This window comes from Pantoea sp. alder81 (assembly GCF_020179835.1).
Lineage (GTDB): Bacteria > Pseudomonadota > Gammaproteobacteria > Enterobacterales > Enterobacteriaceae > Pantoea.
Window position 1 is genome coordinate 228,366 of the sequence record NZ_JAIUDA010000008.1, and the last position, 43,738, is coordinate 272,103.

Here is a 43,738-nt window from a genome sequence, read left to right on the forward strand (position 1 = left end):
TCAGCAAACAGTTTTGCTGCCTGCGCATCACCTTCACCACGTGAAATCAATGCCTGACGCTGGGCTTCAGCCAAAGTACGAGTGACCTGGTAATCCGCCTGAGCACGCAGTTTTTCTGCCTCTTCCTGGCCTTGTGAACGCTGGCTACGGGCAACCGCTTCACGCTCTGCGCGCATACGGTTGTAGATAGCATCAGACACTTCAGCCGGCAGGTTGATCTGCTTGATACGCACGTCAACCACCTGGATACCCAGTGCAGCCATACTGTTCGGATTCGGTGCTGGCTCGCTGCTGTTGGTTTCACGCTCAACGCGGGCTGCCGCGCTGGCAATCGCATCATCAGCTGCTGGCGTTTGCACTTCGTCATCACTGCCTGCGGTACCGGTGTTCAGCGCATCACGCACGTCGGTGGTCAAACGGCCACGTGAATCCGTCACGATGTCTTTCACATCCAGACGACCCATTTCAGAACGCAAACGGTCACTGAACTTACGTTTCAGCAGCACCTCGGCCTGAGAAACATCACCACCGCCGGTTGCCAGGTAGTAACGGCTGAAATCACTGATGCGCCACTTGATGTAGGAATCAACGATCAGGTCTTTTTTCTCTTTGGTAACAAAGCGATCGGCCTGGTTGTCCATGGTCTGGATACGGGCATCCAGCGACTTCACAGTTTCAATGAATGGGATCTTGAAGTGCAGACCCGGCGCATAAACCTGCGGCTTGTTCTCGTTATCACGCAGAACTTTACCGAAGCGCAACACGATACCGCGCTCACCTTCCTGCACCACGAACAGTGATGCGTACAGCGCCACCAGTACGACAATAATTACGGCAATAATTGGCTTACGCATCGATTACTCCCTCCCTGCGCGCTGGGTATCGTTGCGTAACGCGTTGGCGCGACGCTGGTCCATGATGCTGCTCGGACTGTAAGACGAAGAGTCATCATTGCTGGCACTGCTGCCAGACGAAGGCAGCTTCATCAAATTGGTATTTTTCTGGCCATTCTGACCACCTGAAGCCTGACCACCGCGCATCAGTTGATCCAGTGGCAGCACCATCAGGCTGTTACCACGGTCGTTAACCAATACTTTGCGCGTATGGCTCAGCACGCGTTCCATGCTTTCGATATACAGACGCTCTTTGGTGATTTGCGGTGCCGCTTTGTATTCCGGCAGCAGTAAAGCAAAGCGTGCTACTTCACCCTGCGCTTCTAATACCGTACGCTCTTTGTAAGCGCGGGCTTCTTCCAGAATACGCTGCGCCTGACCGTTCGCACGCGGCTGTACTTCGTTGGAATAGGCTTCTGCTTCACGCACATACTGCTCGCGGTTTTCACGTGCGGCGATGGCATCGTCAAACGAGGCCTTCACTTCTTCCGGTGGACGTGCCGCCTGGAAGTTGACGTCAAGCAGGGTAATACCCATGTTGTAAGGACGGATGGTTTCATCCAGCTCACGTTGCGTTTCGCTACGCACCACGGTACGGCCTTCGGTGAGGATACGGTCCATGGTGGAACGACCAATCACGCCGCGCAGCGCGCTGTCGGTGGCCTGACGCAGGCTGTCGTCAGCGCTGGTGACCGCATACAAATATTGCTCAGGATTGGTCACGCGGTACTGCACGTTCATTTCCACGCGCACCACGTTTTCGTCCGAAGTCAGCATCACGCCAGAGGCGGCCAGTTCACGCACGGCTTCAACGTTAACGGCTCGCACCTGATCGATAAAGGTCGGCTTCCAGTTCAGGCCCGGCTCAACCAGATGGCTGAACTTACCAAAACGGGTCACAACGCCACGTTCTGCTTCTTTGATGGTGTAGAAACCGCTGGCAGCCCAGATGACGACTGCGGCTACGGCTACGATGCCAACCAGTTTGCCACCGCTACCGCCGCCGCGCTGGCCATTGTTGTCACTCTGTTTGCCACCGCCCAGTCCGCCGAGTTTTTTACTCAGTTTACGGAAGATATCATCCAGATCAGGAGGCCCTTGATCGCGCCCTCCCTTATTTCCCCCAGAGTTGCCGCCTTGATTATTGCTGCTTCCCCACGGGTCGCGGTCCTGTCCGTTATTTCCGGGCTGATTCCACGCCATGTTTCTACTCCATTTATTGTATTTACGTTTTTTACCCTTCCTATTTCGAATTGCAGCCCAGAGAAATAATTGCAGCAATTTTCAATGATTTGGGTAAAGGCGTTAGGGCAATATCAAACAATATAACTGGCTAACGAGGGTTCCTGTTTGCACAAACGACGCCAGTCAACGATCGGCATTCGCACATGCATACCCACAGAACCATCATCTTCATTCCATTCTTTCTCAATCGCCTGCAGCTGATAGAAGCGGCTGCGCAAACGGCCCGCTTCCGGCGGCAGACGTAAATCATACTGCGCAATTTCACCGGCTAAGCGTTCAGACAACGCCTGCCAAAGTAAGGGTAGACCTTCACCGCTCTGAGCAGAAAGCCAGACGCGCGTCGGCTTATTCTCTTCATCACGATCAATACGCGGCACAAAACCTTCCAGCATGTCGATTTTGTTCATAATCAACAGCGTGGGAATTTCATCCGATTCGATTTCTGCCAATACTTCATTGACGGCTTCGATGTTGTCATTGACGCGCAAATCGGCGGCGTCAATCACGTGCAGTAATAGCGTCGCCTGACGTGTTTCCTGCAGTGTGGCTTTAAAAGCCGCGACTAAGTCATGCGGTAGGTGGCGGATAAAACCTACGGTATCCGCTAATACCACGTCCCCCACGTCTGCCACATTCAGGCGACGCAAAGTAGGATCGAGAGTCGCAAACAGCTGATCAGCCGCATACACATTGGCTGAGGTCACCGCATTGAACAGGGTAGATTTGCCGGCGTTGGTGTATCCCACCAGCGAAACGGTAGGCACATCGGCTTTGGCGCGTGCTTGTCGGCCCTGTTCGCGCTGCTTCTCCACACGCTCAAGGCGGGAAAGGATGAGGCTAATGCGGTTACGCAGTAAACGGCGGTCCGTTTCCAGCTGCGTTTCACCTGGGCCACGCAAACCGATGCCGCCTTTTTGGCGTTCAAGGTGCGTCCATCCACGCACCAAACGGGTTGCCATATGGCGCAACTGTGCCAGCTCGACCTGTAATTTACCCTCATGGGTACGGGCGCGCTGAGCAAAAATATCGAGAATTAAGCCAGTGCGGTCGACCACGCGACATTCACACACTCGCTCGAGATTACGTTCTTGGGCAGGCGATAAGGCATGATCGAATAACACGACCGATGCTCCACTCGCTTTCACCGCATCGGCAATTTCAACTGCCTTTCCTTCACCGACAAAATATTTGGGATGTGGCGCTTTACGGCTGCCAGTAATCACTTGCAGCGCTTCGACGCCCGCAGAAGAGACAAGAGTTTCGAACTCCTGCAAATCTTCCAGCTCTTTGTCTTGGGAGAACCAGATGTGTACCAGTACGGCCTGCTCACCGGCATCATAACGGTCAAACAAGCTATAACCTCGCTAAAATAAAATAACCAGGACGGGAAAACGTTTTCGCTCCCCAGCCCTGGCTTTACGGCAGCGCAAAATTATTCTGCGTTATCGCCGTCTTGTTGTGGCTGCGACTGAGCGCCCTGGTTGCTTCCGCTATGGTGGTAATTGCTGCTGCCACCGCTACCGCCCGGGTTATTGCTATGGTGTGAAACCGGACGAGAAGGAACCACTGTAGAGATGGCGTGCTTATACACCATCTGGCTAACCGTGTTTTTCAACAGAATGACGAACTGATCAAAGGATTCAATTTGCCCTTGCAGCTTAATACCATTCACCAAATAGATCGAAACCGGTACACGTTCACGACGCAATGCGTTCAAAAACGGGTCTTGTAATGATTGCCCCTTAGCCATTCTATCTTTTCCTTATATGCTTGTTGTTTGTTACTTTAAGAACCGTGGTTCAGAAAAACTGCGTAAAAATTTGCGCACGATAACAGACCAATTGTACACAATCGTCCCTGCTACGCACTAACTACCTGAAGCACCGCATTACGGGCTAATTCTGGCTCGTCACTGTCTAACCAGTGAACGTTGGGCCAGCCACGTAACCAGGTCATCTGGCGTTTAGCGAGCTGCCGGGTGGCGCAAATTCCCCGATAAACCATTTCGTCGTAATCGATTTCACCAGAAAGATAAGACCACATCTGGCGATAACCTACACAACGAATGGAAGGCATATCCGTATGCAAATCACCTCGTGCAAACAGTTCACGAGCCTCCGCTTCAAATCCTGACGCTAGCATCTGGTCGTAACGCAACGCAATGCGTTGATGTATCAGTTCACGACTCGCCGGAGCGATAGCAAACTGGTACACGTCGTAGGGTAACGCTTCGCCGGACGTTTTTGTCAGTTCCGTTAAAGTTTTACCCGAAATAAAAAAAACTTCCAGTGCTCGCGAAAGTCTCTGCGGATCATTCGGATGAATACGACTACCGGCGACCGGATCGATTTCACACAGCTGGCGGTGTAAGGCATCCCACCCTTTCTCCGCCGCCATTTGCTCTATCTGCTGACGCACCTCGGGATCGGCCGAGGGCAACGGCGACAATCCTTCAAGTAACGCCTTGAAGTAGAGCATGGTTCCACCAACAAGCAACGGAATCTTACCCTTCTGGGTAATCTCCGCCATTTCCGCTAGCGCATCGCGACGAAACTCTGCAGCAGAATAAGCTTCCGCTGGGTCGCGAATGTCTAGCAAACGATGGGGCGCCAGTGCTAACTCCTCTGCCGACGGTTTCGCCGTGCCAATATCCATCCCGCGATAGATTAAGGCAGAGTCAACGCTGATAAGTTCCACCGGAAGTTGCTGACGCAGCGAAATCGCTAATGCCGTCTTACCGGAGGCGGTAGGCCCCATCAAAAAAATTGCCTTTGGCCGGCTAGCCTGGTTTAGTTCACTCATGCTTCAACGCGTTAATCGCGCTCTCAATCTCAATGGTCTGTAACAGACCTGAAGGCGGCGACTTGAGCAGATGCGGACAAAGCCTTTCAAGCTCTGCCAGCAGTGCAATCGCCTGCGAGTGATTCCAGTGAGCGTTTTCTGCATCATCACGACGTGCCAGCCATTGGGCCAGCGCCGATGCAGAAACCTCTTGCTGCCGGGCCAGATAGCCTAACAGGTCTGGAATCAAGATTTGTAAATTTTGTGTGCGTAACGGTAAAGGGACAGCGCGCAGGGTGGCGTGCTGACCTTCTCGTTGTAAATCAATGCCCATCAGCCCAAGTAACGCGCTCTGGGCATCAATCACATTCAACTCTTCTTTGGCAATTTTCAGCCGTACCGGGATCAGTAAAGGTTGAGGTTTCAGGCCTTCTTCTCCCGGTTGTAACTGGGCCTGTTTCAGCCAGCGTGAGGCCACACTCAGTGACAACAACTGTAATTGATGACCACGTTCCAGCAGCGCATATTGCTCATGCATCACACTCAGCACGCGGCCAAAACTTTGCGCATGTGCAGCCAACGGGGCTTCTGGTGTTTCAGGCTGACGCACGGGGGCTGGTTGTGGCGTGGTGGCGCGAAGAGTTTCGGCCACAGGCGTTTTCATTAGCTGCTGGTAGGCGGCACCTTCACGTGCGCGATAGACCGGCTCTTTACTCTGCCAGTTGGCTTGTGCGCCACTCGCCGCCGCAACGCCGCTACTGCATGATGTGCTGGCAGGCTGCGCAAAATGATTCGCTCCTGCTGCCTGTCGGTTCTCTGGCTGCCACTTTGGCGCAGGCTCTTCCGCATGTGTGCCAGGTAACTCAGCAGCACGACTCGCCTGCAAAGCGCTCATGACGCCCTGCCAGATGAAATCATGCACCAGGCGTGACTGGTGAAAACGGACTTCGTGCTTGGCGGGATGAACGTTGACATCAACCTGGTGCGGATCGATCTCCAGATACAGCACATAAGCGGGTTGCTGATCTTCACCCAACTGCGTCTGGTACGCTTGCCGAATCGCATGGTTGATTAGCTTGTCACGCATCATGCGGCCATTGACGTAGCAATATTGCAGATCCGTCACCTGGCGTGACCCGGCGGGATCGGCCACCCATCCACGTAACGCCAAATCGTCATGCTGCCAGTCAATGCGCAGTGCATGCTGCATAAAGGTGGTGCCACAGATGGCGCCCAGTCGGCGTTCACGCTGGGCTTCCTGATCCACCGCGCGATACTGGCGAATCATCTTGCCGTTGTGGGTCAGCGAAATCGCCACGTCAAAGCGCGCCAGCGCGATGCGGCGAATCACTTCATCGATATGGGTAAATTCGGTTTTCTCAGTGCGCATAAACTTGCGTCGCGCCGGCGTGTTGTAAAACAGATCGAGCACTTCCAGCGACGTCCCGACAGGATGCGCAGCGGGTTTCACCGTGACATCCATATCACGCCCCTCCGCATAGGCCTGCCAGGCTTCAGTTTGATCTACAGTGCGAGAGGTTAGCGTGAGACGTGAAACTGAACTGATACTGGCGAGGGCTTCGCCGCGAAAACCGAGGCTCATAATCGCCTCAAGATCATCCAGCGAGGCAATTTTACTGGTGGCATGGCGAGCCAGCGCCATGGCCAGTTCGGATTTGTCGATGCCACAGCCGTTGTCGCGGATGCGGATTAATTTCGCGCCACCCTTTTCGATATCAACGTCAATGCGCGTCGCGCCGGCATCAAGACTGTTTTCCACCAGCTCTTTTACGACCGATGCCGGACGCTCAACCACTTCGCCTGCGGCAATCTGGTTCGCCAGCTGCGGCGGTAAAATCTGTATTGGCATGGTGGTGATCCTTTAAAAGGACTGGCGCCGCAGCGCCAGCAATCAGGATTGTGGAATCTTTAAGTTTTGCCCCAGCATCACGTTGCTCGACTTCATATTATTCGCCTGCATGATGGCTTTGGGGCTCACACCATAATGGGCGGCAATGCCGGTGAGCGAGTCACCGCGAACCACTTTGTGTCGCGCGGGGCGACTCGCGGCAGTCACGCTGACGCCTGATTTCGCCGGGACCTTCAGGCGCTGCCCTACCCACACCACATCGCGCTTCAGGCTATTGAGGTCACGCAAGGTTGCCATGCTGACGCCATATTTCTCGGCAATCCCTGACAAGGTCTCACCGCGCGTGACCGTATGCCGCTGCGTGGCGCCAGTGTATTGCACGGTACCAGTTGCCGGGTTGCTGGCAACGCTAACCGCTGGTGCGCTCTCCAGCGGCCGGTTTTCCTCCTTTGGGAGCGATTGCAGCGGATGCGCGAGGAAATAATTACGCAGACCTTTATAAATCGACTGAGCAATCTTCTCCTGATACGCGCTGCTGCCGAGCAGCCGCTCCTCCGCTGCGTTACTGATAAAGCCAGTCTCAACCAGTAAAGAAGGGATATCCGGTGAACGCAACACGCCCAGACTGGCGTGTTCCGGTAAACGTTTATGCAGTGGCGTGATTCCGCGCAGCTGCTGCAATACTTTCACTGCAACGTCATAGCCAACGCGCTGCGAATGGCCGAACTGCAGATCCAACACCGCCTGACTCAGGTAAGGGTCCGCCTGACTGTTTGCCAGCAAATCACCCGCACCGCCCAACAATTCTGACTGCTTCTCTTTCTGTTCCAGCCAATTCGCCATTTCGTTATTGGCGCGGCGGTTCGACAACACCCAAACCGATGCACCCGTCGCCGAATGGTTAGGTGCAGCGTCAGCGTGAATCGATACCAGTAAATTGGCATTCTCTTTACGCGCCACTTCGGAACGGCCCATCACCGAAATAAAGTAGTCGCCGTTACGCGTCAGCACCGGTTTAAACATCGGATCCTGATCCATCAGCGCTTTCAGTTTACGCGCAATGGCAATGGTGACGTTCTTCTCGTGCAAACCGTGTTGGCCAGATGCACCGGGATCCTGACCGCCGTGACCGGCATCAATCGCCACAATCACCGTATCATTACGGGAAACCGCGCCACCCGGACGTACCGTGGTATTGCTACTGGTGACGGCGGTCACCGGATTGCCGTTAAACGGGTTAGCCGCACTTTCGCTTTGGCGGGCAGTGGTCACCGGTGCAGCAGCCGTACTGCGTTTTACCGGTTGCGTACCACGAATGGTAAACACCACGCGATACTGATTGCCGTCACGCTGAGTGGTCGCACGCGTGTGCGCCGCCTGCGTCAGTTCGAACACCAGACGAATACTCTGTTTGTCTTTCGGCTGGCTATTACGGATACGTTGCACGATATTCTCGCCGCTAAAGTTCAGCGGTAAGCCCTTGATCGCACCGCTTTGGCGGATATCCAGCACCACGCGATTGGGGTTGTGCAATGGGAAGAAACCATACACCGGCTGGCCGTTAAAGCTCAGCGTGACGGTTGCCTGGCTGTCACCGTTATCCACTTTGATGTCTGACAAAGTGGCAGATAACGCCGAAGCCGAAACCATGCAGAGCGCAGCCAGCAGAACTCCTTTCATCCATGAAGTCATGCCGATTCCCTGCCTTGCTGGAATTGTGCCAGCAGCGTTTCACCCACCGCAGATACTGCGCTGATCTCCGCTTCTCGCGCCGCGTCCACATAACGCAACGTCAAAGCCAGGTCGGGTTCGGGTAACACACCGGCGCCCTGTTGCGGCCATTCGACCAGACACAATGCATCCCCGCTGAAGTAGTCACGGATCCCCATAAACTCAAGCTCTTCGGGATCGGCCAGGCGATAGAGATCGAAGTGATAAAGCGTACGTGAGCCAAGTTCGTACGGCTCTACCAGCGTATAGGTTGGGCTTTTGACATTACCCTGATGGCCAAGCGCTTGCAAAAAACCACGGCTAAAGGTGGTTTTACCGGCGCCGAGATCGCCATAAAGATAGATAACCAACGCGCTGCTGCAAACGCGGGCCAGTTGCGCACCCAGATTCAGGGTTGCCGCCTCATCGGGCAAAGGGATAACACAGGTCTTCATGCTTTATTGTTGAATCATCTCTGGATTAACAAACTGCCAAAGCAGTTCGAACAAATCAGTGGCTAACATACCGCGCGTGCCACGCTGCCGGGCAACCGCATCTGCCGCTGCACCGTGTGCGACACAGCCCGCGCAGGCTGCCTCAAGTAAAGTCAGTTTCTGGCCCAGCATGGCCGCAATGATACCGCTCAGTACATCGCCCATGCCGCCGGATGCCATGCCCGCATTGCCTACATCGGCAATCGCGATGTCACCCGCCGCGCTGGCAATCATCGTGCCCGCACCTTTTAGCACCACCACACCGCCGTAGCGTTTGGCAAGAGTTTGCGCCGCATGTAAGCGATCGCACTCGATCTCACTGGTCTTAACGCCCAATAGCCGTGCGGCCTCGCCAGGATGGGGTGTAATGATGCGATTCTGACGGTAATCCGGCTTGATTGCCAGCAGGTTAAGCGCATCAGCATCCCAAAGCATCGGCTTTTCACTGGCCGCGACTTTTTTCAGTGCCTTCTGAGCCCAATCACGTTGTCCCAGCCCAGGTCCGATAGCGATCACGTCCGCCCATTGCAGGGCCTGTTCCAGCGTTTCTTCACTCAGCTTGTCGACCATGAGCTCCGGCCGGGCTGTCAGAATCGGACCGATATTATCTTCATGCGTGAGCACACGCACAAGCCCAGCGCCACTGCGCAGCGCCGCTTCCGCCGTCATTCGGATCGCCCCGGCAGTGCCGGTATCCCCTCCCACCACCACTAAACGTCCATGATCGCCTTTATGCGAGGTGGCTTTGCGTGGTTTCAACCAATGCGTAAGATCAGCCGCATCGTAGCGTTGGATGGCGGCCGTTTCACCCGCGAGGAAGGCACCTAGCCCTAACGCATCACAATGCAAACGACCCACGTAATCGCGAGCTTTGCCGGTTAACAGCCCCGGTTTCAGCACAATCATGCTAAGGGTGTCATCCGCGATGATGGCATTGCCTGGCGTGGTGCCGGTGGCGGCATCCAATCCCGAAGGAATATCTATCGCGAATATCGGTGCAGCATGCGCGTTGGCCAGCTCAATCAGCTCAGCGTAAGGCGCGGCGGGCGCACGATTGATGCCGGTGCCCAGCAATGCATCGATGATCACATCACTCTTTTCCGGCCATGGCGCATCTGGTGCATGAATTACGCCCCCCGCCGCCAGCCAGGCTTCTTGCGCCTGCTGCGCTTCCTCCGGCAGCGGCCTGTTGCCGTTACACGCCAGCAACGTCACATTTAGCCCCGCAGCCTGCGCCAGTCGCGCCACCACATAGCCATCGCCCCCGTTATTACCGTGCCCGCACAGAATCAGCCAATGCTGCGCCTGAGGCCATTGCGCCCGCACCCGCTCATAGCTCGCCTGCCCCGCGCGCAGCATCAATTCATACAAGGTCAAGCCCAGGCTATCCGCCGCATCGCGCTCCAGTTGCCCTATCGCCTGCGCAGGCCAGACAGAGTGTGGTAAACTGCGCGGGTTTGCTTCAATTGCCTGGTTTCTCATGTCATACCCTCTCGATCTTCAACAGCTTGCCCACCAAATTAAACAGTGGGGGCGCGAACTCGGCTTTCAGCAGGTTGGTATTTGCGATACCGATCTTAGCGCTGAAGAGCCCAAATTACAGGACTGGCTGGAGAAGCAGTATCACGGAGAGATGGACTGGATGGCGCGCCACGGCATGATGCGTGCGCGTCCGCATGAACTCCTGCCCGGCACACTGCGCGTGATCAGCGTGCGCATGAACTACCTTCCGGCCAAAGCGGCGTTTGCCAGCACCTTAAAAAATCCACAGTTGGGCTATGTCAGCCGTTATGCGCTGGGCCGCGATTATCACAAAGTATTGCGCAATCGCCTGAAAAAGCTTGGAGAAATGATTCAGGCCCATTGCGGTGAACTCAATTTCCGCCCGTTTGTGGATTCTGCACCGATTCTGGAACGCCCGATTGCCGCCAAAGCAGGATTGGGCTGGACCGGTAAACACTCGCTTATTCTCAACCGCGAGGCGGGTTCCTGGTTCTTTCTTGGCGAGCTGTTGATTGATTTACCGCTGCCGGTCGATCAACCGCAAGAGGAACAGTGCGGCCGCTGCGTCGCTTGCATTACCATTTGCCCCACCTCCGCCATTGTCGAACCCTATGTGGTCGATGCGCGGCGCTGTATTTCCTATCTCACCATCGAATTGGAAGGCGCGATCCCTGAAGAGTTCCGTCCGCTGATTGGCAATCGCATCTACGGCTGTGACGATTGCCAGCTTATCTGCCCGTGGAATCGTTATGGTCAGTTAACAGATGAAGATGATTTCTCGCCGCGTGCGGTGCTGCATGCTCCGCCGTTAGTGGATCTTTTTAAGTGGGACGAAGCGAAGTTCTTGCGCGTCACTGAAGGCTCTGCGATTCGACGTATCGGTCACCTGCGCTGGCTGAGGAATATCGCGGTGGCATTGGGCAATGCGCCCTGGGCAGAAGAAAATCTGGTGACGTTGCAAATGCGCAGCGGTGAACACGCCATGCTGGATGAGCATATTGATTGGGCCATCGCGCAGCAATTAGAGAGGCGTGCGGCACAGGGCGTGGATGTTCAGCCCGCGAAGAAACAGCGCTTAGTGCGCGCCGTCGAGAAAGGCCTGGCACGTGATGCGTGATTAACCAATCGCGCAGGATAAAATCCTTTTCCACATGCTGTGAATAAAATTATAGAGCCGAATAGTGACGGGGATCATTATATCGTCTAGCAAGACTATTCACAGACTGAAATACCTTTAAGGCATTAAAAATCAATGAGTTAAATGATTACTGTAAACATTTAAGTAGAATATAGCGCGCAGGGGCTTGTCCAGAGCTTGTGGATAACTCTGTTCAAAACAGTTTTGCAGATAGGGTAAAACGCCGTCAGCACGTTGCAGGCGCATTGTGGATAACCTGTAAGATAACTGCAACAGACTACAGGCATCATTGGTGCTAACAAGGAACGCAAAATTAACAGAAAGAAAACCAGGCCGCATGAGATCGATTAAGACTGCAGCAGTTTTAAGTCTGATTACGTCCGAGGGCAAATAACATTAGTGAATATGAAAATCTGGAGCGGGAAACGAGACTCGAACTCGCGACCCCGACCTTGGCAAGGTCGTGCTCTACCAACTGAGCTATTCCCGCAAAGAGGTTACTACTAACTAAAACAGATTTTGGAGCGGGAAACGAGACTCGAACTCGCGACCCCGACCTTGGCAAGGTCGTGCTCTACCAACTGAGCTATTCCCGCAAAGAGGTTACTGCTAACGAAGTTTGGAGCGGGAAACGAGACTCGAACTCGCGACCCCGACCTTGGCAAGGTCGTGCTCTACCAACTGAGCTATTCCCGCATAATCTTCGTCTTTCAATTTGCTGCTGCGTTAGCTTCCTTCACTCACACAGGTCACTTACTGACGTAAGCTCTCTGTAATTCGTTCAGTTGCTGCCTTGCCGCAAACCGAAATACTTGATTCTGGAACTTCGTGTTACTGCTGCGCACCGTTGTAAATTCTTCACCGGTACGGGGTGCGCATTATACGAGAAATCCTTTCAGTCGCAAGAGTCTAAAAGCAAAATTTTGCGCTTTCAGTGCGTTTGCTGCTTTAATCAGCAACCTGATGATTTCCTGCGCACCCTTAGCCGATTAAAGCTGCAAGAAGTGTTCGCGATAGTACGCCAACTCGGCAACGGACTCGCGGATATCATCCAGCGCCTGGTGGCTCCCCGCTTTTTTGAAGCCTGGCAGGATATCGGGTTTCCAGCGACGCGCCAGTTCTTTCAGCGTGCTGACATCCAGATAACGGTAATGGAAATAGGCTTCCAGCTCCGGCATGTATTTGAATAAGAAACGGCGATCCTGCCCAATGCTGTTGCCGCAGATCGGCGAAGTATTCGCAGGTACCCACTGTTTCAAGAACTCAATCGTCGCCAGCTCCGCTTCACGATCGCCATACTGGCTAGCCTTAACGCGCTCCACCAGACCGCTATTCGTGTGCGTGCGCACATTCCACTCATCCATCAATGCCAGCTGATCATCAGACTGATGTACAGCGAACACCGGGCCTTCTGCCAGGATGTTAAGATTGGCATCGGTGACGATCGTGGCGATCTCAATAATGCGATCCTGCTCCGGATCCAATCCGGTCATTTCCAGGTCGATCCAAATCAGATTATTTTCATTTCCAGCTGTCATGCGTTTCCCGCCTGTTGCCAAAGTCGTCATTACACTCGTTTCAGGTGTATCATAGACGTTTTGCCCAGCGGGGCGAAGCCTGGCGAAAGCCGTGAGAGGATGCGTGAGCAAAAATAAACTGTCGAAGGGTCAACAACGTCGCGTAAGCGCTAACCATCAGCGTCGTCTGCAGCAACGGAACGAAAAGCCGGAACCGGATGACAACCTGTTTGGAGAAGTGAGCGAAGGCGTCGTGATCAGTCGCTTCGGCATGCACGCAGACGTGGAAGATGGCGTGGGCGAAGTGCACCGATGTAATATCCGCCGCACCATCCGCTCGCTGGTCACCGGCGACCGTGTGCTGTGGCGTGCGGCCATTGGCGGCGGTAAAGGTATCGTGGAAGCGGTTCACGATCGTAAAACGGTGCTGACCCGTCCGGATTTCTATGACGGCGTGAAACCTATCGCGGCCAATATCGATCAGATCATTATTGTGTCGGCGATCCTGCCGGAGCTGTCGCTGAATATTATCGATCGTTATCTGGTGGCCAGCGAGACCCTCGGGGTCGAACCGTTGCTGGTGCTGAATAAAACCGATCTGCTCGACAAAGAGGCGCGTGCATTTGTCGACAAGCAGATGGATATCTATCGCAAAATTGGCTATCGCGTGTTGATGGTTTCAAGCCGCGCCAAAGATGGCCTGGCAGAATTGGAGCAGGCCTTAACCGATCGCGTGAGCATTTTTGCCGGTCAATCTGGCGTGGGTAAATCCAGTTTGCTGAACAACCTGTTGGGACTGGATTTGGCAGGCGATGAGATTCTGACTAATGATGTGTCGGATAATTCGGGTCTCGGCCAGCACACCACCACCGCTTCACGCCTCTATCACTTCCCGCACGGCGGCGATGTGATCGATTCTCCAGGCGTACGTGAATTCGGTTTATGGCATCTGGAGCCGGAACAAATCACCCGCGGATTTGTCGAATTCCGTGAGTTTCTCGGCGGTTGCCGATTCCGCGACTGCAAGCATGATACCGATCCCGGCTGTGCCATTCGCGAAGCGGTAGAGGAAGGGACGATTAATCGCTCGCGCTTCGATAACTACCACCGGATTCTGGAGAGTATGGCGCAGGTAAAAACGCGTAAAAACTTTTCCGCCAGCGAAGATTAACGGGTACAACGGCACATTCGCCAACTGACCGGGGCGCTGCTACAATCCGCCCCCTTTTGTGTAAACCAAGCGTAATTAAGCCAGGAGGCAACGGTGTTTGATCGTTTTAAACTCGGCCTGAATCATATTCTGCCTAAAAAAGGGCTGACCGAACTTGCTGGCTGGGGCGCCAGTCGTCGCGGTGGCTGGCTGACCAAAGCGGTCATCGACATGTTTGTCTGGTACTACAAAGTGGATATGGCGGAAGCCAGCAAACCCCATACCGGTAGCTATCGCACTTTCAATGACTTCTTCGTACGTCCTTTAAAAGAGGGTGCGCGTCCAATTGATCCCGATGCGACCCTGCTGGCGCTGCCTGCTGATGGTGCAGTGAGCCAGTTAGGCCATATCGAAGGCGATCAGATCTTCCAGGCGAAAGGCCATTACTATTCATTGCAAGCCTTGCTGGCCGGTAACGACGATCTGGCGGAAAAATTTGTCGATGGTGAATTCATCACCACCTATCTTGCCCCGCGCGATTACCACCGCGTACATATGCCTTGTAACGGCATTCTGCGCGAAATGATTTATGTGCCGGGCGATCTTTACTCCGTCAACCCGCTGACAGCACGTAACATCCCGAACCTGTTTGCACGCAATGAGCGTGTGATCTGCGTCTTCGATACCGATCATGGCCCGATGGTGCAGATTCTGGTGGGTGCGACCATTGTTGGCAGCATCGAAACCGTGTGGGCGGGCACCATTACGCCACCACGCGAAGGCGTGATCAAACGCTGGCGTTATCCATCAGCGGATCATGACGGTGCCGTTGTGCTGCTGAAAGGTCAGGAGATGGGCCGTTTCAAACTCGGTTCAACGGTGATTAACCTGTTCGCACCGGGCCGCGTGAAGCTGGCGGAAAGTCTCGAAGCTGAGAGCAAAACCCGTCTTGGCCAACCGCTGGCGATTGCCCTGCCGCAGCCCGGCGACAGCGCCCCGCTCGCTGAATAACCGGAACCTATCCCGTGCGCGTTTTTCTCTCTCTGCTGCTGAGCCTGGTGCTCAGCAGTTCTGTATTTGCAGCCACCGTTCCTCCCGCAAGCCAGCTTAAGCAAGAGCTGGAGACGGCCAAATCTGCCAAAGCCTCTCCTGCACAAGCCGAGCAAGTTCAGGCCATTGAAGCGGCGATCAACTTCCTCTCTGAGCGTGATGAATCGCTGGAGCGTGCGAAACAGTATCAGCAGGTGATTGATGATTTCCCGCGGCTGGCCCGTGAACTGCGTCAGCAGATCGCCACGCTGACCGACAGCAGCAAAACGGTGCGCAATAACATGAGCAGCGCCGAGCTGGATCAGGAAATCCTGCAAATCAGTAGCCAGCTGCTGGAAGAGGGCCGCCAGGCGCAGCAAGAGCAGGATCGCGCACGAGAGATCAGCGATTCACTTTCACAGCTACCACAGCAGCAGACTGACGCACGTCGGGCGATGACCGAGAGCGATCGCCGCGCTCAGGGCTTTTCAGCGGCCGCCACGCCGCTGGCTCAGGCGCAGATTTATGCCCGCCTGGCGGAGAATGCCGCCAATAAAGCGCGTGTCGATGAGTTAGAACTGGCACAGCTCTCCGCCAATAATCGCCAGGAGCTGGCGCGCATGCGGGCTGAAGTGCATCAGCGTAAAGCCACGCAGCTGGATAACTACCTGCAATCGCTGCGCAATCAGCTTAATAATCAGCGTCAGCGGGAAGCGGAACTCGCGCTGGAGCGCACCGAACAGCTGGCGGAAAACAGCGGCGATTTACCGGCTTCGATCAGCGATCAATTCCGCGTGAACCGTGAGCTATCAGCCGACCTGAATGCGCAAGCTCAGCGTATGGATTTGGTCGCCTCGCAACAACGGCTGGCCACCAATCAAACGCTGCAGGTGCGTCAGGCGCTCAGCACGCTACGCGAGCAGTCACAATGGCTGGGCGCATCGAATCTGTTGGGTGAAGCTTTGCGTGCCCAGGTCGCCAGACTGCCGGATATGCCGAAGTCGCAGCAGATCGACAGTGAGATGGGCCAACTGCGCGTACAGCGACTGCATTATGAAGATTTGCTGGAGCGGCAAAAGGATCTGCGCAAAGAGAAGCAGGACGATGGCACGCCGTTTACCAGCGAGCAAACCCGTATTCTCGATGCCCAGCTGAAAACCCAGCGCGAGCTGCTCAATTCACTGATCTCCGGCTGCGATACATTGATTCTGGAAATCACCAAGCTGAAGGTGTCGAACACGCAGTTACAGGACGCGCTGGGCGAAGTGAAAGAAGCTACGCACCGTTATCTGTTCTGGACGGCGGATGTCAGCGCCATCGATTTGAAGTATCCGATTGACGTGGCGCGTGACTTAACTCGTCTGCTGTCGCTGGACACCTTAGGGCAACTCGGTAAAGCGCTGGCGATGATGTTTACCAGCAAAGAAACCGTGGTGCCGATTATTGGCGCGGTGCTTCTGGTAGGCTTCAGTATCAGCTCGCGTCGTCATTTCAATGACTTTATGGCACGCTCCGCCAGCAAGGTTGGGAAAGTCACTCAGGATCGCTTTAGCCTGACGCTGCGCACGGTGTTCTGGTCGATCCTGGTCGCCGTGCCGCTGCCGGTGCTGTGGGCCGCGCTGGGCTTTGGCTTACAGCACGCCTGGCCTTATCCGTTCGCCGTTGCCATTGGTGATGGCATCACCGCCACCCTGCCCCTGCTGTGGGCCTTTATGATCAGCGCCGCCTTTGCGCGTCATGATGGGCTGTTTGTGGTGCACTTCCGCTGGCCACAGGCGCGCGTGGCGCGTGCCATGCGTTACTACTCGCTCACGGTTGGCCTGATTGTGCCGCTGATCATGCTGTTGATTGCCTTTGCCAATCTGGACGATCCGCAGTTCTCCGGCACGCTCGGCCGACTGTGCTTTATCCTGATTTGCGGCGCGTTAAGTATTGTCACCGTCAGCCTGAAACGTGCAGGGATTCCGCTGTATCTGGATAAAGAGGGCAATGGCGACAACTTCATTAACCGCATTCTGTGGAACCTGATGATTGCCATTCCGCTGGTGGCGGCGCTCGCTTCCTGCATTGGTTATCTGGCGACCGCTCAGGCTCTGCTGGCACGTCTGGAAACATCGGTGGGCATTTGGTTCTTCCTGCTGGTGATTTATCACATTATTCGCCGCTGGATGCTGATCCAACGTCGCCGCATCGCCTTTGACCGCGCCCGTCAACGCCGTGCCGATATGCTGGCGAACCGTGCACGCAGCGAAGAAGAGAAAGATCAACAAACGCCCGCCAACGCCGATACCATCGAAATTGAAGAGCCGAGCCTGGATTTGGATGAGATCAGCGCGCAGTCATTGCGTTTGGTGCGCTCCATTCTGACGTTGATTGCGCTGGTGTCGGTGATTGTGCTGTGGTCGGAAATTCACTCGGCCTTTAGCTTCCTCGACAATATCCCGCTGTGGGATGCCAGCACCACGGTGCAGGGTGTCGAAAGCGTACAGCCGATAACGCTGGGTGCGGTGCTGATTGCCATCCTGGTGTTCATTATTACCACCCAGCTGGTGCGCAACATGCCTGCCCTGCTGGAACTGGCACTGCTACAACACATCAGCCTGACGCCCGGCACCGGTTACGCTATTACCACCCTGACCAAATACGTACTGATGTTGATTGGCGGGTTAGTCGGCTTCTCGATTATTGGCGTTGAGTGGGCAAAACTGCAGTGGCTGGTGGCGGCATTAGGTCTGGGACTGGGCTTTGGTATGCAGGAGATCTTCGCCAACTTTATTTCTGGTCTGATTATCCTGTTCGAAAAGCCGATTCGTATTGGTGATACCGTGACCATTCGCGATTTGACCGGCAGCATAACCCGCATCAATACCCGCGCCACGACGATTACCGACTGGGACCGTAAAGAGATCATCGTGCCGAATAAGGCCTTTATCACTGAGCAATTCGTTAACTGGTCGCTGTCAGATTCCGTCACGCGCGTAGTGCTGACCATCCCGGCCCCGGCGCACGTTAACAGTGATGAAGTCACCAACATTCTTAAACAGGCTGCCGAGCGCTGCACCTACGTGCTGGATATGCCCGCACCGGATGTGTTCCTGGTAGATTTGCAGCAAGGTATTCAGCTGTTTGAACTGCGTGTGCACGCTGCCGAGATGGGTCACCGCATGCCACTGCGTCATGAGCTGCATCAGTTGATTTTACGTGGCTTTGAAGAGCACGGTATTGAGATGCCGTTCCCACCGTTCCAGGTGCGTATGGAAACGCTGGGACGTAAAACGCCGGCGGGCAATGGATCACCGTCCAGCCAGACTTTCAAATCTGGCGGCTTATAAACGACAACGCCCGGCAATCACCGGGCGTTGTTTTTTCTGCTGGGCGTTACTTCACAAACTCTTCGCCCTGCGCGATATCTTTCTTCAGCGTCTCCAGCATGCCGCTGAGCGCCTGCTGTTCAAACGCACTCAAAGGCCCCAACGGGCGACGTTCCACGATACCGTTCTTGCCGATCAGCAGCGGCTGTGAGAAGAAGCGCGCATATTCGCCATCGCCTTCAACATAAGCGCATTCCACGACGTTGGCTTCGCCCTGTAACGCACGCACCAGTGAGAGTCCAAAGCGCGCCGCAGCCTGCCCCATGGACAAGGTCGCCGATCCGCCACCGGCTTTGGCTTCCACTACTTCCGTGCCGGCGTTTTGAATACGTTTGGTGAGGTCAGCCACTTCCTGTTCACTGAAGCTGATGCCTTTAACCTGCGACAGCAGCGGTAAAATCGTCACGCCTGAGTGACCGCCCACCACCGGAACCTCGATCTCAGTTGGCTGTTTGCCTTTGAGCGCTGCGACAAAAGTATTGGCGCGGATGATGTCGAGGGTAGAAATACCAAACAGGCGGTTCTTGTCGTACACACCCGCTTTTTTCAGCACTTCAGCCGCAATGGCCACCGTGGTGTTAACCGGATTGGTGATGACGCCGATCAGCGCTTTCGGCGCGGTGCTGGCAACCTGTTCGATGAGGTTTCGCACAATGCCCGCGTTGACGTTAAACAGGTCGGCGCGATCCATGCCGGGTTTACGTGCCACACCAGCAGAAATCAGCACAATATCTGCCCCATGCAGCGCAGGTGTCGCATCTTCGCCGCTAAACCCTTCTACCTTTACGGCGGTGGGAATATGGCTGAGATCGACCGCCACACCTGGCGTGACCGGAGCGATATCATAAAGTGAGAGAGCGGAACCTGCGGGTAATTGAGTCTTGAGCAGCAGTGCGAGCGCCTGGCCGATACCACCGGCTGCACCGAGAACGGCAACTTTCATCCTGAACTCCTTATGAAGGTGGGGCAGAGATATGCCGAAAATCCATCAGGTTACGAGTTTAATCAACTTCTCAGGCGATAGCGACAAACCTGTCGCGCAATAACATGACGCCGCAATCGGCTCCCGAGACATCTCCACTTCAGAAGTCGCCTGAATGATACAATCGCAGCCAGAAAACAATGGACGGCAATGATCATCGATATAGTTGTTACCACTTCAATACTATAACAACATTGCAACCTTCGCTTTGCGCGTCAGCCCGCGATTTTGGCGCAACACAAAACTCTGCTATAATGCCGCTCCGCAGTTGATTAGCGCGATTCTCTCACTACGCTTATTGCATAAAAATTCATCTAAATGCATAATAATTTATCTGCCGCTGGCCTGTTGCCTGCTGCACCCCTCTTTTATTGGTAGCTTATGCGAAACCCATCAAAACAAGACGACTTGATCAAAGCGTTCAAAGCGTTATTAAAAGAAGAAAAATTCAGCTCTCAGGGCGAAATCGTGCAGGCGCTGCAGGAAGACGGCTTCGAGAACATCAACCAGTCAAAAGTTTCTCGTATGCTGACCAAGTTTGGTGCCGTGCGCACCCGCAATGCCAAAATGGAAATGGTGTATTGCTTGCCAGCTGAGCTTGGCGTGCCGACCACCACCAGCCCATTGAAGAATCTGGTGCTGGATATCGATTACAATGACGCCCTGGTCGTGATTCACACCAGCCCCGGTGCCGCGCAGTTGATTGCACGCCTGCTGGATTCGCTTGGTAAAGCAGAAGGTATTCTCGGTACCATCGCCGGTGATGACACCATCTTTATCACTCCCGCGCGCAATTTCTCCGTGAAACAGCTGCACGATGCCGTGCTGGTTTTATTCGAACAGGAACTATAAAACCCTGCTCTTAACCGGCAGTTCATCTGCCGGTAACAACCTTCATTACTGACACGTTTCCCGCCACGCTTGTTACAAAATCCTTTGTTAATAATAAGTTATCTATATAGCTGCCGGTTCTGCACCCGGTAAAATATTGGTACGACCTTTTCCCCTGCTTAACCATTAGCGCTATTTTACACTGCTTTACATATTGTGCTCAGTGGTTATCGCTTCCTATTTCGTATCAGCCAGCGGGATCAACCATGATCTTTCGCACGAAAAGATAATTTGATGCAGATCATTGTTTTTACGAATAAATAATGGTCAATGGTTAAGAATTCAGCGTTTTTAATAACTTCCAGTTCTAAAAAGGTGCCATAAGGATAAAGAATAACAACCAAACATTATTAGCCAGATATTAATTTCATGGGTGATTAGATCTATACTTGTTTTCGTGATGCAAATCACACGAAAGAAAAAGATAAAAACAGAAGACGAGGAAAAATACCATGAACGTTAAAACTACTATCGCAACCCTGAGTGTTCTATCTGCCCTGTCATTTGGTGCTTTTGCAGCAGATTCTATCAATGCTCAACAGGCAGCGAATCTGCAACCTGCCGGCACCATCAGTGTGAGCGGCGTGGGCGGTTCTCCGATGGATATCCATGAACAGCTGAATGCCAAAGCCGATCAGGAAGGTGCTAAAGCCTACCGTGTGATCGAAGCGAATACCGGCGACAGCTATCACGCCACCGCTGAACTTTATAAATAAGTTTACTGAACAAGACGCAGTGTGAACGGCGACCCGTTTGAGACGCATTTGCCTCTCAGGTTGCCAAACCCAATTTCAGGAGAGTGAATCATGAAAACCAAATTAGCTATCGCCATTGTCGGTCTGGCTTCCGTACTGTCTTTCGGTGCCAGCGCCGCTAGCCTGGTTTCTAACGAACAAGCCGCACAGCTGCAACCGCTGAACCAAACTGTCAGTGTGAGTGGTGTTGACGGTGACCAGACGAATGTCCGTCAGGAACTGTCGCAGAAAGCCGATGCGCAAGGTGCCAGCCACTATCGCATCATTGAAAACAATCGCGGTGACACCTTCCACGTGACCGCTGAACTGTACAAATAAGACTAAATCGAACGTCGGGCGCCTGAACGGCGCCAGACAATTTATCGACGACCCGCCTCACCCACTTTTTGCCGCAGGTTGTTGATTATAACGAGGAGAAAAATTATGAAAATCAAAGCAACCATCGCAGCCGCCAGCCTTCTTTCCCTGTTTGCCTTTGGTGCTTCAGCAGCCCAATTGGTAACGAATGAGCAGGCGCAAAATCTGCAACCTACCGGCAGCACTATCACCGTCAGCGGTACCGGCGGTTCGCCAATGGATTACCGTGCTGAGCTTTCACAGAAAGCCGATGCACAAGGTGCCAGTGCTTATAAAGTGATTGAAGCCAATACCGGTGACAGCTATCACGTGACCGCTGAGCTGTACAAATAATTCCTCGTCAATTCTGACGAACCCTTTGGCCCCGCTCGCCGGGGCCCTTTTTCGGCTTGTCACTTCACATTAAAGCGGAGCTGACCCTCCAGCTCCTCTTCTGCTTCATCAAATAGCAGGATTAATGCGCCATACCGGCGTTTCTGCCCTGTTCCCAGATTCACAAACTCAATTTCCAGCGGCAACGGCAACTGATCACCTTGGATCACCGCCCAAAGATCGTCCAGATCGTCAATGCCGGGATCTGTCAGTGCAAAACGATCGCTGAACTGGCGATAGAAATGGGCTTGATCGACGATTTCGTCGAAATCAAAACGCTCGGTTCTCATCGTGATTCCCTCTTTCAGGCAGGGCCGCCCATCAGGCCAGCCCACCAATATGCAGCGCTTTCACTTCCAGGTACTCTTCCATCCCCAGCACCGAACCTTCACGCCCTAAACCGGACTCTTTCACACCACCAAAGGGTGCCAGTTCAGTGGACACGGCACATTCGTTAATGCCAATCATCCCGGCTTCCAGCGCTGCAGAGACGCGGAACACCCGCTGCAGATTCTGGGTGTAAAAATAGGCAGCTAAACCGTATTCGGTGTTATTGGCACGCTGAATCACATCCGCTTCATCATCAAAGCGGAAGCAGGCGGCTACCGGACCAAAAGTCTCTTCCTGAGCCAGTTTCATCTCTTCATGCGCCTCGGCAATTACCGTGGGCTGCCAGAAATTGCCCCCCAGTGGATGACGCTCGCCTCCGATCAGTAACTTACCGCCTTTGCTCAGCGCATCTTTCACGTGCTCTTCCACTTTTTCCAGCGCCGAGTGCTCAATCAGCGGGCCGACTATCACGCCTTCTTCAACGCCATTACCCACTTTCAGCTTGCCCACTGCATCGGCCAGTTGACTGACGAAACGATCGTAAACCGCGTTGTGCACATAAAAGCGATTCACGCTCACGCACACCTGTCCTGCGTTGCGGAATTTGTTAGCAATCGCGCCCTGTACCGCCGCATCTATATCCGCATCCTCAAACACGATGTAAGGCGCATTGCCGCCCAGCTCCATCGACACTTTCTTCATGGTGTCTGCAGCGTTGCGCATCAGCGTTTTACCCACGGCAGTTGAACCGGTAAACGAGATTTTTCGCACCGCCTGGCTGGCCATAATCGCGTCGCTAATGGCATGCGTATCACCCGCCACCGCATTCAAGACGCCGTCGGGTACGCCCGCTTCCTGTGCCAGCGCGACTAGCGCGAAGGCACACAGCGGGGTGTTATTGGCCGGTTTGATGATGCCGGTGCAGCCTGCTGCCAGCGCCGGGCCCAGTTTGCGTGTCAGCATCGCCATCGGGAAATTCCACGGCGTGATAGCCGCCACCACACCAATCGGCTCACGTGTAGCCAGAATGCGTGAACCCGGTTTCGCCGGAGGGATGATTTCGCCATTGGCACGCTTAGCCTGCTCAGCAAACCATTGAATAAAGCTGGCGGCGTACTCGACTTCACCTTCTGCTTCTTTCAGGGGTTTGCCCTGCTCGGCGGTCATCAGTTGCCCGAGCCAGCTTTTGTTCTCGATGATCAGTTGATACCAGCGATTAAGGATCTCAGCGCGCTGCTTAGCGGTTTTATCACGCCACGCGGGAAAAGCCTGCTGGGCTGCAGCAATGGCTTGTTCCGTTTCACTCTTACCGGCTTTCGCCACTTTCGCCAGCACGTCACCGGTGGCCGGATTGGTTACATCAAAGGTGGTACTGGCCTTATGCCATTGTCCCGCAGAGAAATAACCGGTCTTAAACAGCGGATGTTGTTGCAGAGAGGTGGACATCATTAATCTCCTGTCAGTTTGCTTCCTGTCAGAAAAGTATAGATGCCAAAAACGCAGGGTTTTGTGTCAACGTGGGATCAAAAAGGCCGCTGCAGGGTGCAGCGGCCGATTTCAGATTTGGATGAGCGTGTTCTGGTACTTATCCAGCATCAGAGAAAGCCGTTTAACCGGTTCGGTGACACTTTCAGGCGCTGAATAGTGGTGTAGTTTTTCCTGATACACCTCCAGCTCCTGCAACAATCGCTCGAAGTAGTAGCGCCGTTTGTCATCACTGGATGCGGAAATAATACGGTCCGCGGTGTAGCGCAACTGCCGGTGAAAGGCCGATAGCTCTGCGTTAACCGGCACTTCGGCATTACGCAGTCGCTGATGGCCGATAATCAGCGTCAGCGCGATGCGGTATTTGTCGATATCGCCGGGAAACAGATTGAGCAGCAGGAACAGTTGCTGATACAGCGCGGGCAAATGGTTTTCCCGGCGGCGCGCCTGATTGGTGGTCAATGCAGCCACGGCGGCATACATAAAGCGATTCAGCAGCTTACGACCGGTACGTGCTTTAGATTTATCGCGAATCAGCAGAATCACCATCATCGCTACAAAGCTGCCAATCCACTGGCCCAACGCATTATCGAGGAATACGTTGAACTCAAATTTCATCGGGTTATCCAGCACCAGCACGTTGATGGTGCCAATTAGCGCCCCTAACGTACCAATCTGACGCCGCTGAACAAAGATACCGCCGATAAAGCCCAATGCGCCAATCGCGATGCACAACAACAACGCGCTTTGCTGCGTGGCCGGCAGGATATAGATAAAATAGAGCATGCCGAGCGGCACGGCGAAGGCCATACCGTAGAAGAAGTCTTTTGCCATCATCAGGGGATTCGGCATACGCATCGCCAGCGCGGTGATAACGGCCAGCATCACCATACAGCCACTGCCGGATGTCCAGCCGGTGTATAGCCAGAACAGGGAACCCAGTGCGGTCGCCACAAAGGTTCGCACACCGTTAATCATCGCGTGATGGGTTTCCGCCGAACGTGCCTGAATCACCACTTCGCGCTGCAGGATACTCTCTTCCAGCGTGGTGATACGGCTGTTGCTGCGCACTCCGTTAATCAGCAACAGATATTCCGTGGCAGCGCCGACCCAACTTGCCACCGTCATCGGCACATTTTTGTTGCTGACGCTGATCAGACGACGCATCACCTTCATACGCTTATGCACGTCATCAACGTTATGAACGTCTTTCTCAATTAGCAGGCGATATTGCGTCGGGATATAGTCTGGACGGGCGTTCTGAATCAGAAAGGTTTCGGCCGCTTGTGTAATCAATGTCAGCGACAGCGTATTCAGCATCTGCAGGCGGCGACTGGAATTCTTCCAGCGCGAAGATTCCATCATCAACTGGCTACGCATGCCGTTGAGCGCTGTGGTGCGGCGCACCAGCGCGCTCCAGGTTCTATCCACTTCGTCTTTATCTGCGTGTGCCACACACAGTTGCAGCAGCTTGTAATGCGCCACCAGCAGGGCATCGACTTCTGCCTCGATCACTTTTTTGATAGAGCGCGGCGAGAACAGCATGTCAGCGAGAATCGCACACAGAATACCAATGACAATTTCACTGCAACGTTCAACGGCAAACTGTGGTGCCAGCGTTAAACCGCCACTGGCATCGGCAGTAATGACGATAATCAGCGCGGTGTAACCCGCCAGACCCAGCGCGTAGGAGTTCTCAACTTTAATCAGCGAGGAGAGCCAGACGCACATGCCCGCCCATAAACAGCACAGCAGCAGCATCACCACCGGGGCCCGCACCGTAGCGATCATGATTGTAAGCGCGGCGATACAGCCAATAAAAGTACCAATAATGCGCAGAATGCCGCGATAGCGCAGTGCGCCAGAATAGGGGTCGCCCCCTGCGGCAAAGGCGGTACCACCGGCGACAATGCCGGCAGTCATGACCGCCCAACGCGGCGTTTCCAGATTAAAGTGAAAGCCAATCATCAGCGCCGCAACCAGCGCAAATGTCAGCTTCACCGGGAAACGCAAAAATTCAATCATAACGGCCTCGCTTAACCAAACTCGCGCAGGCGGTTAAAGAACTGCGTCAACGGCGAGACTTTGGTTTGACGATCTTTATCACCGGTGATCACCACCGTGGCGGTGGTGCCCGCCGGGAAGCGGTTGCCTGGTTGATCGTCAAGATGAATGCGCACCGGTACGCGCTGCGCCAGTCGCACCCATTCAAGGTTGGAGTCGATGGTCGCCATGCCTTTGCTGTCGACGCTGCTGCTGCTGTTGGTCACGCCGGCAGCAATGCTGTCCACCGTGCCACGCAATACGGCATTGCTGCCCAGCGGGGTGATTTCGGCGCGGAAGCCAGGACGTACGCCATCCAGCTTGGTCTCTTCCATATAGGCCAGCACATAGAATGAGTGTTGCTGTACCAATGCCACGGCAACGGAACCACGGGTGATGAACTCGCCCTGATAAACGTTGAGGTTAGTGACCCAGCCATCTGAAGGCGCTTTGATGGTGGTGCGATCCAGGTCGATCACCGCCAAATCGCGTGTTGCCACCGATTTCGCCAGCTGATGTTCGCTGGTTTGCAGATCGTTGTTAGCCTGATCGATGGCTTCACGCGACATGGCGCTGGTGCCAAGTTGATTACGGCGCGCCGCTTCACGGCGTTTTTCGTTGACCAATGCCTGGTAATATTCGACATCCGCCTGGGCTTCATCCAGTGCTTTCTGGTAGCGCGGACGATCCACGACAAACAGCGTGTCGCCCTGTTTCACCAGTTGGTTGTCGTGCACAGGCACGTCAGTGATAAGGCCGGTGACGTCTGGCGAGATCGCTACGACATCAGCGGAGAATTTGGCGTCACGCGTCCAGGGCGATTCGGTATAGAACACCCAGGCGCGGAAGATGATCACGATTGCGATGATAACCAGCAGGATTGTAATCGCGTAACGCGCGATTTTTCTTATGAGCGCTTTCACTTAAAAACCTCAGACGAATAGACGGGATACAAGGTAAAACACGCAGCAATACAAAGCTGTGTTAAAAAGTGCCGGATGCCACACCAGGTCATAAATTCCGCTGGGCGTCAGCACGCGTTTCACCAGCCAGAACAGCGCCAGCGAAACCAGTAGTTCAATGAAGATGGGCGGAAAGCTCAGCCCGAATACGACAAATACCGGGAGCACACTCATTACGGTTCCTTAGTTCGACCTTGCCGGATTGCACCGATACCTGCCCTCATGCCGCGTGGCACGTCGGGTTGAGAATCAGGGGGTGATTGAGAGACTGATGGCAACATTCAGGCCGCGTTGAGCTAATGATAGCGTATCATCGAGTAAACACAGCCGTGTTAAGGTGCGGTGAACAGACCCAGCGTGCGTATAGTAACGCGCATGACTATACGTTTTCTACATATTGTGAGCTAAATCACTTTTTAGCCAGAGTAAACAATGGAACGACTTAAAGGCATGTCCATTTTCGCCAAAGTGGTTGAATTAGGTTCTTTTACCGCCGCGGCACGTCAGCTTCATCTCAGCGTTTCGTCAATCAGCCAAATTGTCGCCAAACTGGAAGATGAGCTGCAGGTCAAATTGTTAAATCGCAGCACCCGCAGTATTGGCCTGACCGAAGCAGGCAAGATCTATTATCAGGGCTGCCGCCGCATGCTGGCCGAGGCATCACAGGTGCATGAACAGCTGTATGCTTTCAATAACACGCCGATTGGTATTCTGCGTATTGGCTGCTCATCTACCATGGCGCAAAATGTGTTGTCCGCGATGACCAGCGATATGCTGCGCGAATATCCTGGCCTGAGTGTCAATCTGGTCACCGGCATTCCCGCGCCGGATTTGATCGCCAACGGCTTAGATCTCGTGGTTCGCGTGGGTGCTTTACAAGATTCCAACTTGTTTTCACGCCGTTTGGGCGCGATGCCGATGGTTGTGTGCGCCGCTAAGAGTTATCAGGCGCAACACGGTACGCCTGAAAAGCCGGGTGAGATCGATAATTTTTCATGGCTGGAATATAGCGTTCGCCCGGATAACACCTTTGAACTGGTCGCGCCGGAAGGTTTGGTGACGCGACTGACGCCGCAAGGACGCTTCGTTACCAATGATTCACAAACGCTGATTCGCTGGCTGAAAGCCGGTTGCGGTATCGCCTATGTGCCGCTGATGTGGGTGATTGATGAGATTAACGCTGGAGAGATCGACATTCTGTTCCCGCAATATCACTCAGAACCGCGTCCGGTGTATGCGCTCTATACCGAGAAAGACAAGATGCCGCTGAAGGTGCAGGTGTGTATCGATTATCTGACCGAGTACTTTAAGCAGGTGGCGCAGCAGTATCAGCAGCATCGGAAAGGCTGACGGTCTGGGCGCCATAAATGGCGCCGCTACGGGTTCGGTGAGGTTTTTGTAGGGGGCGCATTTATACGCTCCTGGCATTGGAGGACGCCATAAATGGCGCCGCTACGGGTTCGGTGAGGTTTTCGTAGGGGGCGCATTTATGCGCTCCTGGCAGTGGAGGACGCCATAAATGGCGCCCCTACAGAGGACGGTGCCGTCATTTAGAGAGTACACATTGATGCGCACCAGGAATGATTACGCGGTACCGCCGACGGTGATTTTATCCAGCTTCAGGGTTGGCTGACCAACGCCGACCGGCACGCTCTGACCCTCTTTACCGCACACGCCAACGCCTTTATCCAGCGCCAGATCGTTACCCACCATTGAGATCTGCTGCATCGCTTCAATACCGGAACCGATCAGCGTGGCGCCTTTCACCGGCGTGGTGACTTTGCCGTTTTCAATCAGATAGGCTTCTGAGGTGGAGAACACAAACTTGCCCGAGGTGATATCCACCTGGCCGCCACCAAAGTTCGGCGCATAAATTCCGTATTCAACGCTGGAAATGATGTCCTGCGGCGTGGATTTACCCGCCAGCATATAGGTGTTGGTCATACGCGGCATCGGCAGATGCGCATAGGATTCACGACGCCCGTTACCGGTTGGCGGCACGCCCATTAGACGCGCATTGAGCTTGTCCTGCATGTAGCCTTTGAGTACGCCGTTTTCGATCAGGACGTTGTACTGGCCCGGCACGCCTTCGTCATCCACCGCCAGTGAGCCGCGCAGGCCTTCGATGGTGCCATCGTCGACCACGGTGCAGAGTTCTGAGGCCACCAGTTGCCCCATTTTGCCGCTAAATACCGAAGTTTCACGGCGGTTAAAATCGCCTTCCAGACCATGTCCTACCGCTTCGTGCAGCAGCACACCCGGCCAGCCAGCGCCTAACACGACCGGCAGGGTACCCGCAGGTGCGGCCACGGCAGAAAGATTCACCAGCGCCAGACGCACCGCTTCACGCGCCCATGCATCGGCACGCACATCACCGTTTTCATCTGCATAGAAGAATTCATAGCCAGTACGCGCGCCGCCGCCGCTGGAGCCGCGTTCACGTTTACCCTGATCTTCCACCTGCACGCTGATCGACAGACGCACCAGTGGGCGGATATCCGCTGCCAGTGTGCCATCGGTCGCCGCCACCAGCACCTGCTCGTAGACGCCGGTCAGGCTGGCATTCACTTCCTGCACGCGCGGGTCAGCAGCACGAGCCACGGTATCAACACGATGCAACAGTGCAATTTTGTCTTCACGCGTCAGGCTGTCCAGCGGATTGATCGGCGCATACAGCGAACGGTTAATCACGGCAGAAAGCGTATGCGCTTTGCCATTGCCTTGCTCACGCACGATGCTGCGCGCGGCTTCAGAAGACTGGCGCAGGGCGTTCAAGGAAATTTGGTCTGCGTAAGCGAAACCGGTTTTCTCACCGCTGATTGCACGCACACCGACACCCTGGTCGATGTGGTAAGAGCCATCTTTAATGATTTTGTCTTCCAGCACCCAGGATTCATGGAAACTGGACTGGAAATAGAGATCGGCATAATCCAGACGACGTTCTGAAAGCTGCCCTAACAGGGAATAAAGGTCCTGCTGATTAATGCTGTTCGCAGCTAGTAACTGCTCACTTACCAGATTCAGAGTCATCGTTTCTCACTCATTATGTGCTCGGATAGTCATAGCCTGCGGCAATTCCCCGACGGCGTCAAATTCACTTCTTGTCGTCTTCGCGCGGTTTGCGCAGCACTTCATTGATTTCCGGTTTATCCAGCGGTCCGCTGATGTGATAACGCAGCAGCGAAATCTTATTCCACAACGGGCCCAATACTTTACTGGCGGCAAACACCGCGGCACCAATCACCGGGTTAACCACAAAGGCCGTCGCCACACCCACCGAAGCAGAAATTTCTGGCGCGACCACCGCTTCCATATCAATCTGTCGCTTCGCCAAATCGATTTTGCCCTGCATGGCGATATCCGCTTCAAGGCCATCCACCAACAGGTTATCCGTGTGCATTACCCCGTTCTCGATCCACGCCGTGCCGTTAATCGAATCAAAATAGAAACCTTCGCTGAAGGTATCGCTAAAATCGAAGCGCAGCTTACGCAGCAGGGCGTCAAAGCTCATCAGGCGCAGCAGCTGCCCCGCACGCCCGGTATTCACATCCGCAATCTGGCCTTTGCCAAAATGGGTTTTCAGCGTGCCGCTCAACGTTTCCGCTGAAGGTTGCCACGGGGCAGAACGCCAGTGCAGGTCATAATCCACGTTAAACGGCGCATCACGTAGTGGGGTATTCATCCCAAACCAATTGACGGCGTCATTGATGTTTTTCCCGCTCAAACTGCCCTTCAATGAGGTGCGCTGATTGCCCGGTTTATTGACCCATTCGCCGTTGATATTGAGCTTCGCACTACCTGAATCCACGCTTCCGTTAGTAAGTGCTAACGTATCTCCCTGCGGCTGCAATCTGGCCTGCATATGACCAAACTTCTGACCGCGCAGCCAGCACTCATCACAGTTAAGCTGCAGCGCTGGCCAGTTGCTGAAGTCCACAGTGCTGCTGTTGCCACCCAACGGCGAGGTGCTGCTATCGCTGCTGTTCGCCCATTCTGGATTGTAGTAAAGATAGCTGAGGTCGATCTGCCAGGGCGCATGCTGTGCGGTTTGCAAACTGCCACGCGCTTCGCGACTTTCCAGCTGAAGCTGCGTATTGCCGGTTGGCCCTTGCGTGACGGTGGCATTGACGTCATGCCACTGCTGGCCACCGAGTGTGAGTGCCGGTGTACGCAGCGTCACATCCCCCGGCAGCAATGCACCGCCCACTTCCGTTTCGCCCTGAGCATTGCGCGAACCACCTCCACCTGCCAGCAGTCCCATCCAGGCTTCACCATCCAGCGGCGGTAAATTGAGTTCCATACCGCGCTTTTCTGGCAGCTTCGGCGTGCTTTTCGCATCGTTGAGCCAGATGCCGCGATCCACGCGCAGCTGAGGTTCGAGAATCCAACGGCTGTTAAAGCGATTGTGTTCACGCACGCTACCGCTCAGCGTAAATCCTTTCAGGTCACCGGTGGCGTTAATGGCGATGGGCATCGCTTCACCCGCCTGCTTATCCAAAGGCGCAGGTAAGTGACTACTTACTGTTTTTGCATCGCCCTGCAAATCGACCTTATAGGTCGCGCCACCTTTGTGTGGCAGCGTGATGTCGACATTGCCCTGCCATGGCAGACTGCCACTCAGTTGACTGCTGACGCTGGTCGGCAACACTTTCAGTTTCGACGGCTGCCAGTCGCCCAGCAGTTTCACGTTGACGCCGAAGTTGTCAGGGTTTTCGGTGGTGGTAAAACTGACGCCGGTAGGCTGACCAAACCAGTTAGCCTGCATCTGTTCACTTTCGAGATTGCCGTTGTTGTAACGGAAACGTCCGGTGAGGTTTTCCAGCGTGGTGTTTAACGGCTTGATGTGCAAGCTGTTATTGTTCATCACTACATTACCGCTGGCGTGCACCAGTTCGCCATCCAACGGAATATCGAGATTCAGCGAACCAAGCACATTGCCGCCGATTTGCAGCTGTTGCAGCGCTGCGCCTAGCGTCGATTTCAGCGGCGTTTGCTCAAAGTAATCAGCGATTTGCTTGCCTTGACCGCTGAGATCGCCATTGATGATTAGCTTCTCTTTCAGATAGTCCGGGATCACTGCGCTGACGTTACGTGCATCCACTTCGCCCAGTTTGGTTTTCTCGGCTTTCATCCACAGGCCGTTGTTGACGAAATCGAGGTCGATATCGAGATTCTCCAGCGCTGGCCAACCGGGCTGGAACTGGAAAGTGGATTGACGCAGCGGCACCCAAACTTCGAACATGCCGTCATTGTGCTTAAACGGGAACAGGCTGGGATTACCGGCGAACAACAGCGTGGCATTGTCCACTTTCCCGCCTTTAATCGACTCGCTAAGGAAATGGGTCAGATCGTGGCCCATCAGCGGTTCCGGGAAGTAGCGCCAGGCATCGCCCGCGTCGGTGACGCGAATACCCGCCAGAATATCCAGCTGGGGTGCTTTGCCGATATCTTGCTGATAGCGGAAATCACCGCGCGCCCACAGGGAACGTGCCTGAACATCAAGATTCTGACCGTCCAGCGTCAGGCCGCTGGCATCACGCTGCCAGTTCAGCTTGCCGGTGATCTGTTTGATTTGTAGTGGAGCCTGGAACATATCGCCATAAGGCACATCCGCTTGTCCCATCGCCACATCAAGCAGACCGTTATTCACGCTGCCGCTGGCAGTGCCGCTTAAATTGCTGATGCCCGGCAGCAGCTCCCAATGCTGCCACGCCAGGTTGTGCCATTTGGCTTGCAGTCGGGTTTGTTCTGGCTGATTGAGCGGAATGTCTAGCGCCAGCGCATCGATGTTGCCGCGCGGCTGCAATGCACGCCAGTTATCCAGTAACGCAGGTGATAGGGGTTTGAGCAACGGCACTAGCGGTGCCAGACGCTCCAGATCCAGCTGTGTGGCACGGACACGCACTTCTGCTCCGCTGTTGGCGCCCAGCATCTGTTGATCGTCTGGCTTCCATAACAGGGAGAAATGACCCGGCGCCCACGCCACACCATCGGTGCTGAGACGCGTTTGTGGCACCGACAGGCTCCAGCCATTCTGGAAACGGGCCAGATGCGCGGTTAAGCCATCCACCTGCAGCTGATGATCGCCCTGCTCGCCGCGCCAGCGCGCACCGCCTTTGCTCAGTAGCAGGTCACCGGCATAGACATCGCCATCACGCAGATTGACCCATGCGGCCAGGCTAAAGCGGGCACTTTCCAAACTGGTATTGTCGCGCAGCCACGGACCGATCCACGGACGCACATCGACGTCATCCGCTTGCATCCAGATGCGGCCATCGTTGAGTAATCCGTTGGTGTCATTAAGATCGAGACGAACCTGCACCACACCGTGCTGGCCGGTAAAGCTGGAGAGATTGACTTCCCCTTCCGCGCGATGACGCGTGCTTTCGTTGAGCCAGGTCAGCCGTGGGATCGCCAGCTCGGCATGCTGACCAGAGGGCGTAAGAAAACGGATGCTGCTGTCACGCAGGTCAAAGTGGTCAAACTGCCGCAGAAACAGATCGTTAATATGCGCTGGTTTAAAGCTGTTTTTCTGCTGGTCACTGGTAAACAGTGGATGATTAGTTTCGAGACGCAGTTGCCAGAAGGTGAGATCGCGGAACTGCCAGCGCCAGTGCAGCAATGATTGCCAGACGTTGAGCGCCAGATTCACGCGGCCGATAGTGAGCTTGCCGTCATCCGGCATCGAAATATTGAGATTGCGCACCTGCAGGGTTGGGCCAAAGTTTTCCCATTTCCCCTGCAATTCGCTGGCGTCCACCGTCACACCGCTGACGCGTGAAATCGTCTGCAGTATGTCGCTGCGATAGCTGTTGAGATGCGGCATCACGAGGCGCAACCCGCTGACTAGCAGCGCCACAATAACGATGATTGCGGCGAGCAGCAGTAACAAAATCCTCGGCAACCGCCTCACACACCTCTCCTTGCTTCCCGTTGGATAACGGCGTTCAACCTCACGACTTACATCATGACGACGTCAAACTGCTCCTGAGTATAGAGCGGCTCAACATGGACTTTAACCTGCTTACCGACAAAGATTTCCACTTCAGCCAGCGCATGTGACTCTTCGCTTTTTAATGCCTCACCCACCGCCGGGGAAACATAGACGAGGAAGCGATCCGAATCATAAGCATGATGCACACGCACGATTTCGCGCATGATTTCATAACAGACCGTTTCCACCGTTTTCAGCGTGCCGCGCCCTTTGCACACCGGGCAATCGGCACAGAGCACATGTTCAATACTTTCACGCGTGCGCTTGCGCGTCATTTCTACCAGACCGAGCGCCGAGAATCCGTTAATGCCGGTTTTTACCCGATCTTTGCTTAGCGCACTTTCCAGTGAATGCAGCACGCGGCGACGGTGATCGTCATTACTCATGTCGATGAAATCGATAATGATTATGCCGCCGAGATTGCGCAACCGTAGCTGACGGGCAATCGCCTGCGTGGCTTCAATATTAGTGTTGAAAATGGTTTCGTCGAGATTCCGATGCCCAACGAACGCGCCGGTATTGATATCGACGGTGGTCATCGCTTCGGTTTGATCGATGATCAGGTAGCCGCCCGACTTGAGTTCAACTTTACGCTCCAGCGAGCGTTGAATTTCGTTCTCAACATCAAACAGATCGAAGATCGGTTGTTTACCGCTGTACAGCTCCAGCTTACTGGCCATTTCCGGGATATATTCGCCGGTAAATTCCACCAGCAGATCGCAGGTCAGACGCGAATCAACACGAATGCGATCCAGCGCCGCGCCGGCAAAGTCACGCAGCACACGCTGTGCTAATGCTAGCTCACCGTACAACAGGCAGCGCGTCTGGTTACGTTTCTTGCGTTCGCTGACTTTGGTCCATAGGCGCTTAAGGAAGGCAGCATCCTGCGCCAGGTCTTGCTCGCAGATGCCTTCGGCAGCAGTACGAATAATAAAGCCACCGAGATCGTCACAGTAGGCCGCCACGACGGCTTTCAGACGGTCACGCTCGGCTTCGCTTTCAATGCGCTGTGAAACGCCAACGTGCGATGCACCTGGCATAAACACCAGATAACGCGAAGGCAGCGTAATATCGGTGGTGAGGCGCGCACCTTTGGTGCCGAGTGGATCTTTCACCACCTGTACCACCAAATCCTGGCCTGGGCGCACCAGCTCGCTGATGTCGCGCACCACAAAATTTTTCTTCTCATCACCCGCCACGCATTCGGTGTGCGGCATGATGTCAGAAGCGTGCAGGAAGGCGGCTTTATCCATGCCGATATCGACAAACGCGGCCTGCATACCGGGCAACACGCGGCTAATGCGACCTTTATAGATATTCCCCACGATACCGCGCCGTGCTTCGCGCTCGATGTGGATTTCCTGCAAAATGCCGCCATCAATATAGGCAACACGGGTTTCAGAAGGTGTAACGTTAACCAGCAGCTCAGCCGTCATCTTGTCCCCTTAACGCACGCAGTGACTGAAAATGGCTCAGCAACTCATTGGTTTCAACCAGCGGTAATCCCACTACGGCGTGATAGCTTCCATTAATCTTGCGGACAAAATTGCCGCCCAGACCCTGTATTCCGTACGCGCCGGCTTTGTCCATCGGCTCGCCGCTGGCAATATAGTGCGAGATTTCTTCTGCCGTGATATTGCGGAATGTCACGTCAGTCGTGACAAGGCAATCCAGCTCGCGCGCACTGTCTGCCAGCGCGACGGCGGTCATCACCTGATGCGTTTGCCCGGAAAGTTGACTCAGCATCTGCGCCGCGTGAGCCGCATCGCGTGGTTTTTCCAGCACTTCGTTGTTAAGCACCACGATGGTATCTGCACCCAGCACCGGTAAATCCTGGGGTGCGACCGCCACGCCTGCGCGCGCTTTGTCCGCAGCAAGACGGCGAACATAGGCTTCCGCCGCTTCTTCAGGCTGGCGCAACTCTTCGACGTCGGTGATCAGACGCTCAAACTGCAGACCAAGCTGCGTGAGCAGTTCACGTCGACGCGGTGAACCGGATGCGAGATACAGGCTTATCATAGTCTTCCTTACTGAACAGCGAACTGACGGCGAATCTTTCTCATTAATAAGAATAGCCAGGGCCATAGAATGCCGTCGACCACACTGCTCCAGAAGATTTCCGGGCGGAATGAGACGTTGATCACCAGGAATTCAGCCCAGAAAACAATCACATCCACCGCGAGCGACAGCACCATAACCATTAATGCCTGCTGCCACAACGCCAGATTTCGGAATAGCTGAAATTTGAAGGCCACCAGATACGCGATGATGCTGAACGCCAGCGCACGCACACCCAGCGTGGAACCGGCCACCAGGTCCATCACGGCCCCTAAAAAGAAGCCCGTGCCAACATTGACGCGGTGCGGCAATGCCAGAACCCAGTAAACCAGGATCAACAAAAGCCATGAAGGCCGGAACATGTAGATTTGTTCCGGCCAGGGCATGATTTGCAGAATGAGGGCAATCAGAAAGGACAGCCAGATAACCCATCGGCCCTGGCTGCGATATCGACTCAAGGCTGGCCTCCGCGTGTGTTCGCTGGTATCCCTTGCGAACGACTGCTGTTAGCGGGTGCTGGCGGCCCCATCTGCGGTGCCACGTCCGGTGCCGGTGGGCCCATTTCGCCTGCTGGCGGCAAGACTTGCGGCATCATCTGCATCAGACGCTCATTCGCCACGCGGTGAACTTCATCCGGTGCCATCGGCATGTCGCCATTCTTATCCGAGCCCCACAACAGCAGCAGATAACGCAGACGCTGCAGGCCTGCGGTCGGATGCGCCTGGATAACGGTATAAGCACGCTGGGTGTCGACTTTCACTGAAGAGACCACGCCAACCGGATAGCCTTCAGGGAAACGTCCGCCAAGGCCAGACGTCACCAGCACATCGCCGACACGAATGTCGGTGTTGCCCGGCAGATGTTCCAGCTGCAGGTCTTCGCTGCAGCCGTTACCCGCCGCAATCACGCGAATATCGTTACGTAACACCTGAATCGGCAACGCGTGCGAGGCATCACAAATCAGCAGTACACGGCTGGTCACCTGACCCACAGCCACCACCTGACCCACTACACCTTTATCACTGATCACCGGCTGGCCTTCGTAAACACCGTTTACACTGCCTTTATCGATAACCACCTGATCGGTATACGGGTCGGTGCCGGTTGAAATCACCTGGGTCACCATCTTGTGCTCATCCTGACGCAGCGGTGAGCCGAGCAGCTCACGCAGACGTGCGTTTTCCTGCTTGTATTGCCCCAGCATCAACAGGTCACTGTTTTTCAGGAAGAGCTCACGGCGCAGCGCTTTGTTTTCCAGCTCGAGCTGCTGGCGTGAAGCCAGCGTTTCTGAGACGCCGTCAAGAAGCTGTCGCGGCCCATTGGCCAGAAAATAAAATGGACTTACCGACGTGTCCAGGTAGTTGCGGATCTGGGAGAAGGAGCTCACGCGACTGTCAGCGATGATAATCGCGATAGCCACAATGACTGCCAGAAAGAGACGCAACTGCAGGGAAGGCCCCCTGCTAAAAATCGGCTTCATAAATTCTGCGTGTTCCTCGACATCAGGGAAGAAGCGTCAGTCTTGTGACTAACGCCTCCAGGGCTGGACGCATCTCGCCGTCGTGCGCAGCGTCGATAGGCGCGACTCCCTGCGCAATTTGACCACGGTCTCAGCCGATGAGGATTTACTCCTCGCTGAACAAATCGCCGCCGTGCATGTCGATCATTTCCAACGCTTTACCACCGCCGCGCGCGACGCAGGTCAGCGGATCTTCTGCGACGACCACCGGAATACCGGTTTCTTCCATCAGCAGACGATCCAGGTTGCGCAGCAGTGCGCCACCGCCGGTCAGTACCATGCCACGCTCGGAGATGTCAGAAGCCAGTTCTGGTGGGCACTGTTCCAGCGCGACCATCACTGCACTCACGATACCGGTCAATGGCTCTTGCAGCGCTTCGAGGATTTCATTGGAGTTCAGCGTAAAGCCACGCGGTACACCTTCAGCCAGGTTACGACCACGCACTTCAATTTCGTGTACTTCATCACCCGGATAGGCAGAACCAATTCCGTGTTTGATACGTTCCGCAGTGGCTTCACCAATCAGTGAACCGTAGTTGCGGCGCACATAATTAATGATAGCTTCATCGAAACGGTCACCACCGATACGTACAGAAGAAGAGTAGACCACGCCGTTCAATGAGATAACGGCGACTTCAGTGGTACCACCACCGATATCCACTACCATTGAACCGGTTGCTTCTGAGACCGGCAGGCCCGCACCAATTGCGGCAGCCATCGGCTCTTCAATCAGAAACACTTCGCGCGCGCCTGCACCCTGTGCAGATTCACGGATAGCGCGACGCTCAACCTGAGTGGCGCCAACCGGTACGCAGACCAGCACACGTGGGCTTGGACGCATAAAGCTGTTGCTGTGCACTTGTTTAATGAAGTGCTGGAGCATTTTTTCAGTCACGAAGAAGTCGGCGATAACGCCATCCTTCATAGGACGGATTGCCGCGATGTTGCCTGGGGTACGGCCCAGCATCTGCTTCGCGTCATGACCCACGGCCGCAACGCTCTTTGGCGAACCGGCACGATCCTGACGAATGGCAACCACGGAAGGCTCGTTCAGCACGATGCCTTGTCCTTTTACGTAAATCAGGGTATTCGCAGTACCCAGGTCAATGGACAAGTCATTGGAAAACATGCCACGAAATTTTTTAAACATACTAAGGGATAATCCTGCAAGCTGGGGGCGGAAAATAAAATCCGCCTACTTTACCAACCACGCGAAGCCGCTACAAGGCGCAAAAACGTTCTGCTTCGGTGAAAAAATACGCTGAATAATTTTTTGGGCCGATTCGCTTATCCCTGGCCACCGTAAAATAGCGCTAAGCCGCCCTATTGAACGTAAATTCACCCTCAATTACCGGATGAATTTCGACATAAAATCTAACATTTCCAGCCATCATAAACGCGGACGTTATACGCCAAACGGCAGAAAAAGAACCCTCCGCGTCACTTTACAGGCTTAAGGCTCAAATTCGATAACGTTGTGAATGCTTTTTCACATTACTGTTTACCGGCAGTGATGGGGCAAAGAAATCGCCCTGCCCGCCTGCCACCCCCAGACTCGCCAGCGTTTGCCACTCTGCGCGCGTGCGCACGCCAGCAGCAAAAACTTGTGTTGAGGTGGATTTGCACACTTCCAGTAAACTTTGCACAAATAACTGGTTTTCAGTACGACGTTCAATATTTCGCACCAGGCCTGGATCAAGTTTGATCACTTCGATCGGGAACTGCTTGATATAAGCACTGCTCACCACGGTCATTCCCGCCTGATCTACCGCAACGCGGCAACCAAACGCGGTCAACATCTGGAAAACCGGCACTAAGCGATTGATGTGTTGACAAACATCCGCCTCAGCAAGTTCAAATAAAAAACGCTTTCTTTGCGATTTTGTACATTGCAGTAAAAGCTTTTGCAGCCAGCGCTGGAATGGGCGCTGTAATAATGAGTCGATATTCACGGGTAACGCCAGCGTTTCATCGGGCCACACTTCAGAGAGCGCCGCGATTCGCGTGACGAGTTGACGATCCCAGCTGTCGGTCAACCCCAGCTGCAGCACCAGCGGCATAAACTCGGCCGACACCACTTCCTTGTCACCATCGAACACGCGCGCCAGCATTTCGCGGTGGTGTACTTTGCCATCCAGCAACACAGCTGGTTTCTGGTAAAGACGCGGTCCGCCACGATTCAGGGTGTTTTCCAGCAGCGTTCGCCAGCGCACACTGCCACGTCCCATGTCTAAGGTATTGCCCTCACCGACTGACCAACTGTTGCCACCCTGCAAGGCCGCACGACGCGTTGCCATCTCCACATTTTCCATCACCTGCGGCACGCTTTCTCCGCTGCGCCACGCGCTGATGCCAATGTGGATTAAATCATCGCGATCCACCATACGCATCGGCGGCAATGAGTCGACCGCGTTGATCAACTGGTCGGCGATACTGTTGGCCTCTTTGAGCGTGCGATGCGGCAACAACACGGCAAAATCACTGCGGAAGTAACGTGCCAGGAGTGCGCCTGGATAGCGCAGAACAAAAGTCGACAGCATGTTGATCAGGTCAAACAGGTACTCATCCACCAGCGTTTGACCCAGGGTTTCATGCAGCGTATCGAGATCGGGCAGGCGCACCATCATCACCACGCCATGAGTGCCCACATCTTCCTGATCTTCCAGCAGCGTCGCCAGTTGGTTATCGAAGAACAGGCGGTTGTTCAGGCCGGTGCGTGAATCCTGGGCGGCAAAGGTGCGGATGAGCGTATCAATGCGTAAACGCTGCTCGCCCGCTTCCTGCAGATCGTTAAGTAAGGTGTCAATCGCGCGACTGGCCTTTGGCGGCCACTCGGCGTAATGCCCGACATAGGGCACGCGCTCACCGGCCAGAATACGCTCAGAGCGTGCTTCTAAACGTTCCATGTGCTGCCAGCGGCGATTGATCCAGCGATGCGTCATGACTAATAAAGCCGACATAATGGCCACCACGCTGAGCAGCACAATCAGCGTATAGGCGCCGGTAAAGGAGCGGAACCAGGTTTTCGCGGGATCAAGCACCACTACGCGCAGCTCAAGGCCGGGAGAGTGCACCAACGGGAGGTCGAACTGAATAAAGCGATTCGGCTCATCTTCCAGCATGGGATTTTCATGCCTGGCAAGCTGGAAAACCACGGTATTGCCGTTATGCATCTCAATCTGTTCGGCGTTGATCACTGGCATGATCCGCGTCAACCACTGCGTCAAATCTTGTGGTGATTGCGTTGCCAGCGCTTTATCGACCTCGGTCGCCAGCGTATTCACCCGCGTTTCCACGCGCTGTTGTGACAGCCAGATAAAACTAAAAGCGCAGCCGACCAGCATCAATAACATTGCCAGTAAGCTTAATAATGTAATAAACGCAGAAAACTTTGTTGTTAATCGCATCCCTGTGCCTGTATCACTGCGGTTATGAACGGTCGCCATCCGACGGCGCCAACCTGCTCACTGGCGCAAACCTGAGCAAAATAGCACAAAACATTGCCTGAATCAGCGCCAGACGCGCATCAAATTACGCGGTGCGCCATGCTAATTGGCCGTGCGGCGCGAGTATAGCCGCAAAGTGTGTTGGCTTGCGTTTCACACGGGCTTTTTCGTCCTATTCTCAACAGAGCGCGCTCGCCAGGAAATTTCATATTTTTTCGGACAAAGTGGCATGTCCAGCGCGAGTTGATCATGCTGAATACATCAATTTTTTCGCCGGAGAATGTCATGAAGCTGAAGCAATACCTTACCGAATCCGACGTCACGCCAGAGAGCATCTTTAACATGCGCCGTCGTCAGGTGCTGAAAGCGCTGGGATTAGGCGCAGCAGCGGCAAGTTTGCCCGGCGTAGCGCAGGCGGATGTGCTGAGCTGGTTCAAAGGCAATGACCGCCCACCGGCCCCCGCAGGACGCGATCTGCAATTTACCAAACCCGCGCAATGGCAGGCCGATCTGCCCATGACGCCGTTTGACAAGGTTTCCGGCTATAACAACTTTTATGAGTTTGGTCTGGATAAAGCCGATCCTGCTGCCAACGCCGGCACGCTGAAAACTGAACCCTGGCAGTTGCGTATTGAAGGTGAAGTGGCGAAACCGATTACGCTGGATATGGACGACATCTTTAAACGTTTTGCCATGGAACAACGTATTTATCGCATGCGCTGTGTTGAGGCATGGTCGATGGTGATCCCGTGGGTGGGCTTTGAGCTGAATAAGTTACTCAAACTGGCTGAACCCACCAGCAATGCCCGCTTTGTCGCTTTTCAGACTTTATATGCTCCGGACCAGATGCCGGGACAGAAAGATCGCTTTATCGGCGGTGGACTGGATTATCCGTATGTGGAAGGATTGCGTCTTGATGAAGCCATGCACCCTCTCACGCTGTTGAGCACCGGCGTGTACGGCAAAGCGCTGCCGCCGCAGAATGGCGCCCCGATTCGTTTGACGGTGCCGTGGAAATACGGTTTCAAGGGGATCAAGTCCATTGTTAAGATCACACTGACGCGCGATCAGCCCCCGACAACCTGGAACCAAATCGCCAATAATGAATATGGTTTTTATGCCAACGTGAACCCCCATGTGAATCATCCGCGCTGGTCGCAGGCCACTGAACGTTTTATTGGTTCCGGCGGAATTCTCAATGTCGAACGCCAGCCCACCCTGCTGTTTAACGGCTACGCTAAAGAGGTGGCATCACTTTATCGCGGGCTCGATTTACGGGAGAACTACTGAGTGCGACTGACGTTACGCCATATCACCCTGTTAAAAGTGGTGCTGCATCTCGCGGCTTTCCTGCCGTTTGTGTATCTGTTTATGGCCGCCAGTCAGGGTTGGTTAAGTGCCGATCCGGCGAAAGATATCCAGCATTTTACCGGCAGAATGGCGTTAAAGTTGCTTCTGGCGACGCTGCTGGTGACGCCATTAACGCGCTACCTGAAACAACCGCTGCTGATTCGCACCCGCCGGCTGCTCGGCGTGTGGTGTTTTGCCTGGGCATGTCTGCATTTAACCAGCTATTACCTATTGGAGCTGGGTTACAACCATCTGCAGTTACTGGGGAGTGAGATCATTTCGCGCCCTTATCTGTTACTGGGTATGATCTGCTGGCTGGTGCTGTTTGCTTTAGCCATCACCTCATTCCAGCGCGCACAACGTAAACTGGGCCGCCGCTGGCAAACCCTGCATAACGGCATCTATCTTGTCGCGATCCTCGCGCCTATCCACTATCTTTGGTCAGTGAAAGTTTTCTCCCCACAACCCTGGATCTACGCTCTGTTAGCCTTGGTGTTGTTAGGCTGGCGTTACAATAAGTTGCGTAAACTTCTGCATCGATAATCCCCGCAAGGTTGTTTTCCTGCTGCAAGATCTGATAAAAGGTGTGGCCTTAGGGCCGCATCCGATCAACTTCGCAGATAAGACCAGTATTTTGCTGCTAATTGCGACGAAACGGATATAATGCCCGGCTTTATTGCAAGCGAAGTCGTCTTTTTCACTCTCAGGAGTGACAAACGGCAGATGTCGCGGTATTTTACGCGATGCCTTACTGATTGCAGGAGATAGCAGCAAGATGGCGCACCAATTTCACATACTGCTTTTAAACGGACCCAACCTGAATTTGTTGGGAACGCGCGAGCCGGATAAGTATGGTCACACTACGTTGGCGCAAATTGTCAGCGATTTGACCCAGCAGGCCGATCAGCACCATGTGAAATTGAGTCATTTGCAATCGAATGCAGAGTTTCAGTTGATTGATCGCATCCACGAAGCCCGAGGCAATGTGGATTACATCATCATCAACCCGGCTGCATTCACGCATACCAGCGTTGCACTGCGTGATGCCCTGTTGGCGGTCAGCATACCTTTTATTGAGGTGCATCTCTCAAACGTGCATGCGCGCGAGCCGTTCCGACATCACTCCTATCTTTCTGATGTATCTGCCGGCGTCATCTGTGGCCTGGGCGTTGATGGATACTCATGGGCTTTACAAACGGCAGTAAAACGCCTGTCACATTCCAATTAAACAGAGTACGGAACCACACTCATGGATATTCGTAAAATTAAGAAACTGATCGAACTGGTTGAAGAGTCCGGCATCTCCGAGCTGGAAATCTCTGAAGGCGAAGAGTCAGTTCGTATCAGCCGTTCACCTGCAAACGCCGGCTACCCGATGATGCAGCAGGCTTACGCTGCACCAATGATGCAGCAGCCAGGCCTGGCGACTGCGGTCGCACCTGTTGCTGCGGCGCCGGTTGAAGCGGCTAAGCCAGAAATCACTGGCCACATCG

At 54.4% G+C, this 43,738-nt stretch carries 36 protein-coding genes, 3 tRNA genes and 1 pseudogene (1 of these 40 running past the window's edge); 13 read left to right on the top strand and 27 right to left on the bottom strand.

Annotated elements, in window-relative coordinates; translation table 11 throughout:
* The 9 genes from hflC to nnr all read right to left on the bottom strand — a co-directional run.
* Positions 1-854, bottom strand: the 5' portion of a protein-coding gene (hflC, locus tag LBW88_RS20475) for a protease modulator HflC (protein ID WP_224933992.1). The gene continues 151 nt to the left of window position 1, outside the view; the window shows 854 of its 1,005 coding nt (coding positions 1-854); the start codon lies at positions 852-854; its stop codon lies beyond the left edge, outside the window.
* A gap of 3 nt (positions 855-857) precedes the next feature.
* Positions 858-2,096, bottom strand: a complete 1,239-nt coding sequence (gene hflK / locus LBW88_RS20480) for an FtsH protease activity modulator HflK (protein WP_200576663.1) — start codon at positions 2,094-2,096, stop codon at positions 858-860.
* A gap of 113 nt (positions 2,097-2,209) precedes the next feature.
* Positions 2,210-3,490 carry a ribosome rescue GTPase HflX gene (hflX, locus tag LBW88_RS20485; protein ID WP_224933993.1) on the bottom strand — a complete coding sequence of 427 codons (1,281 nt, stop codon included), beginning with the start codon at positions 3,488-3,490 and terminating at the stop codon, positions 2,210-2,212.
* Positions 3,491-3,570: 80 nt separating this feature from the next.
* The gene (gene hfq, locus LBW88_RS20490) at positions 3,571-3,888 is read right to left on the bottom strand and encodes an RNA chaperone Hfq (RefSeq protein ID WP_034829366.1); all 318 of its coding nucleotides are present in this window, start codon (positions 3,886-3,888) and stop codon (positions 3,571-3,573) included.
* 110 nt (positions 3,889-3,998) lie between these two features.
* Positions 3,999-4,940, bottom strand: a complete 942-nt coding sequence (gene miaA / locus LBW88_RS20495; protein WP_224933994.1) for a tRNA (adenosine(37)-N6)-dimethylallyltransferase MiaA — start codon at positions 4,938-4,940, stop codon at positions 3,999-4,001.
* Positions 4,933-6,789, bottom strand: coding sequence for a DNA mismatch repair endonuclease MutL (mutL, locus tag LBW88_RS20500; RefSeq protein ID WP_224933995.1), 1,857 nt, complete (start codon positions 6,787-6,789; stop codon positions 4,933-4,935). The genes miaA and mutL overlap by 8 nt, the downstream gene beginning before the upstream one ends.
* A gap of 42 nt (positions 6,790-6,831) precedes the next feature.
* Positions 6,832-8,481, bottom strand: a complete 1,650-nt coding sequence (gene amiB, locus LBW88_RS20505) for an N-acetylmuramoyl-L-alanine amidase AmiB (protein WP_224933996.1) — start codon at positions 8,479-8,481, stop codon at positions 6,832-6,834.
* The gene (gene tsaE / locus LBW88_RS20510) at positions 8,478-8,954 is read right to left on the bottom strand and encodes a tRNA (adenosine(37)-N6)-threonylcarbamoyltransferase complex ATPase subunit type 1 TsaE (RefSeq protein WP_034829377.1); all 477 of its coding nucleotides are present in this window, start codon (positions 8,952-8,954) and stop codon (positions 8,478-8,480) included. The genes amiB and tsaE overlap by 4 nt, the downstream gene beginning before the upstream one ends.
* A 3-nt stretch (positions 8,955-8,957) precedes the next feature.
* On the bottom strand, positions 8,958-10,475 hold the full coding sequence (gene nnr / locus LBW88_RS20515; RefSeq protein WP_224933997.1) for a bifunctional ADP-dependent NAD(P)H-hydrate dehydratase/NAD(P)H-hydrate epimerase: 1,518 nt from the start codon (positions 10,473-10,475) through the stop codon (positions 8,958-8,960).
* On the opposite strand from nnr, the gene queG reads away from it, so the two are divergent.
* Complete coding sequence (queG, locus tag LBW88_RS20520; RefSeq protein WP_224933998.1) at positions 10,474-11,613, top strand: tRNA epoxyqueuosine(34) reductase QueG; 1,140 nt, start codon at positions 10,474-10,476, stop codon at positions 11,611-11,613. The two genes, nnr and queG, sit on opposite strands and share 2 nt — an antisense overlap.
* Positions 11,614-12,048: 435 nt before the next feature.
* On the opposite strand, the gene LBW88_RS20525 is transcribed toward queG, so the two are convergent.
* The 4 genes from LBW88_RS20525 to orn form a co-directional block, all read right to left on the bottom strand.
* Positions 12,049-12,124, bottom strand: a tRNA-Gly gene (locus LBW88_RS20525).
* 30 nt (positions 12,125-12,154) lie between these two features.
* Positions 12,155-12,230, bottom strand: a tRNA-Gly gene (locus LBW88_RS20530).
* 24 nt (positions 12,231-12,254) lie between these two features.
* Positions 12,255-12,330 (bottom strand) — tRNA-Gly (locus LBW88_RS20535).
* A 293-nt stretch (positions 12,331-12,623) separates the two neighbouring features.
* Complete coding sequence (gene orn, locus LBW88_RS20540; RefSeq protein WP_224933999.1) at positions 12,624-13,172, bottom strand: oligoribonuclease; 549 nt, start codon at positions 13,170-13,172, stop codon at positions 12,624-12,626.
* A 103-nt stretch (positions 13,173-13,275) separates the two neighbouring features.
* Between orn and rsgA the strand changes: the two genes are divergently transcribed.
* The 3 genes from rsgA (at position 13,276) to mscM (ending at position 18,662) form a co-directional block, all read left to right on the top strand.
* On the top strand, positions 13,276-14,322 hold the full coding sequence (gene rsgA / locus LBW88_RS20545) for a small ribosomal subunit biogenesis GTPase RsgA (protein ID WP_224934000.1): 1,047 nt from the start codon (positions 13,276-13,278) through the stop codon (positions 14,320-14,322).
* A gap of 93 nt (positions 14,323-14,415) precedes the next feature.
* Positions 14,416-15,312, top strand: coding sequence for an archaetidylserine decarboxylase (gene asd / locus LBW88_RS20550; protein ID WP_224934001.1), 897 nt, complete (start codon positions 14,416-14,418; stop codon positions 15,310-15,312).
* A 14-nt stretch (positions 15,313-15,326) separates the two neighbouring features.
* Complete coding sequence (mscM, locus tag LBW88_RS20555) at positions 15,327-18,662, top strand: miniconductance mechanosensitive channel MscM (RefSeq protein ID WP_224934002.1); 3,336 nt, start codon at positions 15,327-15,329, stop codon at positions 18,660-18,662.
* A 46-nt stretch (positions 18,663-18,708) separates the two neighbouring features.
* Here mscM and mdh read toward each other — a convergent pair whose 3' ends face one another.
* Positions 18,709-19,644, bottom strand: a complete 936-nt coding sequence (gene mdh / locus LBW88_RS20560) for a malate dehydrogenase (RefSeq protein ID WP_224934003.1) — start codon at positions 19,642-19,644, stop codon at positions 18,709-18,711.
* 420 nt (positions 19,645-20,064) lie between these two features.
* Here mdh and argR point away from each other — a divergent pair, with 420 nt between their 5' ends.
* From argR to yhcN (LBW88_RS20580), 4 genes are all read left to right on the top strand, one after another.
* On the top strand, positions 20,065-20,535 hold the full coding sequence (gene argR / locus LBW88_RS20565; RefSeq protein WP_100703261.1) for a transcriptional regulator ArgR: 471 nt from the start codon (positions 20,065-20,067) through the stop codon (positions 20,533-20,535).
* Positions 20,536-21,026: 491 nt separating this feature from the next.
* Positions 21,027-21,290 carry a peroxide/acid stress response protein YhcN gene (gene yhcN / locus LBW88_RS20570; protein ID WP_034831133.1) on the top strand — a complete coding sequence of 88 codons (264 nt, stop codon included), beginning with the start codon at positions 21,027-21,029 and terminating at the stop codon, positions 21,288-21,290.
* A gap of 90 nt (positions 21,291-21,380) precedes the next feature.
* Positions 21,381-21,647: a YdgH/BhsA/McbA-like domain containing protein gene (locus LBW88_RS20575; protein WP_058959558.1), complete on the top strand. Its 267-nt coding sequence runs from the start codon at positions 21,381-21,383 to the stop codon at positions 21,645-21,647.
* A gap of 105 nt (positions 21,648-21,752) precedes the next feature.
* Complete coding sequence (gene yhcN / locus LBW88_RS20580) at positions 21,753-22,019, top strand: peroxide/acid stress response protein YhcN (RefSeq protein WP_224934004.1); 267 nt, start codon at positions 21,753-21,755, stop codon at positions 22,017-22,019.
* Between the two features lie 59 nt (positions 22,020-22,078).
* Here yhcN (LBW88_RS20580) and LBW88_RS20585 read toward each other — a convergent pair whose 3' ends face one another.
* From LBW88_RS20585 to aaeX, 5 genes are all read right to left on the bottom strand, one after another.
* Positions 22,079-22,348: a hypothetical protein gene (locus tag LBW88_RS20585; RefSeq protein WP_224934005.1), complete on the bottom strand. Its 270-nt coding sequence runs from the start codon at positions 22,346-22,348 to the stop codon at positions 22,079-22,081.
* Between the two features lie 31 nt (positions 22,349-22,379).
* Positions 22,380-23,834 carry an NAD-dependent succinate-semialdehyde dehydrogenase gene (locus LBW88_RS20590; protein ID WP_224934006.1) on the bottom strand — a complete coding sequence of 485 codons (1,455 nt, stop codon included), beginning with the start codon at positions 23,832-23,834 and terminating at the stop codon, positions 22,380-22,382.
* Between the two features lie 111 nt (positions 23,835-23,945).
* Positions 23,946-25,898, bottom strand: a complete 1,953-nt coding sequence (gene aaeB, locus LBW88_RS20595) for a p-hydroxybenzoic acid efflux pump subunit AaeB (RefSeq protein WP_224934007.1) — start codon at positions 25,896-25,898, stop codon at positions 23,946-23,948.
* 11 nt (positions 25,899-25,909) lie between these two features.
* Positions 25,910-26,839, bottom strand: coding sequence for a p-hydroxybenzoic acid efflux pump subunit AaeA (aaeA, locus tag LBW88_RS20600; RefSeq protein ID WP_224934008.1), 930 nt, complete (start codon positions 26,837-26,839; stop codon positions 25,910-25,912).
* Between the two features lie 9 nt (positions 26,840-26,848).
* A complete protein-coding gene (aaeX, locus tag LBW88_RS20605) occupies positions 26,849-27,052 on the bottom strand; it encodes a p-hydroxybenzoic acid efflux pump operon protein AaeX (RefSeq protein WP_021508145.1) in 204 nt (67 codons plus the stop codon).
* A 258-nt stretch (positions 27,053-27,310) separates the two neighbouring features.
* Here aaeX and aaeR point away from each other — a divergent pair, with 258 nt between their 5' ends.
* A complete protein-coding gene (aaeR, locus tag LBW88_RS20610) occupies positions 27,311-28,228 on the top strand; it encodes an HTH-type transcriptional activator AaeR (RefSeq protein WP_224934009.1) in 918 nt (305 codons plus the stop codon).
* Positions 28,229-28,462: 234 nt separating this feature from the next.
* Here aaeR and tldD read toward each other — a convergent pair whose 3' ends face one another.
* The 8 genes from tldD to csrD form a co-directional block, all read right to left on the bottom strand.
* Positions 28,463-29,908: a metalloprotease TldD gene (gene tldD, locus LBW88_RS20615; protein WP_224934010.1), complete on the bottom strand. Its 1,446-nt coding sequence runs from the start codon at positions 29,906-29,908 to the stop codon at positions 28,463-28,465.
* Between the two features lie 64 nt (positions 29,909-29,972).
* Positions 29,973-33,791 carry an AsmA2 domain-containing protein YhdP gene (gene yhdP / locus LBW88_RS20620; RefSeq protein WP_224934011.1) on the bottom strand — a complete coding sequence of 1,273 codons (3,819 nt, stop codon included), beginning with the start codon at positions 33,789-33,791 and terminating at the stop codon, positions 29,973-29,975.
* 47 nt (positions 33,792-33,838) lie between these two features.
* Positions 33,839-35,308, bottom strand: coding sequence for a ribonuclease G (gene rng, locus LBW88_RS20625; protein WP_224934012.1), 1,470 nt, complete (start codon positions 35,306-35,308; stop codon positions 33,839-33,841).
* Positions 35,298-35,891, bottom strand: coding sequence for a Maf family protein (locus LBW88_RS20630; protein ID WP_224934013.1), 594 nt, complete (start codon positions 35,889-35,891; stop codon positions 35,298-35,300). Before LBW88_RS20630 ends, rng begins: the two co-directional genes overlap by 11 nt.
* An 8-nt stretch (positions 35,892-35,899) precedes the next feature.
* Positions 35,900-36,388, bottom strand: a complete 489-nt coding sequence (mreD, locus tag LBW88_RS20635; RefSeq protein WP_034830875.1) for a rod shape-determining protein MreD — start codon at positions 36,386-36,388, stop codon at positions 35,900-35,902.
* Positions 36,385-37,410, bottom strand: a complete 1,026-nt coding sequence (gene mreC / locus LBW88_RS20640) for a rod shape-determining protein MreC (RefSeq protein WP_100703248.1) — start codon at positions 37,408-37,410, stop codon at positions 36,385-36,387. Before mreC ends, mreD begins: the two co-directional genes overlap by 4 nt.
* Before the next feature lie 145 nt (positions 37,411-37,555).
* Positions 37,556-38,599, bottom strand: coding sequence for a rod shape-determining protein MreB (mreB, locus tag LBW88_RS20645; RefSeq protein ID WP_007891976.1), 1,044 nt, complete (start codon positions 38,597-38,599; stop codon positions 37,556-37,558).
* A 310-nt stretch (positions 38,600-38,909) separates the two neighbouring features.
* Complete coding sequence (gene csrD, locus LBW88_RS20650) at positions 38,910-40,856, bottom strand: RNase E specificity factor CsrD (protein ID WP_224934014.1); 1,947 nt, start codon at positions 40,854-40,856, stop codon at positions 38,910-38,912.
* A 324-nt stretch (positions 40,857-41,180) separates the two neighbouring features.
* On the opposite strand from csrD, the gene msrP reads away from it, so the two are divergent.
* The 4 genes and pseudogenes from msrP to LBW88_RS20670 all read left to right on the top strand — a co-directional run.
* A complete protein-coding gene (msrP, locus tag LBW88_RS20655) occupies positions 41,181-42,185 on the top strand; it encodes a protein-methionine-sulfoxide reductase catalytic subunit MsrP (RefSeq protein ID WP_224934015.1) in 1,005 nt (334 codons plus the stop codon).
* Positions 42,186-42,788, top strand: a complete 603-nt coding sequence (gene msrQ / locus LBW88_RS20660; RefSeq protein WP_224934016.1) for a protein-methionine-sulfoxide reductase heme-binding subunit MsrQ — start codon at positions 42,186-42,188, stop codon at positions 42,786-42,788.
* Between the two features lie 232 nt (positions 42,789-43,020).
* Positions 43,021-43,473: a type II 3-dehydroquinate dehydratase gene (aroQ, locus tag LBW88_RS20665; protein ID WP_224934017.1), complete on the top strand. Its 453-nt coding sequence runs from the start codon at positions 43,021-43,023 to the stop codon at positions 43,471-43,473.
* Between the two features lie 21 nt (positions 43,474-43,494).
* Positions 43,495-43,738, top strand: a pseudogene (locus tag LBW88_RS20670) (acetyl-CoA carboxylase biotin carboxyl carrier protein); the annotation flags it as partial.

Coding starts and splice junctions, on each gene's coding strand:
- mdh (WP_224934003.1), bottom strand. CDS start 19,644: ATGAAAGTTGCCGTTCTCGGTGCAGCCGGTGGTATCGGCCAGGCGCTC.
- aaeB (WP_224934007.1), bottom strand. CDS start 25,898: ATGATTGAATTTTTGCGTTTCCCGGTGAAGCTGACATTTGCGCTGGTT.
- nnr (WP_224933997.1), bottom strand. CDS start 10,475: ATGAGAAACCAGGCAATTGAAGCAAACCCGCGCAGTTTACCACACTCT.
- mutL (WP_224933995.1), bottom strand. CDS start 6,789: ATGCCAATACAGATTTTACCGCCGCAGCTGGCGAACCAGATTGCCGCA.
- yhcN (WP_224934004.1), top strand. CDS start 21,753: ATGAAAATCAAAGCAACCATCGCAGCCGCCAGCCTTCTTTCCCTGTTT.
- orn (WP_224933999.1), bottom strand. CDS start 13,172: ATGACAGCTGGAAATGAAAATAATCTGATTTGGATCGACCTGGAAATG.
- aaeX (WP_021508145.1), bottom strand. CDS start 27,052: ATGAGTGTGCTCCCGGTATTTGTCGTATTCGGGCTGAGCTTTCCGCCC.
- mreB (WP_007891976.1), bottom strand. CDS start 38,599: ATGTTTAAAAAATTTCGTGGCATGTTTTCCAATGACTTGTCCATTGAC.
- hfq (WP_034829366.1), bottom strand. CDS start 3,888: ATGGCTAAGGGGCAATCATTACAAGACCCGTTTTTGAACGCATTGCGT.
- miaA (WP_224933994.1), bottom strand. CDS start 4,940: ATGAGTGAACTAAACCAGGCTAGCCGGCCAAAGGCAATTTTTTTGATG.
- LBW88_RS20575 (WP_058959558.1), top strand. CDS start 21,381: ATGAAAACCAAATTAGCTATCGCCATTGTCGGTCTGGCTTCCGTACTG.
- queG (WP_224933998.1), top strand. CDS start 10,474: ATGTCATACCCTCTCGATCTTCAACAGCTTGCCCACCAAATTAAACAG.
- yhcN (WP_034831133.1), top strand. CDS start 21,027: ATGAACGTTAAAACTACTATCGCAACCCTGAGTGTTCTATCTGCCCTG.
- mreC (WP_100703248.1), bottom strand. CDS start 37,410: ATGAAGCCGATTTTTAGCAGGGGGCCTTCCCTGCAGTTGCGTCTCTTT.
- tsaE (WP_034829377.1), bottom strand. CDS start 8,954: ATGAAGACCTGTGTTATCCCTTTGCCCGATGAGGCGGCAACCCTGAAT.
- LBW88_RS20585 (WP_224934005.1), bottom strand. CDS start 22,348: ATGAGAACCGAGCGTTTTGATTTCGACGAAATCGTCGATCAAGCCCAT.
- aaeR (WP_224934009.1), top strand. CDS start 27,311: ATGGAACGACTTAAAGGCATGTCCATTTTCGCCAAAGTGGTTGAATTA.
- LBW88_RS20630 (WP_224934013.1), bottom strand. CDS start 35,891: ATGATAAGCCTGTATCTCGCATCCGGTTCACCGCGTCGACGTGAACTG.
- msrP (WP_224934015.1), top strand. CDS start 41,181: ATGAAGCTGAAGCAATACCTTACCGAATCCGACGTCACGCCAGAGAGC.
- csrD (WP_224934014.1), bottom strand. CDS start 40,856: ATGCGATTAACAACAAAGTTTTCTGCGTTTATTACATTATTAAGCTTA.
- amiB (WP_224933996.1), bottom strand. CDS start 8,481: ATGACTTCATGGATGAAAGGAGTTCTGCTGGCTGCGCTCTGCATGGTT.
- aroQ (WP_224934017.1), top strand. CDS start 43,021: ATGGCGCACCAATTTCACATACTGCTTTTAAACGGACCCAACCTGAAT.
- rng (WP_224934012.1), bottom strand. CDS start 35,308: ATGACGGCTGAGCTGCTGGTTAACGTTACACCTTCTGAAACCCGTGTT.
- tldD (WP_224934010.1), bottom strand. CDS start 29,908: ATGACTCTGAATCTGGTAAGTGAGCAGTTACTAGCTGCGAACAGCATT.
- LBW88_RS20590 (WP_224934006.1), bottom strand. CDS start 23,834: ATGTCCACCTCTCTGCAACAACATCCGCTGTTTAAGACCGGTTATTTC.
- hflK (WP_200576663.1), bottom strand. CDS start 2,096: ATGGCGTGGAATCAGCCCGGAAATAACGGACAGGACCGCGACCCGTGG.
- argR (WP_100703261.1), top strand. CDS start 20,065: ATGCGAAACCCATCAAAACAAGACGACTTGATCAAAGCGTTCAAAGCG.